This is a genomic window from Micromonospora sp. NPDC005172 (assembly GCF_040608555.1).
GTDB lineage: Bacteria > Actinomycetota > Actinomycetes > Mycobacteriales > Micromonosporaceae > Micromonospora.
Genome location: NZ_JBEXIL010000046.1, coordinates 1 through 50179, shown reverse-complemented (window position 1 = coordinate 50179; position 50179 = coordinate 1). Strand labels below are relative to the sequence as shown.

The following is a 50179-nucleotide window of genomic DNA, read 5'->3' as shown; positions in this document are numbered from 1 at the left end:
CGTGCAGTTCGATCGGGTCGTCCGCCGCCGGGGGTCCCGCGCCCACGGGATGAGCGGTGGGGTGGGGGGGGGGGGGGTACGGCGCGGCGGGCGCCCCCCACCGCCGTCAACGCTCGCGGACGTACGCCAGCGGCACTGCCGTCGGCTGTCCCTCCCAGGTGCCGCGCAGGGTGACGCCCCGGGCCTCGACCGCCCCGGCGACCGGCCGGCGGACGACGACCACCTCCACCGGGTCGGTGACGATGACCGTGTCGTCCTCGTCGACCACCTGCCGGATCGCGCCGACCTCCGGCACGTCCCCGCCACCGCCGTCGACGGCGATCGTCACCGTGGAGGGTCGCACCTCGCGCCGACCGTCGACCTCGAAGTACTGCTCGGCCTGCCCGGCGCCGCTCAGGACGGCGTGGGTCAGCACCGCCGCGTACACCGGGTCGGCGCAGCCGTCGTACACCCAGCGGCGGCCGAGGGCCGAGTGCTCCATCGTCCCGACCAGCCACTCGTCGGCGTCGGCGAGCGGCGCGGCGCGGTAGGTCAGCGGCACCTGGTGGACCGGACCGTCACCGGCACTCACCAGAAACGTCTCGATGCCGACCTCGCCGGCCGGGTCGTCGAAGCGGTACGCCCCCCGACTCACCACGTCGACGCCGGCAGGCCCCTGATACCAGGGTCGGCCGGGCAGCCAGGTCGTCAGCAGTTCGAGCTTCGTGGGGCGCAGTGTCGCCCGGTGCAGCAGTGCCATGCCCACGCAGCCTAGTCAGAACCCCGCGCAGGGGTTGCCCCCCACCGTGCAGCCCTCCGGTTCCCGAGCCTTCGGTCGACTATCACGGACGTCGAACCGGATCGTCCGCGACCCGCCGGCCGGCACGGCCGAGCCGGTGAACGTGACAGCCTGCCCGTCCCTGCTCCAGTCCGCACCATCGACGTCGTCGACGCTGCTGCCATCGGCGAGGGTCACCACCACGACCCACTGCTCGACGGAGGCGGGCCCCGGGTTGTCCACCACCACCTCGCCCGTGTAGCCGAACAGCCGGCTGGAGGAGGTGTCGTAGCGCGCGGCCAGCGGCGGTGGCGGCGGCGGTCCGGTCGGCGTGGCCGAGGGAGTGGGCTTCGCCGACGGGGTACGCGTCGGACGGGCGCTCGTCGGGGCGACGGTACGCGACGGGCGCGCCGAGGGCGTGACCTTGGGTTGCGCGGTCGTCGCCGCCGCCTCCACGACGCTCGGCAGCGGCGTCGTCGGTGTCGCCGACGGGCTCGGCGCGGCCACGTGCTCGGGCTCACCGGGCAGCGTCAGCCACGCCACCGTCCCCGCCGCCAGCGCGACTCCGACGAGCCCGACGACGACCGCACGCCGACGACGCCGAGCCGGGCCGGGCGTGCTGATCACCGGCAGTTCGGTGGTCCTGCCGGCCTCGCCCCGTCGCAGGTCGACCTGCTGGAACGCGAGCCAGTCCAGAATGGCCGGTAAGCGTACGGTCAGCGCCTGCCGCAGCTGCTGCTCGCGGGCGTCGTGCTGCTCGTCCGACCAGGTGCCGTGGGTCGGCACCTCCCGCACGGCCAGCCGACTGCCCTGCTTGGTGGAGGTGACGGCGCAGGTCAGCTCGGTGAGCCGACCTGCTTCGTCGCACCGCAGAGCCAGCAGCTCCGGCACCCGCCGCTCGGTCACCTCGACCTCGACGTCGGCGTCGAAGCCGGGCAGATCGGCCGTGTGCAGCAGCAGCCGGTCCGGTACTCCCTCCACCATGTCCGCCTCGGCGAACCAGCGGCCGAGCAACTCCCGATCCGTCAATGCGAGCCAGACCCGGTCGGACGGGTGGGACAGGTCGACGTGCGCGCCGATCTCGATCACGGCGAGACTCTAACGGGTGGCCAGGAGGCTCCCGGGCCGGCGGTCCGCTCAGCCCCAGCGGGTCGCCCGCTCGGCGGCCGCCGTCAGTGCCTCCCGGGCAGCGTTGCTGAGTTCGGCGACCAACTCGGCCGCCGGCACGTCCCGGGCGAGTGGGTGCGCCTGCCCGGCCCACAGATTGGCCACCGAGGCATCGCCGTCGCGTCGAGCGGCGGCGAGCAGCGGACGGGTCAGGTGCAGCACCTGCGGGTAGCCGACCGGCGCCTGCGCGTCGTGCGTCCGCAGGAACTCGTTGACCACGCCACGGGCCCGCTTGCCGGTGTAGGCCCGGGTCAGCCCGGTCGGCTCGGCGCTGGCCACCGCCGAGCGGTGCAGCGGCGACGTGCCCGCCTCCGGGCAGCGCAGGAACGCCGTACCGAGCTGCGCCGCCACCGCCCCGGCGGTCAACGCGGCCGCCAGAGAAGGACCGTCGGCGATCCCACCGGCGGCCACCAACGGCCGGTCGCATCCGGCGGCAGCCAGCCGGAGCAGCGGCAGCAGCGCGTAGTCGTCGTCGTCCGGCACACCACCGCGGTGCCCGCCGGCCTCGGTGCCCTGCACGATCACGGCGTCGACGCCCAGTTCGGCGGCGGCGGTGGCCGCGGCCGGGCGGGTGACAGTGGCCCACACCTCGGTGCCCCGCTCCCGCAGCGCCGCCACGGCGGCACGGTCCGGCAGTCCGAACGCGAAGGACACCACCGGGACCGGGTCCGCGAGAAGCGCGGCCATCTTCTCCGGGTACGCGTCGCCGCCGCCCACCGGCTCCCCGAGTGTCACACCGGCCTGGTCGGCCTGCGGGGCGAGCCGTCGCGCGTACGCCGAGATGGCGGCCTCGTCGACCCGGCCGTCGCCGGGAAGGAAGACGTTGACCCCGAACGGCCGGTCGGTTCGGGCGCGCACCTCGGCGATGTCGGCGACCAGCCGGCCGCTGTCGATCATCCCGGCGGCCAGGAAGCCGAGTCCGCCGGCGGCGGAGACGGCCGAGACGAGAGCCGGCGTGGACGGACCACCGGCCATCGGTGCGACGACGATCGGGTGGCGCAGCGCGGACAGCACGGACATCCACCCATCCTGCCGTACCGCGTCGGTCCGCCTGGCGTCGTCGTGGGTCAGCGTCGGTCGGTGTGCCGCCGCCACAGCAGTCCGGCCACGGCGACGAGCGCCAGCAGCGTCCCCGCACCGGCCGCCAGGGACACCACCCGCCCGCCACCGATGCCGGCCGCCTGCGCCGCCGGGCGGGCTGCGGCGGGGGACGTCGGGGCCGCCGTGGTGGACTCCGCGGGATGAGCGGCGGGGGCCACCGTCGCGGGATACCGCAGGATCGTCGGCCGGGTGCCGGCCGGCTGGTCGGCGGCCTCGGAGACGGTGAGCAGCGAGCGGCCGTCGCGGCTGTAGGTGATCGACTCGCCCTGCGGCTCGTCCGGCAGCGGCGTGATCCGTGGGGTATCGCCGGTCAGCGCGGCGACGATGTCGTCGCCGGCCACGTCGTACTCGAACGCGTCGGCGTAGCTGCGCAGCACCACCCGGCGGCCGTCCGGGGCGTTCGCCGCGCCGGTCACGACGCCCCGCCCGAGAAACGAGAACGGGTTGCTGGTGGTGGTGGAGGGCAGGACGACCTTGCCCACGGAGGCAAGCGGTGTGGTGGCCCCGGACTTCAGAGCGGTGGTCGGCGCGTACAGGACGACGGTGCCGCTGCCGCCCTTGGTGATGATGAGCGGCCGCCCGGTCGCGTCCACGAGCAAGGCCTCGGCGTCGTGCGGATTGTCCGGGTACGTCATCCGGTGCAGCACCGGCCGGTCCGCGCCCGGCGCGAGCCGCCACAGCGCGATCGTCTCGCGGTTGCGGTCGTTGTCACCGATGTCGGCCACCCAGATGGTGCCGTCCCGGCCGACGGCCAGGTCCTCCGTGTCGCGGGGCCGGCTGGGGTAGCTGACGGTCCGCGCCACCGCGCAGCGCTCGTCGAGGAAGAAGATCCGCCGCCGGGCCGCGTCGTCGGCGCCGTCGTTGACCACGACGTACCCGTCGTCGGTGGCGACCATCCCGGAGATCTCGTTGAGCCGGTCGTCGCGGATCTCGCACACCGCCGCACCCGCCCTGGCCGCCGACGCGCCGGCCACCCCTGGCACGGACGCCACGGCCAACGGCGCCGCCCCGACCAGGAGAGCCCCCAGTGTCGCTGCCGCGCGGACGCGCCGCCCCCGGGTCACCCAGCCGCGTACCCGCATCGTCCGCCTCCTCGTCGCGGCCCGTGGCCCGGCCGTCCCGCCCATCCTGGCCGATCGGGGCCGGCGGCGGCGACCAACCGCGCGGACCCGACGACATCCACGCTCCGGGCCCGCGCGATCGCCGCATCCGCGTCGCGACCGGATCTGTCGTACCCGTGGTCCATGATCGTGTCGTCGCAGCGCCGCCGACGCCGGCCGCGCGCGCACCACCCTGGATTCTTCTCGATGTGGGAGGCCGTGACGTGACGAACGCCGACGAAGCCGACTGGCGGCGGCGCAGCGTGGTGGCGGTACTGCCGCCGGCCCGCCCCCGCAAGCTGGCGAAGGTGCCCTTCGTCGAGCTGGCCGACGGACGCCTGCAGGGCGTGGTCTCCAGCGGGTCGGACGTCGAGCGGGTCTACGTCTCCTCGATAGCGGCCGACACGCACGCCTACCAGTGCAGCACCAACAACAACCGACCCTGCGGTGGCTTGCGCGCCACCCCGTGCAAGCATCTGCACGCGCTCGCGGACGAGGCCCTCCTCCAGTACGGCGTCGACCGCGTCGCCCGCTACCTGCGGGTCGATGTCGGCGACGGGGTGGCCAGCGGCGCCGAGCTGCTGGCCCGGCTGGACGGTCAGCCCGAGCCGGCGTCGGCGGCGGTGGTGTTCAGCCGCTTCCTGCGCCACCTCGCCTACCTGGAGGTTCCCGTCAGCACGGCCCCGCAGCCGGAGCTGCACTGGTTCCCGGCGACCCGGGCGGGCCGCTGATGCGCGGCGCCCAGGTCGCGCCACTGCGTGCGGCCCCGGCCGGGTTGACCGACGCGCTCGACGTGGTGGCCGGCTTCGACGACGCCCTCGTCGACGGCTTCGGCCGGGTCGGCGAGCGGGGCGCCTCCGCCCTGACCGCGTTCGCCGACGCGTTCACCGGCACGCCACTGGGCGCCCCGGTGGCCGTCGCGGTCGACGCGGTCATCGCCGGGTCGGTCGCCCCGCAGCACCTCGCCGCGCTCGCCGGAGCGCGCTCGGCGCTGCTCGGCGCGGCACACGATGCCCTGCTCGCTCAGCTCGACGAGACACTCGGCCGCACGCGGTCGCCGTGGACGACACCGACCAGCGTGCCTTCCGAGGCGCCGGCGGCGCTCGCCGGCGCGCGGGCGTGGTGGCACGAGGTGGCGCTCACCGGCTGGCGGGGCGTCGACCACGAGCTGCTCTCCGTCGCCGCCGGGGTGGTCGAGACCAGCCTCCTCGTGCCGGAGCTACGACGCATCGCGGTGCTGCTCGACGGGCTCGCCGCCGAGCTGCGGGCCTGCGTCCCGGTCGCCACCATGGCGCAGGTGCCGGCACGTCGGTGGGCAGATCTCTGGGCTCGCGGCGTCCTGCTCGCCGAGGGCACGCCACCGCCCGATGCGACACCCTCGGTCTCCGGGCGGCTGTTGCCGCTCGGTGTGGACGTGCACAGTCACGACACCGCGGTGCAGGTCCAACTGCACGCCATCCTGGAGCCGGCGGACGGCGGCCCGGCGCGGCTGGTCCGCACAGCGGTCACCGCGGCGAAGGTCGACACCATCGTCGGTCCGGCGATCTGGCGGCTGCTGTCGCACCACCCGGCGCTGCTCACCGCGCTGGCCGACAAGCGGGCGTTGACCGTGACCGACCTGCCGCTGCGCGGCGGCGACCTGAGTTGGGTCGACGACCGGGTCCGGCTCGACGAGCCCGCCGACCCGTTCGCCACGGCCCGGGTCCTGTTGCCCGCCGCGACCACGGCCGCGACCGACCCCCTGGACCGGCACCCGGCGGGCATCGCCGAGCCCGTCCTCGTGGAGGGGCCCGTGATCCGGGACGAGGCCGGCGCCCTCGCCGTCGAGGTGGACGGCGAACGGATAGCGCTGGCCGTCGACAGGTTGCCGGCCGCCGGTCCGCTGACCGTCGACCTGGTCGCCACCGCGTCCGCCTGCCTGGGGCTCCTGCGCTGGGACGACGGCCGGTGGCAGCTCCAGCCGTTGGCGGTGCTGGGCACGGTGAAGCGGCGGACGGTGCAGGCGCACAACGGCGACTGGGCGTGCGGCGTCACCGATCCCAAGATCGCCAAGGAGGAGGCGCGGGCGGGCGACGCCGTGGCCGTGCTGCGCGAACGCGCGGGACGGTTGCTGCGCCGATGACCACGCCGATCCCCACCGGCGGGTTCGCCGACGCCAACCGCCGTCAGGTCCTCTACTGGCGGCTGTTGTCCCGCCTCTTCGACCACGACGAGCAGCCCAGCCTGGAGTCGGCGAGCGTGGCCGTGGTCGACGACCTCGGGCTGCCGGCTGCCCTGCTGGACCCGGCCGTCTCGGTGGACACCATCGTGCAGCGCTTCCCGACGCTCGCGGCCGAGCTGCGCGGCCTGCTCACCCCCACCGACGCCGAGCCACGAGACGACGGGCCGCGCGAAGACGGGCCGCGCGAAGACGGGCCGGACGGCGCTGAACAGAGGGGTTCCGGGCCCCGCAACGCCGAATCCGACGACGCCACTCCGGCCGATGACCCGCCGGGCGAGGCTTCGGACTATCGGTCCGGCCTGGCCGAGGTACGCCGCGCCGCGCTGGTGTCGAAGGTGCTGCTGAACGTGTTCGCCACCGGCTCCGGCCCGGTCAGCGCCAACCAGCTGGCCCGGTGGCAGTCCGACGCCGGCTGGTTCGAGCAGGCACTCGGCTGCGAGCCCGGCGAGCTGCGCCGCCAGAGCGGCGGGCTGGGCGGCACCCTCGCTGGGCTGGAGGGTGACCTGGTCCGGCGGATGCACCTGCGGGAGGTGCTTGCCGACCCCGCGCTGGCCAGCCAGCTGACGCCGAGCATGTCGCTGATCGAGCAGTTGCTACGGGACAAAGCCAACCTGTCCGGGCTGGCGCTGGCCAACGCCAAGGCGTTGATCCGGCGCTTCGTCGACGAGGTCGCCGAGGTGCTCCGGACGCAGGTGCAACAGACGAGTGTCGGCGCGCTCGACAGGTCGGTGCCGCCCAAGCGGGTGTTCCGCAACCTGGATCTCGACCGGACCATCTGGCAGAACCTGACCAACTGGAGTCCGGACGACGAGCGCCTCTACGTCGACCGGCTCTACTACCGGCACACCGCACGGCGCACCACGCCGTCCCGGCTCATCGTCGTGGTCGACCAGTCCGGCTCGATGGTCGACGCGATGGTCAACTGCACGATCCTCGCCTCGATCTTCGCCGGCCTGCCGAAGGTGGACGTGCACCTGATCGCCTACGACACCCGGGCACTGGACCTCACTCCGTGGGTGCACGACCCGTTCGAGGTGTTGCTGCGTACCCAGCTCGGTGGCGGCACCGACGGCACGGCGGCGCTGACGCTGGCCCGGCCGAAGATCGCCGAGCCGAAGAACACGGTGCTGGTGTGGATCTCCGACTTCTACGAGGTCAATCACCACGCGGTCTTCGACGGCCTGCAGGCCGTCCACCGCTCCGGCGCCAAGGTCATTCCGGTGGGCTCGGTCAGCAGCTCGGGCCAGCAGAGCGTCAACCCCTGGTTCCGGCAACGCTTGAAGGACCAGGGCACCCCGGTCATCTCCGGCCACATCCGCAAGCTCGTCGTCGAGCTGAAGAACTTCCTCACCTAGGAGAGCACTCCCTCATGTCCGAGATGTTGCGCGCCCCCGCCGAGGTCACGTACGCCGACGAGCTGGATTTCCTCGAGTCGGTCGACACCGGTCCGAAGCCGTTCTCGTGGCGCCTGAGCCCGCGCATGGTCCGGCTGTTCGTCCTCGGGTCGGAGCGGGCCGACGGCCTGTCGCGGGAGATCCCGCAGAAGTGGTTCGGCGACCGCAGTTTCGTCGAACGCGCCATCGTGACCCTCGCCTCGGACCGGGGCCTGCTGCTGATCGGTGACCCCGGCACCGGCAAGAGCTGGCTGGCCGAGCTGCTGGCCGCGGCCATCTGCCGCAACTCGACCCTGGTCGTGCAGGGCACCGCCGGCACGACGGAGGACCACATCAAGTACTCGTGGAACGTGTCCATGGTGATCGCCAAGGGCCAGTCCCGGGAGTCGATGATCCCGTCGCCGATCATGACGGCGATGGAGCGTGGCGTGGTCGGTCGCTTCGAGGAGTTGACCCGCTCCACCAGCGACGTGCAGGACGCGCTGATCTCGATCCTGTCCGAGAAGTACGTCGCCATCCCCGAGCTGGACCAGGACAACATCGTCTTCGCCCAACCCGGTTTCTCGATCATCGCTACCGCGAACAGCCGTGACCGGGGCGTCAACGACCTCTCCTCGGCGCTCAAGCGGCGGTTCAACTTCGTCCGGATTCCGGTGGTGACCAACAAACGCAGCGAGGCCGAGATCGTGCGGTTCCGCACCGAGGAGTTGCTGCGCCGGCACCGCATCGAGCTGGACGTGCCGCCCACCCTGCTGGACATCCTGTTGCAGAGCTTCGCCGACCTACGCGCCGGTGCTGCGGCGGCCACGAGCGACGAGGAGAAGCTGGAGTCGGCGCTGTCGACCGCCGAGCAGATCGGCGTGCTGGAGGACGCGATCCTGCACAGCCAGTTCTTCGGCGACCGTACGCTGCGCGCGGCGACGCTCGCCGGGTCGCTGGTCGGGTCGCTGGCCCGCCGCAGCCCGGAAGACCTGGCAATCCTCAACAAGTACCTGCACGGCGTTGTGGAGCCACGGGCCCGCAAGGACGACGACGGCTGGGCGGGCTTCCTGGACGGTGGTCGTCAGGCGATCGCGTCCCTCTCGTGACCGCAACGACAGTCGCCGGCACGTTCGGCGCGCTCCGCGAGCAGCTCACCGATGCGGCGACCGCGTTCGCGGGCTCCCCCGACGCGCTCGGCGCGATCCTCGCCGGCATGGTCGACGATGTCGACCGGGCGCTCGGCGAGCGGCTGGAGATCTTCCCGGTCTGCCACCACTCGCCGGCCTCCGCGCTGGCCATGGTGCGCCGGCTGCGCGCCAAACAGCCCCGGGTGATCTACCTGGAGCTGTGCGAGGATCTCCAGCCGCTGCTCGGCGAGCTGCGCAACTGCCGCCTGCCCGTGGCGGTGCAGGCGTTCGCGTCGGAGCTGTCCGGCTTTCCGGCCGACTGGGGGCCGCTCAGTGTCGTCGCACCGATCACCGAGGCGTCGGCGGAATACCAGGCCATCGCGTACGCGCTGGAGACCCCCGGCGTGGAGTTGGTGCTGGTGGACCGCTCCACCGACCACGTCTTCCAGTGGTCGCCGCGCGAACAGCCGACCGGCGCGAGCAGCGCGAACGGGCCGACCGACACCGCTGCCGAATCGGGACTGCACGGCGACGCGGTCGGGGTGGAGATCGGCGACCTGCGACCCCGGTTCGCGGAGCTGGAGGCGTACCTGCTGCACCACGGCAAGGTGCGGCACTGGTCGGAATGGTGGGACCAGTACGTCGAACGCCCGCTGGCCGACGCCGACCACGACACGTACCGGCAGGTGATGGTGCTGATCGGCAGCCTGTTCCGGCGGCTGCGCCCGGCCGACGCGGATCGGCTCGATCGCGACGAGGACCGCGAGCGGTACATGTGGACGCGGATGCGTCAGCACCTGGCCACCTCCGGCGTCGATCCGGCTGACTGCCTCTATGTCTGCGGCGCGTTCCACGCCGCCAGCCGGGTCGAGCAGTTCGGGCTGGGCTCCGCCGCGGACGACTTCGAGATCACCCCGCGCACCGACACCCGCTGGCGGTATGGGCTGATCCCGTCCAGCCACTCGGCGATCGAGGCACAGTTCGGGCTGGCGTCGGGCTCGGTGTCGATCGCCTCGGCGACCTGGGCCAAGGAGGTACGCCGCCACGGGCTGTCGCCGTACCAGCTCGGCGGCCAACGCACGACCACCGCCCGGGGGCGGCGCGGCCGGGTCACGACGGTTCCCTCCCCCGCCGGGCCGGTCGATGACCGACTCACCGGCTTCCTCGCCGCGCCACCACGCCTGGACGGCCTGGACGAGGCAGAGTTGCGCGGCTGGTGTGTCGACATCGTCCGGTTGGCTCGCCGCAACGGATACCTGGCGAGCACCGCCGACGCGATCGCGGTCTTCGAGACGTCGGTCCTGCTGGCCGGTCTGCGCAACCGGGCCCGGCCCACCCCGTACGACTTCGCCGACGCCGCGGTCACCTGCATCGAGAAGGACGTGGTGCCCGGCCGGCGGGACGTCCGGCGGCTCTGCGAGATCCTGCTGGGCGGCGACCGGATCGGTCAGGTCGGCTACGACGCTCTGCCGCCGCTGGCCCGCGACGTGTTCGATCGGCTGGAACCGCTCGGCCTGGCCCTGGAGAAGCGCACCGTCCAGCGGGCGCTGCTGGACCTGAACGCCGAGCCGGCGTTGGCCCGCTGCTCGGACCTGCTGTGGATCCTGCGTCATCTGCTGCCACCGGCCGCGGTCCGCCCGATCATGGGTGAGCGGCGGCTCGGCAAGCGCTCGGTCCAGGAGAGCTGGGACCTGGCGCTCGGTCACCATCAGCGGGCGTTGATCGAGCTGGGCTACGAGGGTGTGACCGTCGAGCAAGTGCTGGAGCAACGACTGCGCCGGGCGGTGCGTGGCCCTGACGCCACCGCCGCCGGCGCCCTGGCCGCGGTCGAGGACGCGATCCGGTTGCTCGACAGTCCGCGCCTGGTCGACGAGCTGGGGGCGCGGGCGGTGGAGCTGCTCGCCACCGCGCGCACCGTCGACGACGCTCCCGACGTGTTGCGCCGCATCCGACGGTTGCTGGCGCATCACCGGGCCACCGCGCCGACCCTGCCGGCCTGGTGTGAGGCGTTCGTGACGACCGGGTACGCGCACTACTGCACCCTGCTGCCCACCGCGATCACCAGCGACGAGACCAATGTGCGGCAGGTCGGCGCGATGCTCGGCTTCCTGTTCTCCATGGAGGGTCTGGCGCTGTCGTTGGGCTGCGACCGAACCCAGCTGGAACTGGCGGTCGCGCAGTCGCACCCGACCGCGCCGGCGAAGGTGGCCCTGCTCTGGGCGGGCCGACACCAGCTCGGCCTGCTGTCGGTGGCCGATCTGCGGGCCCGGTGTGCCGAGCTGCTGGCCAACCCGCTGGTGGTGCCGGCCTTCCCGCAGTACCTGGCCGGATTCGTGCACGCGCTGGAACCGGTGCCGGGTCTCGCGCCGTTCGTCGTCGAGACGATCTCCACGGCCTTCGCCCGACTGCCCGATCCGGTGCTGCTGCCCTGGTTGCCGACCCTGATCACGACACTGCGGGAGCAGGGCCCGGAGCTGGTTCCGCTCCTGATCCGTGAGGCCGGACGCACCTTCCCGGAGTCGCTGCCGGAGCTGGATTCCTGGGTGCCGCCGTGGGTCGCGGCCCCACCTGTGAGGCGGCTGCACGACAAACGTGCCGCCTCCGGGCCACGGCGGCGGGTCGGCGTCCTCCTCGCCGCGCATCCCGAGGTGGTCGACGCGATCTCCGGCCTGCTCGGGTACGACGGTGGGTGGCTGCCGGTCGACGACGCTGCCGCCGAGCAGGGCGGGGTGGCCGGACTGCTGGCGAGGCATCCCGAGTCGGCCGAGGCCGTCGCCGCGCGGGTGGTGCGTCAGGCGTGAGTGCGACGGCGGCGGGTAGGCAGCGGCCCGGCGTCATGTCGACTTCCGCCGGGTAGGAGGCTTCGATGAGCACGTACCGGGACGAACAGGGCGATCAGTTCCCTCCTCCGGAGGCCGACGCCGCCGAGCAGCGGCAGGACGCGTTCGACGTGGGACCGCCGGACCGGGTCTCCGGCGACGTGGACCCGGAAGCGTCCGAGGCCGACCTGGCCGAGCAGGGCGCGCTGCCGGCCGGCGCTCTGGAGGAGGTGACGTCGTTGCCGGCCGACGCCAACCCGGCGGACGCCCTCGAACAGCGTCAGGAGATCCCGACGCGGGACGAGGGACGCCGCACCTGATCGCGCCGGTCGCGCCCCGCTGGAAAACCCCGCCCGTGACCGGCCGCACTTGACCCCGTCGGTCGCGCCGCATTCGCCGTTGGGGACTGCCTGCTGGCTGCGCCCCGACCCTCCGGGCGGGGGTACGTGGCTTAGAACCAGTGGAAGTGACCGGAGCCGCGGGGTCGGTGGGCGGCCAAGGCCTGCTTGACCCAGCCCAAGAATCGGCGGTAGTAGTGCTCCACCGGACCGGGGTGCGGTCCAGTACAAGTCGGTCAGGTCCCGGCTCGCCTCAGTCAGGCAGCCAACCATGTCCACCCCTAGCAGCTTCGGCTCGTCCGAGTAGTCGGCCACGAGTTCGACTTTCGCCTGCTCGCACGGCCAGGGATGTACGCAGGACGCGCAGAACCAAAACGGCCGGACCGGGAGTGCCGTACCGGCGGTCTACCTTCGTTCGCATGGCAGATGGACCGGGCGAACTCGTCGCGGCGGGCGAGGTCCTGGCGATGCTCGGGGTGGGCCGCTCACGGTTCCGCCAGATCCAGCAGTCGCCACACTTTCCGGCTCCCTACGCCCGACTGTCGGTCGGTTCGATCTGGCTCAAGGCTGATGTAGAGAAGTACATCGCCGAGCACCGACGCCCCCGCCCAATGGACGAGGACGAGTAGCCCCGTCCGGCCCATCCCCATCGGCCTGCACCCACATCATCCGGTTGACCGGGCGGGGCAGGCGCTCACGGCACAGCTCGGGCAGGCTCCGGCCGGTGGCCAGGCCCAGCTTGGCGGTCAGCGTCTGGACCAGCATGGCCATCAGGTTGGCCACCACCACGACCCAGACGAGCAGGTATCCGTAGCGGGCACCGGCCGCCGAGTTGGTGGCGAAGTTGCCCGGGTCCGGGCGATCTGTAGCGGCGTCGCCGTCGTCGCCGTGAGTTCGTTGGTGACCATCGAGCACCTCCCCCTCGAGTACGGATCGCGTGCCTGTTCCCTTCCCGCAGGGCTGACCCGTCGGTGCCAGGGGCTGGCCCACGGGTGCCACGGTCGCCTCGCGCTTGACAGCCGCCCTCGGTCCGACCAAGCTGTCTATTAGTCCTACTGTCGTAGGACAACAGGAAGGATCATCACGAGTGATCGAGTTCGTGCTCGACAGCCGATCGAAGGTGAACACCTACATGCAGCTCGTGCAGCAGGTGAAGCAGGCGCTGCGGGTCGGTCTGCTCGCACCCGGCGATCAGCTGCCGAAGGTTCGGGACGTCGCCCAGTCACTGGCGATCAACCCGAACACGGTGTTGAAGGCGTACCGGGAGTTGGAGATCGAGGGCCTGGTCGGCGGCCGACCCGGGGTGGGCACGTTCGTCCAGCGCACCCTGGCCGGCGCGTCCCTGCCCAACCAGGCCGAGCTGCGTGACGACCTCGTGGCGTGGTTGCAGCGGGCGCGGGCCGCCGGCCTCACGGCCGAGGACGTCGTCGCCCTGGTGGAGACCACGCTGCGCGCCACCCTCACCGACGACGCCCCACAGAAGGAACCCGCGTGAGCAGTACGAGAGGACAGAGGATGGAGATGGTCTTGGAGGCCGACCGGCTGGGCAAGCGGTACGGCAGAACGTGGGCGCTACGGGACTGTTCGCTGCACCTTCCGGCCGGCCGGATCGCCGCGCTGGTCGGGCCCAACGGCGCGGGCAAGAGCACGTTGCTGCACCTGGCCGTCGGGCTGCTCAAGCCCGACGAGGGCGCGGTGCGGGTGTTCGGCAGGTCGCCGTACGGCGACACGGACGGGCTGGCCGACATCGGGTTCGTCGCCCAGGACACCCCGCTGTACCGGGACTTCACCGCTGCCGAGCTGGTCGTCGCCGGCGGCAAGCTGAACCGGCGATGGGACGCGGCGCTGGCCCGGACCCGGTTGGCGCAGCTCGGGATACCGCCCGACAAGCCGGTCGGCAAACTCTCCGGCGGGCAACGGGCCCAGGTGGCGCTCGCTCTCGCACTGGCCAAACAACCCCGGCTGCTGCTGCTCGACGAGCCGGTGGCCAGCCTCGATCCGCTGGCCCGTCGGGAGTTCCTCCAGTCGCTGATGGGCAGCGTGGCGGACTCCGGGACCACCGTCCTGCTCTCCTCGCACCTGCTGGCCGACCTGGAGCGCGTCTGCGACTACCTGATCGTGCTCAACGCGGCCCAGGTGCAGCTCACCGGCTCGGTCGACGACCTGGTTGCCGGGCACCGGCAGCTCGTCGGTCCGCGGCACGACGGCGGTCCGATCGGGGGCGTCGCGCACGTGGTCCGGGCCAGCCACACCGACCGGCAGTCCACGCTGCTGGTACGCACCGACGGTCCCGTCACCGATCCCGCCTGGACGATCCGCGACGTCAGCCTGGAGGACGTCGTCCTGGCCTACCTGGCCGACGGCGTCGCGCAGACCAGTCACAGCGAGTGGGGGGTGGCGGCATGATCTGGCTGACCTGGCGGCAACACCGCAAGCTGGCGTTCTACACCCTGCTGGGATTCCTGGTGCTCGCCGCGGTGCTGGTGCCGATCGGCCTGTCGATGCGGCACACCTTCGCCGACCTCGGACTCGCGCAGTGTCTACGCCCGTCCACCCTCAGCGAGACTGCCGCACAGACCTGTGAGGTGGGCCTGCGCCGCTTCAGCGACCGGTACGACAGTTTGAACCTGGTGGCGGTGCTGCTGATCACCCTGCCGGTGCTGGTCGGCCTGTTCTGGGGCGCACCGCTGGTGGCTCGCGAGGTGGAGCAGGGCACGCACCGGTTCGTCTGGACCCAGGGCGTCGGCCGCACCCGCTGGGCGCTGGTGAAGTTCGGGCTGGTCGGCGGCGCCGTCGTGCTCCTCGCGGTCGGCTACGGACTGGGCATGTCGTGGTGGGTCGAACCGCTCACCAAGGCAGCGCACGAGGGTCGACTCGGTGTGATCGTCTTCGACCTTCAGGGCATCGTGCCGATCGGGTACACCCTGTTCGCCGTGGCGCTCGGCATCTTCGCCGGCACCGTCTTCAAGCGGATGCTGCCCGCCATGGGCATCACCCTGGCCGGGTACATCGGTGTACGGGCTGCGGTGGAGATCCTGGCCCGACCGCATTATCAGCCGGCCAAAACCCAGACCTTCCCGATCGAGGGGGGCGGGATTCCGGAGGGCGACCGGGGCAACTGGGTTCTCGCCGTGGGAATCCGCGACGCCGACGGGACGATGGTCGCGGAGAACACCCGCATCCAGTGCCCGCCGGGCGGCAAGGGCCCGGACGGTCGAGCCTGCGGCGCCGACCTGGGCCTCGGGCCGGGTGCGTACAACTGGGAGATGTACCAGCCGGCCGACCGCTTCTGGCTGTTCCAGAGCATCGAGACGGGCATCTTCGTGGCCCTCGCCGTACTCCTGCTCTACCTCGCCGTGCGTCGGGTCCGCCGGATCGCGTAACCGAGCGGGTGATCGCCGGAGCCACGGGGGCCCCGGCGATCACCCGTGCATGTCGACCTCAGCCGGACAGCCGCCGGTAGCGGGCCACCGAGAGCGGCAGGAACACGGCCACCAGCGCGATCGGCCAGGCCACGGCCAACCAGAGGTAGTGCTGCGCGGCCCACGAGTCGCCACCCCAGCCCGGGTTGCCGAACAGCTCCCGGGCGGCGCCGACGGTCGCCGACAACGGATTCCACGCGGCCACCGCGCCGAGCCACGCCGGCATGGTCGTCGGCGCGACGAACGCGTTGGAGAGGAAGCCGAGCGGGAACTCCAGGGTCTGTACGGCCACGACGGCTGTTTGTCCCCGAGTGACCAGGCCGAGGAAGATGCCGACCCAGACCAGGGCGAACCGCAACAGCAGGATCAGTCCCACCGCCGCCAGCGCGGCCCCGACGCCGCCGTGGGCCCGCCAACCCACCGCGAGGCCCGTGACCAGCAGCACCACGAGGGTGACGAGGGCGAACAGCAGGTCGGTCACCGCGCGGGCGACGAGCGGGGCGAGTGGTGCGACAGGCATCGCGCGAAGACGGTCGGTCACGCCGCGCTCCAGATCCTCGGCGACGGCGATCGTGGTGAGGCTGATGCCGAACACCATGGTCATCACGAACATGCCGGGCATCAGGAACTCCCGGTAGCTGCCTTCGCCGGGAATCTCCATCGCCCCACCGAACAGGTAGGCGAAGATCAGCACGATCAGGATGTTGAAGCCGAGCGAGGCGACCAGGGGTCCGGGGTCGCGTCGCCATCGGGCCAGGCCGCGCCAGACGAGGGTGCCGCTGTCTGTCAAGGCGGCGGGTTGCCCCGGAGTCAGGTCCACGGTCACGGCTGGGTAGGTGGTACTCATGCGGCCACCTCCGCGGTGACCCGGTGGCCGGTGACGTGCAGAAACACGTCGTCGAGGGTGGGTCGCCGCAGGGCGATGTCGACCACCGCGACCTGCGCGGCGTCGAGCGCCCGCAGCACCTCGACGACCGCACCTGCGCGGTGCCCGACGCCGGCGCTGATCGCGCGCCGGTCCACGTCGACGGTCGGTTCGTCGGCGACCACCCGACGCACCTGCTCGACGGCGAGCGCGAGGTCGGTGGGCTTCCCCACGATCACCTCGATCCGGTCGCCGCCGAGCCGTGTCTTCAGCTCGTCCGGGGTGCCGTCGGCGATCACGCGCCCGGCCTCGACCACCGAGATCCGATCGGCGAGCTGGTCCGCCTCGTCCAGGTGTTGGGTGGTGAGCAGGACCGTGGTGCCCGCACGGACCAACACGCGGATCGACTCCCACACCTCGTTGCGGCCACGCGGGTCCAGGCCGGTCGTGGGTTCGTCGAGGAACAGCACGGCGGGTGCCAGCACCATGCCTGCCGCCAGGTCGAGCCGCCGACGCATGCCCCCGGAGTACGTACTGACCGGCTGCTCGCCGACGTCGGCCAGACCGAACCGCTCCAGCAACTCGACCGCCCGCTGCCGGGCCCGGCGACGGCCCAGGTGGAACAGCAGGCCGAAGAGCACGAGGTTCTGCCGGCCGCTGAGCGCCTCGTCCAGCGCGGGATGCTGCCCCACCAGGCCGATCCGGTAGCGCACCTGATCCGGCTGGCGGGTCACGTCGAACCCGGCGACCTCGGCGTGGCCCCCGTCCGGCCGCAGCAGGGTGGACAGGATCCGAACCGACGTGGTCTTGCCGGCCCCGTTGGGGCCGAGCAGGCCACACACCGTCCCGCTGGCCACCTCCAGGTCGAACCCATCCAGGGCCAACCCGTCTCGATACCGCTTCCGCAGCCCCTCCGCGACTATCGCCGCACTGCTCGTCGTCACACCCGTCCCCTTCCGACAGCCCGACACCGGAGCCTTATCGTACACGGTACGGTAGGCGGTACGGCAACGATTCATCGACTAGCGTCGTCGGCATGACGATCTCGTTGGACGGTCAGCGATTCGCCGCCGTGGCGGATGTGGTGGCCGGCGAGGTCGGCACCGAGACGGTCTTCGCGTACCGGGAGCGGGCCGGTGAGATCTGGGCCGAGTACGCCGGCGGGTCGATCCGGCGCGGCTACCTCGTCGGCACCCGTGCGGGCGACCGGTTGGACTTCCGCTACGTCCAGCTCAACGCCGAGGGGCAGACGTCCACCGGCCGTTGCGCGACCGAGGTGCGGGTACTGACGGACGGTCGCCTGGAGCTGCACGAGTCCTGGGTGTGGGAGTCCCGGACGGGCAACGGCACCAGCGTGGTGCGGGAGATTCCCTAGACCGACTCGGCGGGATTCGACGGACCGGCGACGCCCACGTTGAGCGGGTCGGCCAGCAGCTTGTCGAAGGCCAACTCGGCCGCCCCGATCAGGACGGCGTCACGGCCGAGCGCCGCCGCGCGCAGCCGCAGGTGTTCACGGGAGGCCGGCAGCGGCATGGCGTCCAGCCTCCGCCGCACGGTGTCCGCGCCGGCGATGTAGATGTCGCGCAGCGAGCCACCGAACACCACGGCGTCGGGATTGACCACGTTGACCAGGTTGGCGACGCCGAAGCCGAGCCAGTCGGCGACCTGCTCGACGGCAGCGAGGGCGGTCGGGTCGCCGTCCGCCGCCGCGCGCAGCACGTCGGCCACCGCGGCGCGGTCGTCGGGGTCGCGGCCGGCGTGCCGCAGCAGCGCGGCCTCGGAGATCTCGGTCTCCCAGCAACCACGGGAGCCGCAGCCGCACGGCAGGCCGTTCGGGTTGACCACCATGTGGCCGACCTTGCCGCTGTGGCCCCGGTGGCCGATCACCAGGCGGCCGCCGACCACGATGCCGGCGCTGATGCCGAGGTCGCCGTGCAGGTAGATGAGGTCGTCGATGCCGGGGGCCACGCCCCGGATGTGCTCGGCCAGGCCCGCGATGTCGGCCAGATCCCCGGCCACGAATCCTGGGCAGTCGGTCAGCTCGGCCTCGAGGGCGGCGCTCAGGCCCTCCTCGACGCCGACGATGCGCAGGCCGCCGTCCGCGTCGCGGGTGGTGTCGGTGACGGCGACCGCTCCCCCGACCAGCAGCGCGCCGGCGGCCGTGGTGCGCTCCATCCGGCGGACGAGGTCGGCCAGCGGGCGGACGGCGTCGACGGCTGACATGCCGCCGGGACGGGGAACTTCCCGCAGGTCGAGGATGCGACCGCCGAGGCCGATGCGCGCCGCCCGCAGCCGGTCCGCGTCGATGCTGAGCGCGTGCGCGTAGACCCGGTCGGAACGGGGGCTGACCACGAGGGAGGGACGGCCCGCGCGGCGACTCGTGGTCGGTGCCTCTTCGGTGACGAGACCGCTGGCGGTCAGGTCGGCGGCGAGGGCGCCGATGGTGCTGCGGTTGAGGCCGAGGCGGCTGGTCAGCTCGGCCCGCGACGTCGGCCCGTGCAGGTGCACGTACCGCAGCACGGCGCCGAGGTTCTGCCGCCGGATCTCCTCCTGGCTCGCGCCGGGGACCGGAGGCAGTGGGGTGTCGAGGTTACGGCCGGCGCCGACTGGCCTGGACCGCACCGGTGTTGCCACGGTCAGACCTCCTTCTTCGAGCGGTGCCGGGTGAACGATGAGGCACGGACGACGATGGGTCCCGGAAGAGGAGACCCGGGACCCATCGGCGGTGCTGCCTACCGTGCGGTGATTACTTGGTGAGCGGCGCGAGCTTCGGGTCGTTCGCGTACGCCTCGGCCGCGTTCGCCTTGGTGACGGCGACCGGCGGGAGCAGGAACGTGTCCACGACCTTGCTGCCGTTGTTGTAGGACTTGGTGTCGTTCACCTGCGGGGCGTTGCCGGCCTGGAGAGCCTTGACCATGTTGATGGTCTCCTTCACCAGGTTGCGGGTGTCCTTGTTGATCGTCATGTACTGCTCGCCCTTGACGATCGACTTGACCGACTCGACCTCGGAGTCCTGGCCGGTGACGATCGGGGTCGGCTTGCCAGCACCCTTGACCGAGGTCAGGATGGCGCGGGCCAGGGTGTCGTTCGGGGAGAGGACGCCGTCCAGCTCCTTGCTGCCGTAGGTCGAGGTCAGCAGCTGGTCCATGCGGGCCTGCGCACCCTCGGCCTTCCAGCCCTGGATGGCGGTCTGCTTGACGTCCTTCTGACCCGAGGCCACGACGACGTTGCCCTTGTCGATCTCCGGCTTGAGCACGCTCATCGCGCCGTCGAAGAAGACACCGGCGTTGTTGTCGTCCGGCGAGCCGGAGAACAGCTCGATGTTGTACGGGCCGTTCGGCTTCTTGGCCTTCATGCCGTCCAGCAGGGCCTGGCCCTGGAGCTGGCCGACCTTGAAGTTGTCGAACGCGACGTAGTAGTCGAGGTCAGCCGTGTTCTTGATCAGGCGGTCGTACGCGATGACCTTGGCACCGGCGGCGTGAGCGGCCGCGACCTGGGTCGCCAGCTGCGCGGCGTCGGTCGCGCCGATGACGATGACCTTGGCGCCCTTGGTGGTCATGGCGGTGATCTGGGCCTGCTGGTCGGCAACCGTGGTCGACGCGCCGGCGTACTGCACGTCAGCCTGGAAACCGGCCTCCTTGAGACCGTTGCTGAACAGGTCACCGGCGAGGACCCAGTTCTCCGAGGTCTTGGCCGGCAGGGCCACGCCGATCAGCGAGTTCGCCGCGAAGCCCTTGGCGTCGCCGCCCTTGGAGCCCGAGTCGTCGCCGTCACGGCCGGAGCCGCAGCCGGCCAGGGCCAACATGGCGGCGGCGCTGATGGCCACCACCGACGTGCCGAAGAATTTACGCATGGTGAGGACTTGCCTTTCTGGATGTGAGACGGGTGGAGAGGTTGGTGGCCGTCAGCCGGACACCGCTGCCTTGGCGGGCTCGCGCTCCGCGTCCGGCGGTGAGGCGGGTGGGGTGGAGTCCTCGCGGCGGAACGGCCGCATCAGGCTTCCGATGATGGAGAAGCGCCCCTGGCTCTTGTTGTAGACGTCGATCGCGACGGCCAGCAGCAGGACCAGGCCCTTGATGATCTGGACCTTGTCGGTGCCCACGCCCTCGAGCTGGAGGCCGTTGTTGAGCACGGCCATGACCAGACCACCGACGATCGAGCCGCTGATGGTGCCGATGCCGCCGGCGACGGCCGCGCCACCGATGAAGACCGCGGCGATGGCGTCCAGCTCCCAGCCGTTGCCGTCCTGCGGGCCGGAGGCCTGCGAACGGGCCACGAAGATCATGCCGGCCAGCGCGGCCAGGACGGACATGTTCATCATGACGAGGAAGTTGACCCGCTTGAGCTTCACGCCGGACAGCTCGGCCGCCCGGGAGTTGCCGCCCACCGCGTAGATGTGCCGGCCACCGGCCGTGTTGCGGGTGTAGAAGGAGTACGCGATGACCAGCGCCACCAGGATGATGCCCGAGATCGGGAAGCTGGTGCCGACGCGACCGCTGGCGAAGCGCAGCGCCGCGAAGGCGATCACGCCGACCATGACGGCCATCCGCAGGATCGAGATCCACAGGGGCGCCGGGTCGGCGTCCATCGCCCGCCGGGTGTTGCGGGCCCGGATCTCGCGCCACACCACCGCCAGCGCGGCGGCCAGACCGAGCAGCAGCGTCGCGTTGTTGTAGCCGGTGTCCGGACCGAACTCGGGCAGGAAGCCGGAGCCGATCTCCCGGAAGCCCTCCGGCACCGGGATGCTCTGCGCGTTGCCGATGAACTGGTTGCCGCCGCGGAAGAGCAGCATGCCGGCCAGGGTGACGATGAACGCCGGCACCCCGATGTAGGCGACCCAGAAGCCCTGCCAGGCGCCGATCACCGCGCCGATGGCGAGGCCGAACGCGATGGCAGCGGGCCAGGGCAGATTCCACTCGGTCATCGACTTGGCGACCAGGATGCCGGTGAACGCCGCTACCGAGCCGACCGAGAGGTCGATGTGCCCGGCGACGATCACCATGAGCATGCCGATGGCCAGGATCAGGATGTACGAGTTCTGCTGGAACAGCGCGATCAGGTTGTCCGACCGCAGCGTCAGCCCATCAGTCCAGATCTGGAAGATCAGGACGATCGCCACCAGGGTGAAGATCATCCCAAACTGGCGGGCGTTGGAGGTCGTGCCTCCAAACAGGTTCTTCTGAAGGTCCTTGATACGGCTCATCGGGTGGCCAACTTCTTCGTCGAGGTCATCTGCTTCATGAGGGTCTCCGGGTCCGCGTCCGCCCGAGCGATCTCGCCCGTGATGGCGCCTTCGAACACGGTGTAGATGCGGTCGCAGAGCCCGATCAGCTCAGGCAGCTCCGAGGAGATGACGACAACGCCCTTCCCCTGGTCGGCGAGCCGCTGGATGATGCCGTAGATCTCGTACTTGGCGCCCACGTCGATGCCACGGGTCGGCTCGTCGAGGATCAGCAGGTCCGGGTCGCTGAACATCCACTTGGCCAGGACGACCTTCTGCTGGTTGCCGCCGGAGAGCTTGGAGACGCCCTCGTCGACCGTCGGGGCCTTGGTCCGCAACTCCTTGCGGTAGGCCTCGGCCGCCTGGTACTCCTCGACCTCGTCCAGCACGCCGTGGTGCGAGATCTTGGACAGCTTGGCGGCCACCGTCGACGTCTTGATGTCGTCGAGCAGGTTGAGGCCGAGCGCCTTGCGGTCCTCGCTGACGTATGCAAGCCCGTGGTCGATGGCGTCGGCCACCGACTTCAGGACGATCTCCTTGCCGTCCTTGATGATCGTTCCCGACTCGTACACCCCGTAGGAGCGGCCGAAGACGCTCATCGCGAGTTCGGTGCGGCCCGCGCCCATGAGGCCGGCGAAGCCGACGATCTCGCCGCGGCGCACCACGAAGCTCTCGTTCTTGCAGACCTGCCGGTCGGCGGAGATCGGGTGCCGGACGTTCCAGTTGCGGACCTCGAAGAAGACCTCACCGATCTTCGGGGTGTGGTCCGGGAAACGGCTGCTCAGCTCGCGACCGACCATGCCCCGCACGATCCGGTCCTCGTCGACCCCGTCGGCCTTGACGTCGAGGGTCTCCACGGTCCGGCCGTCCCGCAGGATCGTGATCTGGTCGGCGATCGCCTCGATCTCGTTCAGCTTGTGCGAGATCATGATCGAGGTGATGCCGCGGGAGCGGAAGCCGCGCAGCAGGTCCAGCAGGTGCCGGGAGTCCGCCTCGTTCAGCGCGGCCGTCGGCTCGTCCAGGATGAGCAGCTTCACGTCCTTGGCGAACGCCTTCGCGATCTCCACGAGCTGCTGCTTGCCGACGCCGATGTCCTTGACCAGGGTGTCCGGGTCTTCCTCCAGACCGACCCGGGCCATCAGGTCCAGCGCCATCCGGTTCGCGGCCTTCCAGTCGATCGCGCCCCGCCTGCGAGGTTCGTTGCCGAGGAAGATGTTCTCGGCGATCGACATCCCGGGGATGAGCGCGAGCTCCTGGTGGATGATCACAATTCCGGCGCTCTCGCTCGCCCGGATGTCGGAGAACTTGCTCTCCGAACCCTGGTAGACGATCTGGCCGTCGTAGCTGCCGTACGGGTAGACCCCGCTGAGCACCTTCATCAGCGTGGACTTGCCCGCACCGTTCTCGCCGCAGATGGCATGGATCTCGCCGGCGCGAACCACCAGGTTGACGTCGGAGAGGGCCTTGACTCCGGGGAACTCCTTGGTGATGGAGCGCATCTCAAGGAGGATCGGCACGTTGCTCATCGCTCGTACCACCTCGCCAACGTCATCGGTTGCCTCCGGAAGGTTGAACCTTCACTTGGTTTTGTTGTTGACGGCAACGTATTGCGGCGAGCAGGCCATCCGCAAGGCGAGGACGTGTTGAAAATGTAACAATCCGGCAATATAGACGAAGCACAGTATTCGCCTGTCACAACCGCCTCATGAGTCGCCGATGGCACCATGGCCTGCTCCTGGCAACGTTGTCAAATGCTGAGCCGCGGACCGATCAGCTCCGATCATCATCACCAGGCCCGCCACCAGCCACGATCCACACAGGCCGGCGAAATATCGGCGCACCCTCGGCTGCGCCGCCATCGAACGATCATGATCTGGCCGCGACGCCCGGTGCCGCGTCAATGATGCCTCGACCATCCTCGACCGGCATGTGACCCACGCCTCTGCCGGATGACGGCGTCGACGGCTGCCGTCGCGCCACTTCCACCGGTCGGCACCTGGATGTCCGTCGAGTCCGGATCGGGGAGAGCCGCCCGATCAGCTCGGGCGCAGCACCGCCTTGATCACCCCGTCCTCCCGACGGTGGCGTACGGTCTGCACCGCCGAGCCGACCTCCTGCACCACACCCAGCGGTTCGTGACCGAACACCAGCCCGGGTTCGGCGCCGGTGCGCCCGTCGTACATGTGCAGGTCGGTGCCGCACAGCGCGGTGGACGTGATCCGTACGAGCGCGTCGGTCGTCGCCTCCAACCCCGCGTCGGGCACCTCCCGCACCGCGACGTCCCGAACGTCCACGTAGACGACGGCTCTCATGCCCGACTCCCCTCCGGTGGTGCAGCGTCGGTCTTCCCCCGGTCGACCGGTTCATGCCACCGTGATCGCAAGACGGGGCAGCGCGCCGGGCGACGTAGCATCGGCGAGGCACGATGTCAGGCGCACCACGTCACCGACCGGATCGGGCACCTTCGTCATGACGACCGAGCAGACCACCGCACCGCGCACCGGCCTGGGCATCATGGCCAGCGGCCTCGGCCAGACCGTCCGAGGTGGACGGTGGGTCCTCGACGACATCTCGCTGACCGTCACGCCGGGCGAGCTGGTGGCGATCATCGGCGTCAGCGGCGCCGGCAAGACCACCCTGCTGGAGACGCTGGCCGGGGTCCGCCGACCGGCGTCCGGCACCGTGTCGTACGACGACGGCGTCCCTGCCGGCATGGTCGGCTTCGTCCCGCAGGACGACATCATCCACCGCGAGCTGCCGCTGGCCCGCACCCTGTGGTACGCCGCCCGGCTGCGCCTGCCGTCCGGGACCAGCCCCGCCGATGTGTCGCGTCGAGTGGCCGAGGTGCTCGCCGAGCTGCGGCTGACCGAACGGGCCGACGTGCCGGTGGGCCGCCTCAGCGGCGGTGAACGCAAACGCGCCAGCATCGCCGTCGAGCTGTTGACCCGACCCGGCGTCTTCTTCCTCGACGAGCCCACCTCCGGGTTGGATCCCACGACCGCCGTGGACCTCCTACGCGCGCTGCGCACGCTCGCCGACGCCGGTGCCACGGTCGTGCTCACCACCCACCAGGTCACCGACGTGGACCACTGCGACCGGGTGGTCGTGCTGACCCGCGACGGCCGGTTGGCGTACGCCGGCACACCCGCCGCCGCCCGGGAGTTCTTCGGACTGCGATCCCTCGCGGAGGTGCACCTCCTGCTCGACGAGGAGTCCGACCAGACCGTGTGGCCCGAACGGTTCGCCGCGTACCGCGTCGGGGCACCGACCGCCGCCACGACCGCCCCGGACACCGGCCCGGCACCCGGGCGGCGACCGGTCGGCCGACTGCGCCAGTGGTGGGTGCTCGCCGCCCGCAACACGGAGATCGTCGCCCGGAACCGGTTGACGCTGGCGATCCTGCTCGGCTCGCCCCTGATGGTGCTGGGAATGTTCGCGCTGCTGTTCCGCCCCGGCGCGTTCGACCCGGCGAGTCCCAGCCCGACCGTCACCGTGATGATCCTGTTCTGGATCGCGTTCGGTGGCTTCTTCTTCGGGCTGACCTACGGACTCCTCCAGATCTGCACCGAGCTACCGATCCTGCGTCGGGAACGGTTGGCGGGTGTCCGGCTGCTGCCGTACCTGATGGCGAAGGTCGCGGTGCTCCTGCCGCTGCTCGCCCTGGTGGACCTGGCCCTGCTCGGGGTGCTGCGCGGCATGGACCGGCTGCCGCCGGTCGGCGGCGGTGATTTCGCGGCCCTGTACGCGACCCTGCTGCTCTCCTCGGCCGCCGCGCTCGCGCTCGGCCTGCTCTGCTCCGCGGCCGTGTCGGACGCGGCCCAGGCCACCCTCATGCTGCCGATGCTGTGCTTCCCGCAGGTGCTGTTCGTCGGGGCGATCCTGCCGGTGCCGGCCATGGCGGACGGCGGACGATGGCTCAGCTATGCGATGTCGAACCGCTGGGCGTTCGAGGGGTTGGGGCACACCGCCGGGGTGGAGCGGCTGTGGCGCGACGGAGGCTCACCGCTCGGACCGCCGCTGTTGCAGACGTACGGCGACAGCTTCTCCCGGCCGGTCTGGATCGACTGGCTGGTGCTCGGCGGCTTCGTCCTGCTCTCGCTCGTGGCGACCTGGGCGGTGCTGGTACGGCGGGAGGCCCGCCGTGCGTCCTGAGCACGCTCCCGGCCCAACCCCGACCGCGATGCCGGGGTACGCCGAGACCGCGCGCATCGACGAGCTACGCGCCACGGAGTACCAGCACCTGGACCGGCACGGCCAGGTCTACCTCGACTACGCCGGGGCGGGGGTGGCCGCACGTGCCCAGGTGCGGGCGCACCACGACCGACTACTGGCGGACCTGTACGGGAACCCCCACTCGGAGAGCCCCAGCAGCGTGGCGGCCGGCTCGCTGGTGGAGTCGGCTCGGCAGGCGGTGCTCGACTTCTTCCACGCCGACCCGGCCGAGTATGCGGTGGTCTTCACTCCGAACGCCAGCGGCGCGTGCCGCTTGGTCGGCGAGGCGTACGCCTTCGGCCGGGCCGCGCCCTTCGCGCTGACCTGGGACAACCACAACTCGGTCAACGGCATCCGTGAGTACGCCCGAGCGGCTGGCGCACCGGTCCGGTACGTGCCGCTGAGCGGGCCGGAGTTGCGGGTCGCCGAGTCCGATGTAGTCGCGGTGCTCGACGCCGGCAGGTGGGGTCGATCCGGTCGCCGGGGCCTGTTCGCCTACCCGGCGCAGAGCAACTTCTCCGGCGTGCAGCATCCCCTCGCGTGGGTCGAGCTGGCCCATCGGCACGGTTACGACGTGCTGCTGGACGCCGCCGCGTTCGCCGCGACGAACCGGTTGGACCTGCGCGCGGTCCGTCCCGACTTCGTCTGTCTGAGCTGGTACAAGCTCTTCGGCTATCCGACCGGTGTCGGCGCCCTGCTGGCGCGCCGGGAAGCGCTGGCCCGGCTACGCCGTCCGTGGTTCTCCGGTGGCACGATTCGGGCGGTCAGTGTGCAGGGCGACTGGCACCGCTCGATGGACGACGAGTCGGCGTTCGAGGACGGCACGCTCAACTTCCTGAGCATCCCGGACGTGGAGTTCGGCCTGCGGTGGCTCGACTCGATCGGCGTGGACCTCGTGCACACCCGGGTCGGCCTGCTCACCGCATGGTTGCTGGGCCGCCTGACAGCGGCGCGACATCGCACCGGCCAACCGCTGGCGCGGGTGTACGGGCCCGCCACCGGTGCGGGCCGGGGCGCGACGGTGACGTTCAACGTCCTGCGCCCGGACGGCACCCCTGTCGACGAGCGGCTCGTCGCCCGTGAGGCCGCCGCGGCCGGTTTCTCCCTGCGTACCGGCTGCTTCTGCAATCCGGGCGCCGGCGAGGGGGCGTTCGGCATCACCCGGCAGACGCTGCGGCGGCGTCTGCTGGCTCGGGTCGACACGATCGACGAGTACCTCGACGCGCTGGCACTGCCGACCGGCGGCGCGGTCCGCGTCTCGTTCGGTCTGGCGTCCACGGCGGCCGACGCCGAACGTTTCGTCGCCTTCGTGGAGTCGTCCTACCTGGACCGGGACGACGTTCCCGGCCCCCCGCTGCCGCCCCGGCTACGGTGCTGACACGCCCACCGGTCAGCCGACCTGGACCACCGGCGCCGGGCGGTGCTTGATCTCCTCCATGAACGCGAACCGGGCGGTCAGCTCGGCGAGCGTCGCGCCCTCCCGCCAGGCCGAGGCCACCTGGGCGACCTGGACGAGGTCCATGCAGTCGCCGCGCGCCAGCACCTCGTCGGCGGACCGGAGATCGATCATGAAGTATCGCGCCTGCGAGCCCAGCCCGACGCACACCACACCCTGATCGGAGTGCAGCTCGGCGCAGGTGAACCGGCCGCGCCCCTGCTCGGGAGCGGTCACCCGGCCGATGTCGAGCAGGTGGCGGGCAGCGGTCTCGACGAGCGCGGGGGCCAGACCACCCCGCTCGACCAGGTCCGGGTAGAGGCGCACACCCAGCGCCGTCGACGCGTCGCTCATGACTGACTCCCACTTCCTTGTGACAGAGACCAGCAGCACGCAGGTTACGGGGAGGTTTCCTGCGGACCTCGTCATCCTGTCCCCCGTGGACGCTCCACGGCAATAGGAAGGGTCGATTCGACCGCTATCGAGGGATGTGATCAGGCGGTAACGGACCGTTGCGGCATTGGAAACACTCTTGACAGAAAGCCGCTATATCGACATGCTTCGCTTTGGAGAGCGCTCTCTGCGCCCCCTGCGCCGCCCCCGTCGCGCCACCTCCACCATCCACCTCGCTGAGGAGCCTCCCGTGTTCACAGCCCATCCCACACGCCGCCTCCGTCCTCTCGTCCTCGCGGCGGTCGCCCTCGTCACCACCCTCGCCTCCCTCACCCTCCCGGGACAGTCCGACCGGGCCGAGGCCGCCATCGGCCCGCTCACCTGGCAGGACGAGTTCAACGCCCCGGCCGGCACGCCCGTCGATGCGAACAAGTGGCGCTTCGACATCGGCGGCGGCGGCTGGGGCAACAACGAGCGGCAGTACTACACCAACAGCACCAGCAACGCCGTACACGACGGCCAGGGCAACCTCGTCATCACGGCCCGCCGGGAAAACCCCGCCAACTACCAGTGCCACTACGGCCGCTGCGAGTACACCTCCGCCCGACTGCTGACCGCCGCGACCTTCACCCAGACGTACGGTCGCTTCGAGGCCCGTATCAAGATCCCGCGCGGCCAGGGCATCTGGCCGGCGTTCTGGATGCTCGGCACCGGCGGCGGGTGGCCCGACTCCGGCGAGATCGACGTCATGGAGAACATCGGCCGGGAGCCCAACACCGTCTACGGCACCGTCCACGGCCCCGGCTACTCCGGCAGCGGCGGCATCACCGGCAGCCGCAGCATCGGCGGTCCGCTCGCCGACGGGTTCCACGACTACCGGGTGGACTGGGAGCCGGGCGCGATCACCTGGTACCTCGACGGGGTGCAGTACCACCGCGTCGACCCGGCCCGCCTCGGCGGCAACCGGTGGGTGTTCGACCACCCGTTCTTCATGATCCTCAACGTGGCGGTCGGCGGGAACTGGCCCGGCTACCCGGACGGCTCCACGCAGTTCCCCCAGCAGATGCTCGTCGACTACGTCCGGGTGTCGAGCTACACCTCCGACGGCGGCAACCCGACGCCTGGCACCACGCGCATCCGGGGCGCGCAGAGCGGGCGCTGCATCGACATCCCGAGCGCCAACCCGGTAGAGGGCGCCAAGCTCCAGATCTGGGACTGCAACACGACCGCAGCGCAGTCATGGACCTTCGCCTCCGACGGAACCGTCCGGGCGATGGGCAAGTGCATGGACCCGGCCTGGGCCGGCACGGCCAACGGCACCGAGGTCAACCTGGTCAGCTGCAACGGCAACCCGGCCCAGCGCTTCACGCTCAACAGCGCGGGCGACCTGGTCAACCTCAGTGCCAACAAGTGCGTGGACGTGCGGGAGGCCAACCCCAACAACGGTGGCAAGCTGCACCTGTGGGACTGCCTCGGCGCGTCCAACCAGAAGTGGTCCCGCTTCTGACGAGACCGGCGTGATCGGGTGGGCCGTCCGTCGGACGGCCCACCCGCTCGTGCGGCATCCTGCCCGCGGGGGTGGACCTCGATTCGGTCGGGCAACCACACCGTGACCGCTATGTTCGGACTTGGTCCGAATTAGCCGTTACGGGAGTGAGCCCATGTCGCACCACCTTGACACCCCCCTCGCCGCCCAGGGCGGCCAGCTCTACATCGACGACCTGTACGTCTTCGACGGTGACCGCGCCACCGTGTTCGTCATGGACGTCAACAGCTCCGTGACCAGGGCCGACATCAAGCGCGGCTTCCACGCAGAGGCCCGCTACGAGTTCAAGGTCCACTTCAACGGCTCGGACATGGAGGAGCTGACCTACCGGTTCGCGTTCGGCGAGCCGGACGGCAACGCCACGCAGGCCCTCCAGCTGTACGAACTCAGCGGTGCCGACGCCCGCGACGACGCCGCCATGGGGACTCCCATCGCCGAGGGCAGGACCGGCGAGGTGACGACCGGGCAGCGCGTCCGGGTCTGGGCGGGCCGGATCACCGACCCCTTCTACATCGACCTCGACGAACTCGCCACCATCAACGGCGCGGTCAAGAACGGCGCGACGGTGGACCGCTCGACGTGGCGGGCCGAGCGGGCCAAGAACAGCTTCGCCGGCACGACCGTCGAGTCGATCGTCCTGGAGGTCTCCCACGACGAACCGCTGCTGCGCGAGGGCACCGAGATCGGGGTCTGGTGTCGAACCCTGCTCGCCACCGACGCGGGCGGGTGGCGGCAGATCAACCGCGCCGGCCACCCCATGATGTGGCCCGTCTTCTGGCCGCACGACATCGACTTCTCGGACCCGGCGAACTTTCGGCACCCCAGCCAGGACCTGCCCGAGGACGGGGAGGAGATAGCCAAGGCGGTCGCCGGGGTCGTCGCGGCGAACGGCACCGCGCCGGACCCGCAGGCGTACGGCTGGAGCGTCGCCCGGGTGCTCTACCCCGACGTGCTGTCGTACACGGTGGGCACGGCCGCGAACTACGGCTTCGCGGTCCACAACGGCCGCACCATGGCCGACAACGCGCCCGAGGTGATGTTCTCCCTGGTCCTCAACACCGGCACCACCTCGGGCCTCACCCCCGATGTCACGAAGGCCGCCCGCGCCGAGGCGTTCCCGTACGTGGTGCCGGCCTGACCACTTCCCGGCCTGGCCGAACCCCGGCCGGGTGACAGTGGTTCCTTTTGACCGTTTCATACAGTTTTGCGCAGATAGTCTCTGACTCGCATCCGTTGGGCGATTCAGATAGGAGACTTGATGCGTAGGAAACTTCTCGCGGGCGTGGCCGGCATCGCCGCCACCCTCGCTCTCGCCGGACCGGCCGTCGCCGACACGACGGGCGACACGATCGTGACCCTCACCGTCGACGCCGCCGGTGGTCTCTCGATCACGGTACCGGCGACGGCGAACATCGGGCACGGCGTGGAGGGGTCGACCGTCACCGGTCAACTCGGCCCGGTCACCGTGCTGGACCAGCGCGGGTCGCTCACCCCGAACTGGACCGCCACCGTCGTCTCCACCGACTTCACCACCGGCGGCGGCACGTCCGGGGAGACGATCCCGAACATCAACGTCCTGTACTGGTCCGGTCCCGCCACGGCGACCGCCGGTAGCGGCACCTTCACGCCGGGACAGCCCACCGCGGCTCAGGCGGTGATCATCAACGTTCCTCGGACGGCGATGAGCCACACCGGCGGAACGGGCAACAACTTCGCCACCTGGAACCCCACGCTGTCGGTGAACATCCCGGTCGGCACCGTCCAGGGTGTCTACACGGGGACGGTGACACATTCGGTGTTCTAAGCCGCTCGGCCGGCTGGTGCTGCTGGCCTCCGTCGCCCTCGTGGCGCTCGGGGTCTCGGCGGCGCCAGCCGTCGCCGTGCGGGAACAGCGACAGGATCCCGCCGACGACGCCGCGATCAGCATCCGCATGCTGGACATCCCCGCGAGCCGGGTGCAGGACCCGCGTGCCCAGGTCTACATCGTGGACCACCTGAATCCGGGTACGACGATCCACCGCCGGGTCGAGGTGCAGAACACCTCGGACGAGACGCAGAAGATCGACTTCTACTCCGGGGCGGCCTCGGTGGAGAACAACGCCTTCGCCGTGCCCGAGGGGCGTACGGGCAACGAACTCAGCGGGTGGATCCGGTTGAAGACCGCCACGCTGGAACTGGATCCGGGCGAGCGCCAGCCGGTCGAGGTCGAGATCGCTGTGCCGAGGAAGGCGTCCAAGGGCGAGCGGTACGCCGCGATCTGGGCACAGGTCACCAGCTCGAAGGAACGCACCGGCAACGTCACGCAGATCCACCGGGTGGGCATCCGGGTCTATCTCGACGTCGGCCCGGGCGGTGAGCCACCGACGGACTTCCGCATCGACGGGCTGGCCGCCGAGCCCGGAACGGGTGAGTTTCCCGTGGTGACCGCTAAGATCACGAACACCGGCCAGCGCGCCCTGGACATGACCGGCACCGTGTCACTGCGCAAGGCGGCGGTGCAGGCCGGACCGTTCAAGGTGACCAACGGCGTGACGATCCTGCCCGGTCAGAGCGGCCAGGTCCGCGTCGAGGTCAACCAGTCGCTGCCCGCGGGCACCTGGGAGGTCCACGCGAAACTCGCCAGCGGCACCGTCGAGCGCACCGCGACCGGCACGATCGCCCTGCCCGTCGCCGCGCCGATGGCGGTCGCGCGGGCCACCGGGCCGGGTTGGCTGGTCTACGCGGTCGGCGTGGTCGCCATGCTTGTCGTGGTCACGCTCTGCGGCTGGTACCTCGTCCGTCGGCAACGGACCCGACTGGCCTGACCGGCCAGGGCTCGATACCGCCCGGCCGTTCCCGCAGGGGAACGGCCGGGCGATGTCGTTTCGGCACAGCTTCCAGACCAGCCACCAGCCACCGGCCGGCGGCCGGCGATGACCCTCGGTCACCTCCGCAGGGGCGACTGTGGTCGAGAGCGGTATACCTCAGAGTCATATTCATACCTCGGAGGTATACCGCTCATCAGCACATCGACATGCGGTCCGCCAACGCGGATGGCCAGACTTACTCGTCGAGGCCGTGTGTCAAAGCCCCTGGCCGGCCTGCGGAGGCCGAGAGGACCGGCCGTTTCGGCCGCTGGTGAACCGTCGCTCGCGGGCCCGTGGTCGGCCGGATCGGAGCCGCCCGCTCCATTGAGCGTGATGCCTGTGGGTCATCAAGATGACTCACAGGCATCACGCTCAATGTGGTGTCCGCCGTCCGCCCCTCGGCTCGATCGAGGACCTTGACACACGGCCTAGATGACCGAGTGCGTCACGACCGCCACGTAGTTGCCGACCACCAGGCCGTTCGGAAGCCTCACCACCAGGGTCGGGTTCCAGGTGACCGAGTTCGCGCCGCCGGCCTGGCCGGACCAGCCAGCGGCCATACGCGGGGTGTCCAACACCGCGCCGGGCTGCGGCAGGAACGTCCCGTCGCCGGTGGTGGCGATGGCCGCCCCGGAGGCGTACGTGATGTCGCTGTTCGGAATGGTCTCGCCCGACGTACCGGAACCCGTGACGAAGTTCGTCGTCGAGACGACGCTCACCCACCGTCCCGAGAAGGGGCCACGATCGTCGGTCACGGTCACCGGGCCGAGTTGGCCCGAGACGCCTGTCGCGTCCGAGGTGACGGTGCCGAGTGAGGAGATCGTCGGGACGCTGATGGAGAGCCCGCCGAGCGGACTGATGACCAGTTGCACAGCCCTCGTGTCGGACTGGTTGAACGAGTCGGTCACCCGCACGGTGAACGGGAACGTGCCGGACGCGGTGGGTGTGCCGGAGAGCAGTCCGGTGGCCGGGTCGAGGCTCAGACCGGCGGGCAGGCTCCCGGCGCTGACCGACCAGACGAAGGGGCTCGTGCCGCCCGCCACCGTGAGCTGGTACTGGTACGCCACGTACGCCTTGCCCGGCGGTGGCGGCGCGAAGTTCAGCGTCGGCGGCGGGTTGACCGTCACCGAGGCGGAGGGGGCGGACTGGGGGCCGGTGCCGGCGGCGTTGATCGCGGCCACCCGGAAGGTGTACGTGGTGCCGCCGGTCAGCCCGGTGACGAGCTGGGTCGTGGCGGTCCCGCTGAAGGTCTGGGGGGTCTGCGCGACTCCGTTGACGTAGGGCGTCACGGTGTAACCGGTGATCGGTGAACTCCCGTTGGCCGGGGTCGTCCAGCTCAGCCTGGCGGCGGTGGTCCCCCCGGTTACCGAGGTGATCGTCGGAGCGCCCGGCAGGGTGTACGGGACCACCGCCGCCGAGGCCGGGCTGGCCGCCCCGGTGCCGAACGCGTTCACCGCAGCCACCCGGAAGGCGTACGAGGAGCCGGCGGTCAACCCGGTCAGCGTGCGGCTGGTGGTGGAGGCGTCGAACGTGAGCGTCGGCTGGGTGACGCCGTCCCGGATCGGGGTGATCAGATAGCTGGTGATCGGACTGCCATTGCTCGCCGGCGCGGTCCAGCTCACGGTGGCGCTGGTGACGCCCGCGACGGCGGTGGGTGCGGCGGGGGTGCCGGGCAGGGAGGCGTAGGTGTAGTTCGCCGAGCCGGCGGACCCTCTGGTGACCACGGTGACCGTGACCGGTGTCGCGCCGGACCGGGCGGGCATCGAGGAGATGCCGAGGGTGCCGTCCGTGTTCACGGTGAAGCAGCCAACCGCCGGGCCGGAGGTGCAGGGCAGCAGCAGCACCGAGGTGCCGGCCTGCTGTTCGGCGGTCGTACCGATGGTGATGGCGGTCGCTCCGGTGAGGTTGCTGCCGCCGACGGTGACCGCGCCGCCCCCGGAGATCGAGCCCTGGGCGGGGGTGACCGTGACGCCGCTGGGCGCGGTGGCGGGCACGACGGGCGTGGTGGAGGTGGACAGGCCCGGATTCGCGTCGATGGACGACGAGGTCGCCACCGTGGCGGTCTGGATCAGCGTCGGCGTCACGCCGGAGGCGGTGACGGTCGCGACGACAGTGATCGGTGGCAGGGAGCTGCCAGCCGGGAACGGGCCGTTGCTGTTGGTGCAGGTGATGGTCTGCCCCGATGGTGCGCCGCAGACCCAGCCGGTGCCGAACGCGCCGCGCGGCGTGACACCGGTCGGCACCGTCTGGGTGACCGAGATCGGCGATGTCTCTGGGGCCCCGGCGTCGACCCCCGCGGTGATCGAGTAGGTGACCGGGTCACCGGGTTGTGGGGTGGCACCGACCGAGCTGGTCTGCGACACGAACAGATCCGGCACCTGGTTGAAGGTGACCGCGCGGGCTTCGTCGACCTCGTGGAAGTCGGTGACCGAGCCGGTCGAGCCCACCCAGCCGAAGGCGAGTTGTCGCGGGTAGCCGCTGGCGTTCAGCCAGGTCGGCGACGGGTACAGGCTCGGCGACACGACCGGGAGCGGGCCCTCCAGGGTCCGCGCGGGCCCGCCGACCGGGGTGAACCGGACCCGGTACTGGCCGGCGGGAGTGGTGATCCCGGTGTCGGTGGTGTACGGCGAGGCGGTGGTGTTGATGACGACCTCGACCGGCACCACCGACGCGGCCCGGGTACTGGCCCGCAACGCCAGGGCGGGCGCCGAGGTGCTGCCGGCGGTGCTGTTGATCGCGCAGTAGCCGACACTGGTCCGGCCCGGCCCACGGATCACGACCTGGCCGGGCACCCGCCCGCCGGTGGTCGAGATGTACGGCGGGTTCGTGCAGCCGGTGCCCTGGTAGGTGCTGTTGCTGAAGTTGCCGAAGACGTCCAGCCCGATGCCCAGGTAGCCGTTGGACAGACCGGCCGACACGCCGTTGAACGCCGCGGAGTAACCCAGCGAGCCGCCGGACTGGCCGAGGGTCGCCGGGGAGCGCGGGTTGGCGGGGTCGACGGCGGCCAGCGCGAAGGCGAGGCCGTCCGCCCCCGGGGTGGAGCCGCCGTACTGGTAGGTGTTGAAGGTGAGGTGCAGGCCCTGCGAGGTGGGCACGCTGACCGCGCTGAACACTCCACCCTGCCTGTTGATGGCGGCGGGGGTGAGGCGCAGCTTGCCCGCGCCCTGCGGGTCGGTGGAGGTGGTGCAGCTCAGCAGCGGGCCGGTGGTGGAGTTGCCGGCGGCGCTCAGGCACGCGGCGTTGGTGGCGAGGACGCCGGGCACGGCGGGCACCGAGACCGCGCCGATGCCGTTCGCGGTGTTGTTGTGAAACGGCTGGTCGAACAGGACGGACCCGACCGCCGCCGCGGACAGTGGTGTGAGCGTCAGGACGCCCACGGTAACGGCGGCCACCAGGGCCACGGTGCTCATCGGACGACGCCGCCGCCGAAACGCCATGCCCACTCCCAGCTGTCACTTCAATCCCGAATGGGACTATATCCCCCCAAAACTCCGTCGTATCGGCGTACTCGAAAAGCCGGTGCGGCCCCTGCCGACACGGACCGGCCCCCTCGGTCACACCGAGGGGGCCGGTCCGGAGGCAGCGGGGGGTCAGCCCGCGATGTCGCGCGGGTCGCGGCTGCGCGGGTACGTGTTCTTCTCCCCGATCGTGCCGTCCTGCTTCTTGATCACGTGCTCGACGCCCCGGTCGGCCGCCATCTCGCGGCCCTGCTCCTGCGCGTCGGCCTTGGTGTCGTGCGTGCTGCTGGCCCGGTCGTTGCCCTCCGGGCGGTTCTTCCACTGCCCGTTCTCCTGGTAGGTGTCGACATCGCCCTTGGTCATCGCCAGCTCCTCCCCTGCGTCTGCACTGTCGTCCTTTTCAGTGCCCCGGGTGGTGCCGCGCAAACCGTCGTCCTCAGGAGACGGCCGGACAGTTGTTGCTCACCCGACGGAGGATCTGTTCGCGCTCGTCGGTGGTGATGCCCGAGGGCGTGCCGTCGAAGTGGGTCTCCACCTTGTCCCGGCCGCGGCGCTGCTCGTAGTGCAGGTGCGGCGCGCCGGAGTTGCCGGTGCTGCCGAGCCGCCCGATCTGCTCACCCTGAACGACCTTCTGACCGACCTTGACCAGCGGCGGTTCGAGCATGTGCAGGTACTGCGTCTCCCACCTGCCGCCGTGATCGATCTTCACCCAGTAGCCGCCGCCGCGACCGCGGGGACCTTCCGGGTTGTCCGGCGTCCGGCCACCCAGCGACCCGTTGATGCCGGCCACCGTGACCGTGCCGGCGTAGGACGCGAGGACGGGCCGACCCCACGAGTCGCCCTCGATGGGGAAGAAGTCGACGTCGTAGTCGTCGTGGCCGGGGTAGGTGCTGAGCTGCCAGGTCTCCCCGCAGGCGACCGGCATCTGGAAGATCGGCCGTGGACCGGCGGGCCGCAGCATCGGCACGACGACCACGGCGACGCCGACGACGGCCGCCGCCGCGACGAGCGCGAGCAGAACGACGAGGGTACGTCGGCGGGGGCGGCGATGGGTGCGGACTCTGGTGGGGCGGCCGGTCGTCACCGGTCCGAGCATGGCAGACGTGAGCGAGCCGCACCACTTTCACATTGCAGTCGCATCGTCATAACGTTACGGTGGATTGCGATGCACTCGTATTGCAACTGGAGGCCGGCGTGTACGTGCTCGCGTTGTCCGAGGTGACCAGCGACATGGGTGACCTGGTCGGTGGCAAGGCCGCCGGGCTGGGCGCGCTGATCCGGCATGGCGAACGCGTGCCCGAGGCCTTCTGCGTCACCACCGACGCCCACCGGAGCGGGGTCCTGCCGGAGGTGGAGATCGTCGAGGCGTACGAGCGGCTCGGCGGCGGTCCGGTGGCGGTGCGCTCCAGCGCCACGACCGAGGACCTGCCGGACGCCAGCTTCGCCGGCCAGCACGACACCGTGCTGGGCGTCACCGGCACGGCGGAGCTGATCGCCGCCGTCGAGCAGTGTTGGGATTCGCTGCACAGCGACCGGGCGACCGCCTACCGCGAGGCCCACGAGATCGACCAGCACGAGGTGGCGATGGCGGTCGTCGTCCAACGCATGGTCACGCCCACGGTGGCGGGGGTGCTCCACACCGCCAACCCGCTGACCGGCCGTCGCGACGAGATGGTGGTCGACGCCGCACCAGGGCTCGGCACCGCCGTCGTCGACGGCGCGACGGCAGTGGACCACTACGTCCTCGACGGCGTCGCGCGGGACGACAGCGGGTGCCTGAGCGCCGCACACCTGGACCGGCTGCGGGCCGCCGGCGAACGGCTGGCCGGGCACTTCGGCCTCCCCCAGGACGTCGAGTGGGCGATCGACGCGGAGGACGTGCTGTGGTTGCTCCAGTCACGCCCGATCACCAGCCTCTTTCCCCCGCCGCCGGCCAACGGCAAGCCCCTCCCCCGCGTCTTCCTGGAGTTCGGCCACGTCCAGGGCATGCTGCGACCGGTCACCCCGATGGGCATGGCGACCCTGCGGGCGCAGATCACCGCGACGCTCGCGGCGCTCGGTGTCCGGGTGGAGATCGTCGACATCGGTGGCCGCCTCTACGGCGACCTGACCGACCTGGCCAGGAGCAGGTCGTCCCGGAGGCGACTGGTCAAGCTCATGGCCGTCGACTTCGGCCCCCGGGCGCAGGCGGTGATGCGACACGTCCTGGCGGATCCGCGATTCGCCCCGACCGACGATGGCACCGGACGTGGCGCGGCGCAGCAGGCGGCGTCACTGCGCACGGCCGGCCGCGCGGTGGTGGGGATCGTGCGCGCCCTGGCCCGCCCGGACGCGGCACGCATCCGGATGTTCGGGGCGATCGCGCAACTCAAAGCCCGCTCGGCGGCCCCCGACGACCTGCGGACCGCGGCCGAACGGCTGCGCTTCGTCGAGGCGCGCGACGACACGGACGCCAGCGATGCCATCATGTGGCCGATCGTCGCCGGCATGCTCGCCGCAGCGCTTCCGTCCGCACTGCTCAAGGGTGTCGCCGGCGCGGACGAGATCCACGCGGTGCTCGGCGGGATGCCGCACAACGTCACCATCGAGATGGACTTGGCGCTCTGGCGACTCGCCCAAGGGGTGGGCGACCACCGGCGACTGCTCCTCGACACCTCGCCGGACGAGCTGGCCGCCCGCCATCTGCGCGGCACGCTGCCCGACATCGGGATGGCCGACTTCCTGGACGCGTACGGCCACCGAAGTGCGGCCGAGGTCGACCTCGGCGTGCCGCGCTGGGCCGAGGACCCCGCGCCGGTCTTCGCCGCACTCGCCAACTACCTGCGGGTGACCGACCCGGAACAGGGCCCCGACCAGCGTTTCCATCGGGCTGCGGCCACGGCGGAGGCGGCACTGGAGGAGCTGGTCGCGCGGGCCCGTCGGCGGCGGCCGGTGCGCGGTCGGCTCGCCGGGTTCCTGCTGCGCCGCGCCCGTTCGTTGGCCGGCCTGCGCGAGGCCGGCAAGTTCGCCGGGCTGTACCCGCTGCGGGAGAGCCGTCGACAGCTACTGCTGATCGGAGCCGAGCTGACGGACGTCGGGCTGCTGGACCACCCCGACGACATCATGTTCCTGGTTCTCGACGAGGTGCGTGCCGCCGTACACGAGGGTGTCGACCACCGCGGCGTCGTCGCCCCCCGGCGGGCCGTGTACCGCCGCGAGCTGCGTCGCCGCTCGGTGCCGGTGGCGTTGCTGTCCGACGGCACCGACATCGAGGCCGTCCTGCCCCGGAGGCGCGGCGACGACGGGACGCTCGTCGGCGTGGGAGCGTCCGCGGGCCGCGTCACCGGCCCGGCCCGGGTGGTGCACGATCCGGCCACCGCCCACGTCGAACCCGGCGAGGTGCTGGTCGCCGCGACCACGGACCCCGGTTGGACCCCGCTGTTCCTCACCGCCGCGGCGTTGGTCACCGAGACCGGCGCGATCATGGCGCACGGTCCCACGGTGGCCCGGGAGTACGGCATCCCCGCCGTCATCTGCGTGCCGGACGCCACCCGGATGATCAGCACGGGCCAACTCGTCACCGTCGACGGCGCCGCCGGCGCCGTGACCGTCCACTGACCACGCACCCCGAAATCCGAGGACGACGCAGATGACCGACACGAGTACGCCGACCAGGGCGAGGGTGGGACCGCTGCTGCGCCGGGCGGTCGTGACCGAGGCCGCGATGTGGCGCAGCCTCTACCTGTGGGCGCGTCGCCGTCCCCTGCCGCTCGGCCCGGGCGACGAGCCGTTCGGCTACCTCGGCGTGGTCAGACCGATCCTCGGTATCTTCATCGCCCTGTCGGCCGTCGAGATTCCGATCTTCGACCTGATCGTCACCCACGTGGTGCCCTGGCGGCCGGCCCGCTGGATCGTGCTCGGCCTCGGCATCTGGGGTCTGCTCTGGATGGTCGGCCTCTGGGCCAGCATGACCATCCACCCCCACGTCGTCGCCGACGCCGGGCTGCGGGTACGCCTCAACTCGGGCATCGACATCTGGCTCCCCTGGGCGGACGTCGCCGCGCTGCGCAAACGCCACCGTTCCCTGCCGTCGAGCAGATCCGTCCAGGTCGAGCAGGAGGGTGAGCGCCGCGTCCTGCACCTCTCGGTCGGCAGTCAGACGAGCATCGACGTCCTGCTGCGCCGGCCGACGGCCTTCGACCTGCCCACGGGCCGGTCTGTGCCGATGGACGAGCTGCGGCTGTACGCCGACGACCCCGACGGTCTGCTGCGCAGTGCCCGGGGCACGCCCGCGCCGAAGGCTGACCGCCGCGCGACGGCGGCTCCCGGTCGCCCACTGTGAAACGATCGAGGCCATGCCCAAGAAGGTCGACCACCAGCAGCGACGCACCCTCATCGCGGACGCGTTGATGCGGGTCGCCGCGGACCAGGGCCTGGAGGCCGTCAGCCTCCGCCACGTCGCCACCGAGGCGGGCGTCTCCGCCGGAATGGTCCAGCACTACTTCGGCACCAAGGACGAGATGATGGCGTTCGCGTTGAGCGTGGTCCGCGAACGCAGCCAGATCCGCGTCACCGAGGCGGTGGCGGGTCTGGGCGAGAACCCTCCGCCACGACTGCTGCTGCGCACGATGATCGCCGCGCTCCTGCCGCTCGACGAGCACACCCGCGACGACGGTCGGGTGGCACTCGCGTTTCTCGCGTACACGGCGGTGCGACCGTCGGCCGCGCCCAGCCTGCGCGAGGACACCGCGCAGTTCACCGCGTTCATCGCCAGCATCCTGCCCACCAACGACGCGGCCGCCGCGGCCGGCCTGCTGGCGCTGATGGAGGGACTGGGCGTCTACCTGCTGGGTGGGCAGTACACCGCCGAGCAGGCGCTGGACGCCCTGGACGCCCAGCTCGACCTGCTCTTCGGCGGAACCCGCACGACCGACGAGCCGTGACCCGACGTCGAGTCACGGCCCGTCCCTCGCACTCCGCTGAGCTCCGCTCAGCCCACCCGAGCGGCAGCCCGCGCCTTGCGCTGACGCAACTCCTCGGCGGTCATCAGCCAGGTGGAGTTCGTCGCCCCGAGGCCGAGGAGCACCTGGTCGAAGCCGTTGCCGTCGTTGTCGTCGGTGTAGCAGAGGCTCACCTCGCCCCACGAGGACGCGGCGACGGCCAGGTGTTCCTGCCGGCCCGTCGTGGTCTGGCTCAACGCCTGGGCGGCCAGCCGACCGGTGGGGCTGCCGTCCGGGTTGAGCCCGCGCGCCCAGACGTCCGGGCTGGCGCCGGACACCGTCCAGCCCACCACGACGTTGTCCTCGTCGTCGATGCCGACACCGGGGGCGACGGCCCCGGTACCGGTTGACACCTGGACCTCCTCGTGCCGGGCGGCGCCGGCGGCGGTGAACGAGCGGGCCCACACGCCCCGGGTTCCGGCGTGGTCTGACTCCCAACCGACGGTGAAGTCACCGGCGAAGGTCGCCGCGACGGAGGCCCGCTGCTGCTGTCCGCCGCTCTGCGCGTTGGCGGTACGCCGGGACAGCACCACCGCTCCGTTCGAGCGGGCCAACCGGGTCAGCCCGATGTTGTACGACCCGTTCGCGTCGGCGTCCTCGTCCCAGACCACCAGCGCCTCTCCGGTGGCGGACACCGCCACGTCGGGGCGGTGGTGCGTGCCGGTCGTCTGCGAGGCCGTCACCTCGTACCCCTTGGTGGTGGGGCCGGTGAAGCCGGCGGCCTTCACGGTCGCCGGAGCGGTCCCCTGCACGTCCTCCCAGACGACTGTGAAGCCGACGGCCGCGCTGGTGGGCGCGCCGTCCGGGTCGACGGCCACCTTCGGCCAGATCTGCTGGCCGGCGTCGCTGGCGTTGGCCTGCCCCGATCCGAGGATCGCGCCGGCCGGTGACACCACCCGGTACTGGATGTTGTAGACGCCGTTGCCGTCACCGTCGGCGGCCCAGACGACCACGGCGTTGCCCCGGTCGTCGAGCCCGACGTCGGGACTGATGTGCCGCCAGGCGGCACCGCTGGTGCCGCCGGTGGAGAGCTTCAGCTCGTAGCCGGGCGTGCCGTCGCGGAACAGGCGCAGGTAGATCTCGGTGTGGGTGTCGTCCTCGGGGGCGGTGCTGTCCCGGTCGTCCTCCCAGGCCACCGCGACCTGACCGTTGCGGTTCATGGCGATGGCGGGCAGGTCCTGGTCGCCGGCGGCGACGCTGTTGGCGGTGGTCCAGGTGACCGCGTCGGCGGTCATGGCCTTCGGAGCGGGCGCGACCGGGGTCGGCACCAGCAGGGATGCGGCGAGCAGTGTCGTGAGTGCGGTCATCGGGGTACTCCTTCTACCCGGCCTGCAGGCCGGGCTGGCCGTCGAGGATGACGAACGAGCGCACCGTCGACGCCGCAGCGCCGTGCTCGGTCACCGTGTTCACCGCGCGGAAGTCCGCGCGGACCTGGCTGCGGCTGATCGTCGTACGGACGTAGCCGCGCCGGTCGGAGTAGAACTTCAGGTGCGGGTTGGTCGCCGCGTTCGGGATGGTCGTGCTGCCGGTGCCGTTGCCGGTCGAGGTGATCGAGGTGCAGACCAGCTCGGTGCCGATGGTGGCCGACGACGGGTTGGCGTAGTCCGCCTTCAGGTCGTTGGCCCACGACTTGTGCACGTCACCGGTGAGGACGAGCGGGTTGCGCACCCCACGCTGCTGCCAGCCGGTCTGGATGCGGCTGCGCGAGGCCCGGTAGCCGTCCCAGGCGTCCATGTTGGCCGCCCCGCTCGCCTCGAACTGGCGGGCGAAGAACACCTGCTGGCCGAGGATGTCCCAGGTGCCGTAGTGCTGGGCCAGCCCGTCGAGCAGCCACGCCTCCTGGGCTGCGCCGGTCAATGACCGGGAGGCCAGGTCGGCGTCCGCGCAGACCTTCCAGCCGTCACCGCACGCCTGGTCGTCGCGGAACTGCCGGGTGTCGAGCATGTGGAAGGTGGCGAGCTGCCCCCACCGTACGCGGCGGTAGAGCGCGATGCTGTTGCCGCTCGGCGCGGAGGCCGGCCGCAGCGGCATGTTCTCGTAGTAGGCGCGGTACGCGGCGGTGCGCCGTGCCGTCCACTGGGCGGCGGTCAGGGTCGGGCTGCTGTCGGCGCGGACCATGTTCGCGTAGTTGTTCTCCACCTCGTGGTCGTCCGGCACCACCAGCCAGGGTGCGGCCGCGTGGGCCGCCTGGAGGTCGGGGTCGGACTTGTAGAGGGCGTACCGGCGGCGGTAGTCGGCCAGCGACACGATCTCCGCGCCGACGTGCTGGCGTACCGCCGCGGTGTTGACGCCGCCCTCGTAGATGTAGTCGCCGAGGTGCAGGATCAGCCCCGGGTTCTCCTCGGCCATCCGCCGGTACGCCGTGTAGTAGCCGGCCTCGTAGTGCGCGCAGGAGGCGAACGCCATGACCAGGTCGCGGCCGAACGTGCCCGGGGCCGGCGCGGTCCGCGTCCGCCCCACCGGGGAGATCTGCCCCTGGGCGCGGAAGCGGTAGTAGTAGTCCGAGTCGGCCGCCAGGCCGCCCGCGACGACGTGCACCGAGTGGGCGTCGGCGTAGCGGGCGGCCACCGAGCCGGAGGCGACGAGCGACGAGAAGCGGTCGCTCGTGGACACCTGCCACTCGACCGTCACGTCGGCGTTGGTCATGCCGCCCTGCCCGTCGGCGTCGAGCGGTGACGGTGCCAGTCGGGTCCACAGGACCACGCTGTCGGGGGCCGGGTCACCCGACGCCACACCGAGTTTGAAGGGGTACGGCACCGCGGCGTGGGCACCCTGCGAGGGGGCGACCGCGGCACCGGCGGCAGCCAGTCCACCGAGGACGAAGATGCGACGACTCAGCCTTGTCATGGTCCATACCTTCGGGGCCGTCGATGAACGGCGAAGGCTGCGGCGCGGAAGCCGACATGACGGGACGTTGGCCGCGTCAAGGCGGTCAGGTGTCCTGGCTCGACGGCCGAGCCGTCAGGTCAGCGGCGACGGCGACTCGGCACCCGGGATCAACAGTTTCGGCGTGCCGGACCCGTCGGCGGGGACGGCGAAGACGTCCGGCCGACCGTCGCTCTGCCGCAGCGTGTAGGCGAGCGTCGCATCGTCGAGCCAGGCAGCCTGGTCGTCGACGCTTGTCTGCTCCGCAGTCGCGGTGATCCGCCCGGACGACAGGTCGAGGACCGACAGCCGCCAGCCCCTCTTCGGGTCGGCGTCGATCGCCTGCTTGAAGGCGATCCGGGTGCCGTCGGGCGACAGCGACGGGCACTCGACGTTCTCCCGCAGCGTCTCGACGGTCCGGGCCGCCACGTCGCCGCGTACCAGGTAACGCTTGCCACCGGTCGACATGGTCGCGTAGAAGCGGTTGTCGTCGGCGGTGAAGGTGACGCCCCAGTAGTTGACGTCCGGGCTGCGGTGGGCGCGGCCGTCCAGCGTGACGGCGAACTCCTCCAGCGACGTCACGGTGGTGCCGGTGACCGTGTCGAGGATGCCGGTGCGGGTGGAGAAGCCGCTCGCCGTGTAGGAGTCGCCCCCGACGAACGTCGTCCAGGAGACCATCCGGCCCGACGCCGAGACCCGGGCCCGGTTGGGCAGGCCGGGCACGCTGAGTGTCCGCTTCTCGCGCAGCGCCGCGTCGAGCACCACCGCCTGGTACGACCACGCGGTCTCCGGCTTCAGGCAGACACCGGTGCCGGCCGCCGCGTACACCCGTAGGCATTCCAGACCCGAGACGGTACGCGGCCCGGCGGGGTCGGCGATGCTGACGCTGGAGACGTACCTGTCGGTGACGGCCAGCAGGCGCGGACCCGGCGTCAGCGTGACCGCCTGGTCCCCGGCGGCGGCCGGCGGCGGGGTCCGGGGCGGCTCGGCGGCGATGGCCGCGTAGCCCACCGCCCCGCTGCCCAACAGCACCACCGAGGCGGCCACCACACCGAGCTTCGCCCGGGTCGACATCGCGGTCACGGGGACACCCTCCGGGGGAACAGACGGGACGGAAAGGCCAGCAGGAACACGGTGAGCACCAGCACGCCGACGACCGCCACGGCCGCCACCCGGACCGCCGTCTGCGGCCCCCACGCCTGCCAGGCGAGACCGAACAGAATCGACGAGACGAGGTACGCGAGCGCCTGCCCGGTCTGCACCAGCGCGATCCCGGTGGTGCGCAGTCGCGGTGGCAGGACCGGGCCGGCGAGCGCGATGAGCACGCCGTCGGTGGCCGCGTAGAACGTGCCGTACAGGGTGAGCGTCAGCACGAGCGCCGGCCAGCCGTGCAACGGTCCGGACAGCAGCAGGTACGTCATGCCGAGGGCGACGTAGCCACCCACCACCACGGGCAGCCTCCCGATCCGGTCGGCGAGCACACCGAGTGGGGCGGCGAGCAGCAGGTACGCGAGGCTGGTACCCACCGCCAGCAGCGGGAACCACCGCAGCCCCAGGTCCTCGCGGCGTTGCAGCACCAGGTAGACGAAGCCGTCGCCGATGGTGGCCAGGCCGAGCATCGTCGCGGCCAGCAACAGCCGACGTACGGATTGGCTGCGCAGCAGGCCCCACGCCTCGCCGACGGAGACCCGGGGCTCGCCCGGAGCATCGGCCGCCTCGCTGCTCGGGCGCTCGCGCACGAACAGCACGAGCACGACCACGGCCAGGGCGGCGATGCAGAAACTGGTGACGAAGACCGCGTCGTACGACTGCCCGACGGCCAGCAGGACGGCGAACGCGGCGAGCGGCCCGAGGAACGCGCCGACGCTGTCCATGGCCCGGTGCACTCCGAACGCCCTGCCCAGAGCCTCGGGTGGGGTGGACAGCGTGATCAGAGCGTCGCGGGGCGCGCTGCGGATGCCCTTGCCGACCCGGTCCACGGCGATGACCGCGCCGATGGCGGTGACCGACCGGCCGGCGAGCAACAGGCCGAGTTTGGCGACCGCCGAGAGCGCGTAGCCGACGCCGGCGACCAGCTTGCGCCGTCGGAACCGGTCGGCGACGAAACCGCCGACGACCCGCAGCAGCGCGGTCGCGCCCGTGTGGACGCCGTCGAGCACACCGAAGGCCACCGGGCTGAGGTGCAGGCCCAGCACCAGGTAGAGCGGCAGGACGGCGGCCACCATCTCGGCCGAGACGTCGGTGATCAGGCTGACCGTGCCGAGCGCGACCACGTTGCCGCTGACCAGCGCGAGCCGTCGGCGTCGTGGCCCGGGTGGGTCGGCGACCGGGCGGGAGACGGTCGACAGGTACACGCGCATCTCCTCTGCGACGGCGGGTGACGGTCAGCCATCGTGACGACCCGGTGCGGGAGGCCACAAGAGAGCGTGGGCAGCGGGCAGGCGTGCGATGGATGAACACCACGCGAACATCGAAGTGTTTCGCTGTTTGAGCGTACTGTTCATCTGGCGGCAGTGCGCCGGTTCATCGGCCTTCCTACGTTCCTTGCGCTCTCCACCCGCAACGAAGGGGTCCTGGATGGACATTCGAATCGCCCGCCCACCGGTGACGATCGGAACGGTCGCGGTACTGGTCACCGCCACCGCCGCCGTCATCCTGACCGGCTCGGGCACGGCCTCCGCGGCGAGCGTGACGTTCACGCCGGTCGCCGACACCTACGTCCAGAGCGACACCGCATCCACCAACTACGGCACGTCCACGCAGGTCGTGGTCGACAACTCACCGTCGCGGCGCATGTTCCTGCGCTTCACGGTGAGCGGCGTCAGCGGCACGGTGACCAGCGCCAAGCTGCGGCTGCGCACGATCAGCGGCAACAGCGGCAGCGACGCCGGTGGCACGTTCCGGAGGATGTCCAGCACCACCTGGTCGGAGACCGGCACCACCTGGAACAACCAGGCGGCCATCGACGGTGCCACGCTCGGGTCGCTGGGCGCGGTCTCCGGCAACACCTGGTACGAGGTCGACGTGACCTCGGCGGTCACCGGCAACGGCACGTACAGCTTCGGCGCCACCTCGACCAGCGGCGACGGCGCGTACTACGACACCCGCGAGAGTGGCGGCGACGCACCACAGCTGGTGGTCACGACCGGCACCACGACGCCGCCGTCCGGTGACCCGGTCCTCGTCGGCGCCGGCGACATCGCCACCTCCGGCTCCGGCGACACGGCCACCGCCGCGCTACTCGACACCATCTCCGGCACCGTCTTCACGACCGGCGACAACGTCTACGACAGCGGCACCGCGGCGCAGTTCGCCAGCTACTACGAGCCCACCTGGGGCCGGCACAAGAGCCGCACCCGCCCGTCGCCGGGCAACCACGACTACAACACGTCCGGCGCGACCGGCTACTACAACTACTTCGGTACGACCGCCGGCCCGAGCGGCCGGGGCTACTACTCCTACGACCTCGGCAACTGGCACGTCGTGTCGCTGAACTCGAACATCAGCATGTCGGCCGGCTCCACCCAGGAGCAGTGGCTGCGCGCCGACCTCGCGGCCAGCAGCAAGCCGTGCACGATCGCGTACTGGCACCACCCGCTGTTCACGTCCAGCTCCGACCACTCGCCGTCCACGTCGACGCGCCCGCTGTACCAGGCGCTCTACGACTACAACGCCGACGTCGTGGTGTGGGGCCACAACCACGTGTACGAGCGGTTCGGCCCGATGAACCCGTCCGGCAGCTACGACGCCAGTCGCGGGATGCGCAGCTTCGTCGCCGGGATGGGCGGTGCGGACCACTACGGCTTCGGCACCATCCAGCCCAACAGCGAGGCACGCAACAGCTCCGCGTGGGGGCTCCTGAAGTTCACCCTGCACTCCGGCAGCTACGACTGGCAGTTCGTGCCCGTCGCCGGCCAGACGTACGCCGACAGCGGCACCGGCAACTGCCACTGACCCGCTGACGACGTGTGCCCCTGCCCGTACCTCGGGCAGGGGCACACGTACGTGCCGTCATGGTGTCAGCGGGTGCCGGCCGCCCGGCGCTTGTTGTAGACGTCGAACGCGACGGCGACGAGAAGGACGAGGCCCTTCACCACCGACTGCGTCGACTGGTCGACGCCCATCAGCTGCATGCCGTTGCTCATCACCGCCATGATCAGACCACCGACCATCGCGCCGACCACGGTGCCCACGCCACCGGTGACCGCCGCGCCACCGATGAAGGCGGCCGCGATCGCGTCCAGCTCGAACATGTTGCCGGCCGCTGGCTGCGCGCCGTTGGACCGCGACGAGTAGATGACACCCGCCACCGCCGCCAGGAAACCCATGTTGACGAACATCCAGAAGTTGACGGTGCGGACCTTCACGCCCGACAGCGCCGCCGCCGAGAGGTTGCCGCCGATCGCGTAGACCTGACGGCCGAAGACCGTCCGCCGGGTGAGCAGACCGTAGACGAGCACCAGGACCGCCAGGATGATCAGCACGATCGGCAGCCCTCGGGCGTGCGCCAACTGCCAGGCGAAGTACATGATGACCGCGCCCACCAGGACGACCCGGGCGACGAACAGCGGGAACGACTCGACCGGCTGCTGGTAGCGGATACGCGCCAGGCGGGTACGGAAGCCACTCACCGCGTACCCGGCCACGGCGATCGCGCCGATCAGCAACGTGAAGGCGTCGAACCCGTTTCCACCGAGCAGGCCGTTGAGGAAGCCCGCCGCGACCTTCTGGTACTCGGCCGGGAACGGCGACAGCGAGATGTTGTCGAGCACCCGCAGGGTGAGGCCGCGGAACAGCAGCATGCCGGCCAGGGTCACGATGAACGCGGGGATGCCGGCGTACGCCACCCAGAAGCCGTGCCAGGCGCCGACCGCGATGCCGACGGCCAGGGCCGCGAGAACGCCCAGCCACCACGGGTGGCCCTGCTGGATCACCAGGACTGCGGATACCGCGCCGGTCAGCGCGACCACCGAGCCCACCGACAGGTCGATGTGACCGCCGATGATCAGGATGACCATGCCGATCGCGAGGACCAGGATGTACGAGTACTGAAGGACGATGTTGGTGATGTTGCCGGGGCTCAGCGACACGCCGTCGGTGAGGACCGCGAAGAGCCCCACGATGACGACCAGGGCGACGTAGATCCCGCTCTGCCGGAGGTTGTTCAGCACCAGGGCGCGCAGGTCGCTCGTCCCCGTGTGCAGAGCGGCCGCCGGCGCGGGGTCCGACGGTGTCGGGCGCTCCGTCGACGGGGTTTTAATGCTGGTCATCCGACGAGCTCCTTGTCCTTTGTCATCAGCTCCATGAGGCTCTCCTGGGTCGCCTCGCTTACCGGCTTCTCACCGGTGATCCGGCCCGCGGCGAGGGTGTAGATGCGGTCGCACATCCCCAGCAGCTCCGGCAGCTCGGAGGAGATGACGATCACCGCCTTGCCCTCGGCCACCAGCCGGTTGATGATCGTGTAAATCTCGAACTTGGCGCCGACGTCGATCCCCCGCGTCGGCTCGTCGAGGATCAGCACGTCCGGGTCGGTGAAGAGCCACTTCGACAGCACGACCTTCTGCTGGTTGCCGCCGGAGAGCTTCCCGACGACCGCCATCACGCTTGTCGTCTTGATGTTCATGTCCCGCCGGCTCGTCTCGGCGACCTTGATCTCCTCGTTGCCGTTCACCCAGCCGAGCCGGGCCAGCCGGTCCAGGGCGGCGGCGGAGACGTTGCGCCGGACGTCGTCGATGAGGTTGAGGCCGTACCGCTTGCGGTCCTCGGTGACGTACGCGATGCCGTGGTGGATGGCATCCGCGACGTTGCGGGCGTTGACCGCCCGCCCGTGCATGTAGAGCTTGCCGGTGATGTCGCGGCCGTAGGAGCGGCCGAAGACGCTCATCGCCAGCTCGGTCCGGCCGGCGCCCATCAGACCCGCGATGCCGACCACCTCGCCGGCACGCACCGACAGGTTGACGCCCTCGACGACCATCCGCTCCTGGGTGGGGTGCCGCACCGACCAGTCCTCGATCCGCAGCACCTCCTCGCCGGGCGACGATTCGCGGTCGGGGTAGAAGCTCTCGATGTCGCGGCCGACCATCCCCCGGATGATGCGCTGCTGGTTCACGTCGTCAGCGCGCATGTCGAGGGTTTCCACCGTGTGACCGTCCCGGATGACGGTGGTCGAGTCGGCGATCGCGGTGATCTCGTTGAGCTTGTGCGAGATCATGATGCAGGTGATGCCCTGCTCCTTGAGCTGTCGGAGCAGGCCGAGCAGGTGCGCCGAGTCGACGTCGTTGAGAGCGGCCGTCGGCTCGTCCAGGATGAGCAGGCGCACCTTCTTGGACAGCGCCTTGGCGATCTCCACCAGCTGCTGCTTGCCCACGCCGAGCTGGATGACCGGGGTGACCGGGTTCTCGTGCAGCCCGACGGACGCCAGCAGCTTCGCCGCTTCGGCGTTGGCCCGGTTCCAGTCGATCAGACCGCTGCGGCCCCGCCGCTCGTTGCCCAGGAAGAGGTTCTCGGCGATCGACAGGTAGGGCACCAGTGCGAGTTCCTGGTGGATGATGACGATGCCATTGGCCTCGCTGTCCCGGATGCCCCGGAACTGCATCGGCTTGCCGTCGAAGAGGATCTCGCCGTCGTACGAGCCGGATGGGTGGACGCCGGAGAGCACCTTCATCAGGGTGGACTTGCCGGCGCCGTTCTCGCCGCAGATGGCGTGGATCTCGCCCCGGCGCACCGCGAGGTTGACGTCCTCCAGCGCGGTCACTCCGGGGAAGGTCTTCGTGATACGACGCATCTCGAGGATGGTGTCGTCCATGGTCACTGTCCTCTGTCAGTCTGGACGTTGCTCCGTCACGGCGTCGGGCTCGGCGGTCGCCCGCCGAGCCTCTCGACGGGCACCCCGAAGGGCGTCGCGGTCAGCCACGGCGCTGCGGCGGCTTTC

The 50179-nt window shown here is 71.0% G+C and carries 41 protein-coding genes and 3 pseudogenes; 22 read left to right on the top strand and 22 right to left on the bottom strand.

Going from position 1 to position 50179, the window contains the following annotated elements:
- Positions 1 to 106: 106 nt before the first annotated feature.
- Genes ABZV06_RS25605 through ABZV06_RS25590 form a run of 4 tightly spaced genes read right to left on the bottom strand, consistent with a single transcriptional unit; the run spans position 107 to position 4107 of the window.
- Positions 107 to 739, bottom strand: a complete 633-nt coding sequence (locus ABZV06_RS25605) for a hypothetical protein (RefSeq protein ID WP_355247714.1) — start codon at positions 737 to 739, stop codon at positions 107 to 109.
- A gap of 15 nt (positions 740 to 754) precedes the next feature.
- Entirely contained in the window at positions 755 to 1846 is a 1092-nt protein-coding gene (locus ABZV06_RS25600; protein WP_355624680.1) for a cellulose binding domain-containing protein, read from the bottom strand.
- Between the two features lie 48 nt (positions 1847 to 1894).
- Positions 1895 to 2944 (bottom strand): nitronate monooxygenase, encoded by a 1050-nt coding sequence (locus tag ABZV06_RS25595; RefSeq protein ID WP_355624678.1) that lies wholly within the window; start codon positions 2942 to 2944, stop codon positions 1895 to 1897.
- A gap of 47 nt (positions 2945 to 2991) precedes the next feature.
- Positions 2992 to 4107 (bottom strand): hypothetical protein, encoded by a 1116-nt coding sequence (locus ABZV06_RS25590; protein WP_355624676.1) that lies wholly within the window; start codon positions 4105 to 4107, stop codon positions 2992 to 2994.
- Positions 4108 to 4388: 281 nt separating this feature from the next.
- Here ABZV06_RS25590 and ABZV06_RS25585 point away from each other — a divergent pair, with 281 nt between their 5' ends.
- The 8 genes and pseudogenes from ABZV06_RS25585 (at position 4389) to ABZV06_RS25550 (ending at position 12635) form a co-directional block, all read left to right on the top strand.
- Positions 4389 to 4856: a hypothetical protein gene (locus ABZV06_RS25585; protein ID WP_355247722.1), complete on the top strand. Its 468-nt coding sequence runs from the start codon at positions 4389 to 4391 to the stop codon at positions 4854 to 4856.
- Positions 4856 to 6247, top strand: a complete 1392-nt coding sequence (locus ABZV06_RS25580) for a hypothetical protein (RefSeq protein ID WP_355624674.1) — start codon at positions 4856 to 4858, stop codon at positions 6245 to 6247. Before ABZV06_RS25585 ends, ABZV06_RS25580 begins: the two co-directional genes overlap by 1 nt.
- Positions 6244 to 6480: pseudogene (locus tag ABZV06_RS25575) on the top strand (VWA containing CoxE family protein); the annotation flags it as partial. The gene ABZV06_RS25580 and the pseudogene ABZV06_RS25575, both read left to right, overlap by 4 nt.
- Positions 6481 to 6648: 168 nt before the next feature.
- Positions 6649 to 7701, top strand: a pseudogene (locus ABZV06_RS25570) (VWA domain-containing protein); the annotation flags it as partial.
- Between the two features lie 14 nt (positions 7702 to 7715).
- Positions 7716 to 8828 (top strand): AAA family ATPase, encoded by a 1113-nt coding sequence (locus ABZV06_RS25565; RefSeq protein ID WP_355624672.1) that lies wholly within the window; start codon positions 7716 to 7718, stop codon positions 8826 to 8828.
- A complete protein-coding gene (locus tag ABZV06_RS25560) occupies positions 8825 to 11650 on the top strand; it encodes a hypothetical protein (protein ID WP_355624670.1) in 2826 nt (941 codons plus the stop codon). Before ABZV06_RS25565 ends, ABZV06_RS25560 begins: the two co-directional genes overlap by 4 nt.
- A 65-nt stretch (positions 11651 to 11715) precedes the next feature.
- Entirely contained in the window at positions 11716 to 11988 is a 273-nt protein-coding gene (locus ABZV06_RS25555) for a hypothetical protein (protein WP_355050400.1), read from the top strand.
- A 437-nt stretch (positions 11989 to 12425) separates the two neighbouring features.
- A complete protein-coding gene (locus ABZV06_RS25550; protein ID WP_355247693.1) occupies positions 12426 to 12635 on the top strand; it encodes a hypothetical protein in 210 nt (69 codons plus the stop codon).
- Positions 12636 to 12654: 19 nt separating this feature from the next.
- Here the strand turns inward: ABZV06_RS25550 and ABZV06_RS25545 are convergent.
- Positions 12655 to 12921: pseudogene (locus tag ABZV06_RS25545) on the bottom strand (Nramp family divalent metal transporter); the annotation flags it as partial.
- A 172-nt stretch (positions 12922 to 13093) separates the two neighbouring features.
- Here ABZV06_RS25545 and ABZV06_RS25540 point away from each other — a divergent pair.
- From ABZV06_RS25540 to ABZV06_RS25530, 3 genes are read left to right on the top strand one after another with little or no spacing between them, the layout of a single operon-like run.
- The gene (locus ABZV06_RS25540) at positions 13094 to 13501 is read left to right on the top strand and encodes a GntR family transcriptional regulator (protein ID WP_355050404.1); all 408 of its coding nucleotides are present in this window, start codon (positions 13094 to 13096) and stop codon (positions 13499 to 13501) included.
- A 20-nt stretch (positions 13502 to 13521) separates the two neighbouring features.
- Positions 13522 to 14412 carry an ABC transporter ATP-binding protein gene (locus ABZV06_RS25535; RefSeq protein ID WP_355247689.1) on the top strand — a complete coding sequence of 297 codons (891 nt, stop codon included), beginning with the start codon at positions 13522 to 13524 and terminating at the stop codon, positions 14410 to 14412.
- Positions 14409 to 15389 (top strand): transporter, encoded by a 981-nt coding sequence (locus tag ABZV06_RS25530; RefSeq protein ID WP_355247686.1) that lies wholly within the window; start codon positions 14409 to 14411, stop codon positions 15387 to 15389. The genes ABZV06_RS25535 and ABZV06_RS25530 overlap by 4 nt, the downstream gene beginning before the upstream one ends.
- A gap of 58 nt (positions 15390 to 15447) precedes the next feature.
- Here ABZV06_RS25530 and ABZV06_RS25525 read toward each other — a convergent pair whose 3' ends face one another.
- The gene (locus ABZV06_RS25525) at positions 15448 to 16275 is read right to left on the bottom strand and encodes an ABC transporter permease (RefSeq protein WP_355624669.1); all 828 of its coding nucleotides are present in this window, start codon (positions 16273 to 16275) and stop codon (positions 15448 to 15450) included.
- Positions 16272 to 17237 carry an ATP-binding cassette domain-containing protein gene (locus ABZV06_RS25520; protein ID WP_355624667.1) on the bottom strand — a complete coding sequence of 322 codons (966 nt, stop codon included), beginning with the start codon at positions 17235 to 17237 and terminating at the stop codon, positions 16272 to 16274. Before ABZV06_RS25520 ends, ABZV06_RS25525 begins: the two co-directional genes overlap by 4 nt.
- 92 nt (positions 17238 to 17329) lie before the next feature.
- Here ABZV06_RS25520 and ABZV06_RS25515 point away from each other — a divergent pair, with 92 nt between their 5' ends.
- A complete protein-coding gene (locus tag ABZV06_RS25515) occupies positions 17330 to 17668 on the top strand; it encodes a hypothetical protein (RefSeq protein ID WP_355624665.1) in 339 nt (112 codons plus the stop codon).
- Here ABZV06_RS25515 and ABZV06_RS25510 read toward each other — a convergent pair.
- The 5 genes from ABZV06_RS25510 to ABZV06_RS25490 all read right to left on the bottom strand — a co-directional run bounded on the left by ABZV06_RS25510 (position 17665) and on the right by ABZV06_RS25490 (position 23826).
- The gene (locus tag ABZV06_RS25510; protein WP_355624684.1) at positions 17665 to 18870 is read right to left on the bottom strand and encodes an ROK family transcriptional regulator; all 1206 of its coding nucleotides are present in this window, start codon (positions 18868 to 18870) and stop codon (positions 17665 to 17667) included. The genes ABZV06_RS25515 and ABZV06_RS25510 overlap by 4 nt on opposite strands.
- Positions 18871 to 19039: 169 nt before the next feature.
- On the bottom strand, positions 19040 to 20146 hold the full coding sequence (locus tag ABZV06_RS25505) for a sugar-binding protein (protein ID WP_355624663.1): 1107 nt from the start codon (positions 20144 to 20146) through the stop codon (positions 19040 to 19042).
- Between the two features lie 51 nt (positions 20147 to 20197).
- Entirely contained in the window at positions 20198 to 21496 is a 1299-nt protein-coding gene (mmsB, locus tag ABZV06_RS25500) for a multiple monosaccharide ABC transporter permease (RefSeq protein ID WP_355247677.1), read from the bottom strand.
- Entirely contained in the window at positions 21493 to 23040 is a 1548-nt protein-coding gene (mmsA, locus tag ABZV06_RS25495) for a multiple monosaccharide ABC transporter ATP-binding protein (RefSeq protein ID WP_355247675.1), read from the bottom strand. The genes mmsB (ABZV06_RS25500) and mmsA (ABZV06_RS25495) overlap by 4 nt, the downstream gene beginning before the upstream one ends.
- A gap of 510 nt (positions 23041 to 23550) precedes the next feature.
- Positions 23551 to 23826 carry an alcohol dehydrogenase catalytic domain-containing protein gene (locus ABZV06_RS25490; protein WP_355624661.1) on the bottom strand — a complete coding sequence of 92 codons (276 nt, stop codon included), beginning with the start codon at positions 23824 to 23826 and terminating at the stop codon, positions 23551 to 23553.
- A gap of 157 nt (positions 23827 to 23983) precedes the next feature.
- Between ABZV06_RS25490 and ABZV06_RS25485 the strand changes: the two genes are divergently transcribed.
- Positions 23984 to 25666, top strand: a complete 1683-nt coding sequence (locus ABZV06_RS25485) for an ATP-binding cassette domain-containing protein (RefSeq protein WP_355624659.1) — start codon at positions 23984 to 23986, stop codon at positions 25664 to 25666.
- On the top strand, positions 25656 to 27104 hold the full coding sequence (locus ABZV06_RS25480; RefSeq protein ID WP_355624657.1) for an aminotransferase class V-fold PLP-dependent enzyme: 1449 nt from the start codon (positions 25656 to 25658) through the stop codon (positions 27102 to 27104). The genes ABZV06_RS25485 and ABZV06_RS25480 overlap by 11 nt, the downstream gene beginning before the upstream one ends.
- 12 nt (positions 27105 to 27116) lie before the next feature.
- Here ABZV06_RS25480 and ABZV06_RS25475 read toward each other — a convergent pair whose 3' ends face one another.
- Complete coding sequence (locus ABZV06_RS25475) at positions 27117 to 27515, bottom strand: hypothetical protein (RefSeq protein ID WP_355247664.1); 399 nt, start codon at positions 27513 to 27515, stop codon at positions 27117 to 27119.
- Positions 27516 to 27804: 289 nt separating this feature from the next.
- On the opposite strand from ABZV06_RS25475, the gene ABZV06_RS25470 reads away from it, so the two are divergent.
- The 4 genes from ABZV06_RS25470 (at position 27805) to ABZV06_RS25455 (ending at position 31904) form a co-directional block, all read left to right on the top strand.
- On the top strand, positions 27805 to 29061 hold the full coding sequence (locus ABZV06_RS25470; protein ID WP_355624655.1) for a family 16 glycosylhydrolase: 1257 nt from the start codon (positions 27805 to 27807) through the stop codon (positions 29059 to 29061).
- Between the two features lie 154 nt (positions 29062 to 29215).
- On the top strand, positions 29216 to 30238 hold the full coding sequence (locus ABZV06_RS25465; protein ID WP_355624653.1) for a DUF4331 family protein: 1023 nt from the start codon (positions 29216 to 29218) through the stop codon (positions 30236 to 30238).
- Between the two features lie 120 nt (positions 30239 to 30358).
- Entirely contained in the window at positions 30359 to 30904 is a 546-nt protein-coding gene (locus tag ABZV06_RS25460) for a hypothetical protein (protein WP_355624651.1), read from the top strand.
- Between the two features lie 16 nt (positions 30905 to 30920).
- Positions 30921 to 31904, top strand: a complete 984-nt coding sequence (locus ABZV06_RS25455; RefSeq protein ID WP_355247652.1) for a hypothetical protein — start codon at positions 30921 to 30923, stop codon at positions 31902 to 31904.
- Positions 31905 to 32374: 470 nt separating this feature from the next.
- Here the strand turns inward: ABZV06_RS25455 and ABZV06_RS25450 are convergent, their stop codons facing one another.
- From ABZV06_RS25450 to ABZV06_RS25440, 3 genes are all read right to left on the bottom strand, one after another.
- Complete coding sequence (locus ABZV06_RS25450; protein ID WP_355247649.1) at positions 32375 to 35356, bottom strand: fibronectin type III domain-containing protein; 2982 nt, start codon at positions 35354 to 35356, stop codon at positions 32375 to 32377.
- A gap of 180 nt (positions 35357 to 35536) precedes the next feature.
- Entirely contained in the window at positions 35537 to 35767 is a 231-nt protein-coding gene (locus tag ABZV06_RS25445; protein ID WP_355050424.1) for a DUF2188 domain-containing protein, read from the bottom strand.
- A gap of 73 nt (positions 35768 to 35840) precedes the next feature.
- Complete coding sequence (locus ABZV06_RS25440; RefSeq protein ID WP_355624649.1) at positions 35841 to 36500, bottom strand: M23 family metallopeptidase; 660 nt, start codon at positions 36498 to 36500, stop codon at positions 35841 to 35843.
- A gap of 59 nt (positions 36501 to 36559) precedes the next feature.
- Here ABZV06_RS25440 and ABZV06_RS25435 point away from each other — a divergent pair, with 59 nt between their 5' ends.
- From ABZV06_RS25435 to ABZV06_RS25425, 3 genes are read left to right on the top strand one after another with little or no spacing between them, the layout of a single operon-like run.
- Positions 36560 to 39001 carry a PEP/pyruvate-binding domain-containing protein gene (locus ABZV06_RS25435; protein WP_355624647.1) on the top strand — a complete coding sequence of 814 codons (2442 nt, stop codon included), beginning with the start codon at positions 36560 to 36562 and terminating at the stop codon, positions 38999 to 39001.
- 31 nt (positions 39002 to 39032) lie between these two features.
- Positions 39033 to 39725 (top strand): hypothetical protein, encoded by a 693-nt coding sequence (locus tag ABZV06_RS25430; protein WP_355247640.1) that lies wholly within the window; start codon positions 39033 to 39035, stop codon positions 39723 to 39725.
- A gap of 13 nt (positions 39726 to 39738) precedes the next feature.
- Positions 39739 to 40326, top strand: coding sequence for a TetR family transcriptional regulator (locus tag ABZV06_RS25425; RefSeq protein ID WP_355247637.1), 588 nt, complete (start codon positions 39739 to 39741; stop codon positions 40324 to 40326).
- Positions 40327 to 40373: 47 nt separating this feature from the next.
- On the opposite strand, the gene ABZV06_RS25420 is transcribed toward ABZV06_RS25425, so the two are convergent.
- The 4 genes from ABZV06_RS25420 to ABZV06_RS25405 all read right to left on the bottom strand — a co-directional run bounded on the left by ABZV06_RS25420 (position 40374) and on the right by ABZV06_RS25405 (position 45602).
- Positions 40374 to 41690: a hypothetical protein gene (locus tag ABZV06_RS25420; protein ID WP_355624645.1), complete on the bottom strand. Its 1317-nt coding sequence runs from the start codon at positions 41688 to 41690 to the stop codon at positions 40374 to 40376.
- A gap of 13 nt (positions 41691 to 41703) precedes the next feature.
- A complete protein-coding gene (locus tag ABZV06_RS25415; RefSeq protein ID WP_355247631.1) occupies positions 41704 to 43230 on the bottom strand; it encodes an alkaline phosphatase D family protein in 1527 nt (508 codons plus the stop codon).
- A gap of 114 nt (positions 43231 to 43344) precedes the next feature.
- Positions 43345 to 44322: a hypothetical protein gene (locus ABZV06_RS25410; protein ID WP_355624682.1), complete on the bottom strand. Its 978-nt coding sequence runs from the start codon at positions 44320 to 44322 to the stop codon at positions 43345 to 43347.
- Between the two features lie 5 nt (positions 44323 to 44327).
- The gene (locus tag ABZV06_RS25405; RefSeq protein WP_355624643.1) at positions 44328 to 45602 is read right to left on the bottom strand and encodes an MFS transporter; all 1275 of its coding nucleotides are present in this window, start codon (positions 45600 to 45602) and stop codon (positions 44328 to 44330) included.
- A 223-nt stretch (positions 45603 to 45825) separates the two neighbouring features.
- Between ABZV06_RS25405 and ABZV06_RS25400 the strand changes: the two genes are divergently transcribed.
- Positions 45826 to 47202 (top strand): DNRLRE domain-containing protein, encoded by a 1377-nt coding sequence (locus ABZV06_RS25400; protein ID WP_355624641.1) that lies wholly within the window; start codon positions 45826 to 45828, stop codon positions 47200 to 47202.
- Between the two features lie 65 nt (positions 47203 to 47267).
- Here the strand turns inward: ABZV06_RS25400 and mmsB (ABZV06_RS25395) are convergent, their stop codons facing one another.
- Both mmsB (ABZV06_RS25395) and mmsA (ABZV06_RS25390) read right to left on the bottom strand, forming a co-directional pair.
- Complete coding sequence (gene mmsB / locus ABZV06_RS25395) at positions 47268 to 48518, bottom strand: multiple monosaccharide ABC transporter permease (protein ID WP_355247622.1); 1251 nt, start codon at positions 48516 to 48518, stop codon at positions 47268 to 47270.
- The gene (gene mmsA, locus ABZV06_RS25390) at positions 48515 to 50053 is read right to left on the bottom strand and encodes a multiple monosaccharide ABC transporter ATP-binding protein (protein ID WP_355247619.1); all 1539 of its coding nucleotides are present in this window, start codon (positions 50051 to 50053) and stop codon (positions 48515 to 48517) included. The genes mmsB (ABZV06_RS25395) and mmsA (ABZV06_RS25390) overlap by 4 nt, the downstream gene beginning before the upstream one ends.
- Positions 50054 to 50179 lie beyond the last annotated feature (126 nt).

Bases quoted from the DNA above. Each gene is read 5' to 3' on its own strand.
- ABZV06_RS25605 (WP_355247714.1), bottom strand. From the start codon at position 739: ATGGCACTGCTGCACCGGGCGACACTGCGCCCCACGAAGCTCGAACTG.
- ABZV06_RS25595 (WP_355624678.1), bottom strand. From the start codon at position 2,944: ATGTCCGTGCTGTCCGCGCTGCGCCACCCGATCGTCGTCGCACCGATG.
- ABZV06_RS25590 (WP_355624676.1), bottom strand. From the start codon at position 4,107: ATGCGGGTACGCGGCTGGGTGACCCGGGGGCGGCGCGTCCGCGCGGCA.
- ABZV06_RS25580 (WP_355624674.1), top strand. From the start codon at position 4,856: ATGCGCGGCGCCCAGGTCGCGCCACTGCGTGCGGCCCCGGCCGGGTTG.
- ABZV06_RS25565 (WP_355624672.1), top strand. From the start codon at position 7,716: ATGTCCGAGATGTTGCGCGCCCCCGCCGAGGTCACGTACGCCGACGAG.
- ABZV06_RS25555 (WP_355050400.1), top strand. From the start codon at position 11,716: ATGAGCACGTACCGGGACGAACAGGGCGATCAGTTCCCTCCTCCGGAG.
- ABZV06_RS25550 (WP_355247693.1), top strand. From the start codon at position 12,426: ATGGCAGATGGACCGGGCGAACTCGTCGCGGCGGGCGAGGTCCTGGCG.
- ABZV06_RS25535 (WP_355247689.1), top strand. From the start codon at position 13,522: ATGGAGATGGTCTTGGAGGCCGACCGGCTGGGCAAGCGGTACGGCAGA.
- ABZV06_RS25530 (WP_355247686.1), top strand. From the start codon at position 14,409: ATGATCTGGCTGACCTGGCGGCAACACCGCAAGCTGGCGTTCTACACC.
- ABZV06_RS25525 (WP_355624669.1), bottom strand. From the start codon at position 16,275: ATGAGTACCACCTACCCAGCCGTGACCGTGGACCTGACTCCGGGGCAA.
- ABZV06_RS25515 (WP_355624665.1), top strand. From the start codon at position 17,330: ATGACGATCTCGTTGGACGGTCAGCGATTCGCCGCCGTGGCGGATGTG.
- ABZV06_RS25505 (WP_355624663.1), bottom strand. From the start codon at position 20,146: ATGCGTAAATTCTTCGGCACGTCGGTGGTGGCCATCAGCGCCGCCGCC.
- mmsB (WP_355247677.1), bottom strand. From the start codon at position 21,496: ATGAGCCGTATCAAGGACCTTCAGAAGAACCTGTTTGGAGGCACGACC.
- mmsA (WP_355247675.1), bottom strand. From the start codon at position 23,040: ATGAGCAACGTGCCGATCCTCCTTGAGATGCGCTCCATCACCAAGGAG.
- ABZV06_RS25490 (WP_355624661.1), bottom strand. From the start codon at position 23,826: ATGAGAGCCGTCGTCTACGTGGACGTTCGGGACGTCGCGGTGCGGGAG.
- ABZV06_RS25485 (WP_355624659.1), top strand. From the start codon at position 23,984: ATGACGACCGAGCAGACCACCGCACCGCGCACCGGCCTGGGCATCATG.
- ABZV06_RS25475 (WP_355247664.1), bottom strand. From the start codon at position 27,515: ATGAGCGACGCGTCGACGGCGCTGGGTGTGCGCCTCTACCCGGACCTG.
- ABZV06_RS25465 (WP_355624653.1), top strand. From the start codon at position 29,216: ATGTCGCACCACCTTGACACCCCCCTCGCCGCCCAGGGCGGCCAGCTC.
- ABZV06_RS25460 (WP_355624651.1), top strand. From the start codon at position 30,359: ATGCGTAGGAAACTTCTCGCGGGCGTGGCCGGCATCGCCGCCACCCTC.
- ABZV06_RS25450 (WP_355247649.1), bottom strand. From the start codon at position 35,356: ATGAGCACCGTGGCCCTGGTGGCCGCCGTTACCGTGGGCGTCCTGACG.
- ABZV06_RS25445 (WP_355050424.1), bottom strand. From the start codon at position 35,767: ATGACCAAGGGCGATGTCGACACCTACCAGGAGAACGGGCAGTGGAAG.
- ABZV06_RS25440 (WP_355624649.1), bottom strand. From the start codon at position 36,500: ATGCTCGGACCGGTGACGACCGGCCGCCCCACCAGAGTCCGCACCCAT.
- ABZV06_RS25430 (WP_355247640.1), top strand. From the start codon at position 39,033: ATGACCGACACGAGTACGCCGACCAGGGCGAGGGTGGGACCGCTGCTG.
- ABZV06_RS25425 (WP_355247637.1), top strand. From the start codon at position 39,739: ATGCCCAAGAAGGTCGACCACCAGCAGCGACGCACCCTCATCGCGGAC.
- ABZV06_RS25420 (WP_355624645.1), bottom strand. From the start codon at position 41,690: ATGACCGCACTCACGACACTGCTCGCCGCATCCCTGCTGGTGCCGACC.
- ABZV06_RS25415 (WP_355247631.1), bottom strand. From the start codon at position 43,230: ATGACAAGGCTGAGTCGTCGCATCTTCGTCCTCGGTGGACTGGCTGCC.
- ABZV06_RS25410 (WP_355624682.1), bottom strand. From the start codon at position 44,322: ATGTCGACCCGGGCGAAGCTCGGTGTGGTGGCCGCCTCGGTGGTGCTG.
- ABZV06_RS25400 (WP_355624641.1), top strand. From the start codon at position 45,826: ATGGACATTCGAATCGCCCGCCCACCGGTGACGATCGGAACGGTCGCG.
- mmsB (WP_355247622.1), bottom strand. From the start codon at position 48,518: ATGACCAGCATTAAAACCCCGTCGACGGAGCGCCCGACACCGTCGGAC.
- mmsA (WP_355247619.1), bottom strand. From the start codon at position 50,053: ATGGACGACACCATCCTCGAGATGCGTCGTATCACGAAGACCTTCCCC.